We start from the raw sequence: 53,286 nt of genomic DNA, 5'->3' as shown, positions 1-53,286 counted from the left end.
CCCGTCGACGAAATGGGCGAAGCACATCTTCTCGCTGGTCGCCTCGGCGTGGAAGTCGATCACCACGGCGTCGGCCTGCTCACCCAGCGGACAGGCCGCCAGTTCCTGCTCGCCGGCCTGAAACGGGTCGTCCAGCTCGGGATGCATGAACACGCGCCCCATGATGTTGGCGACCATGACCCGCGCGCCGTTGCGGGCCACATAGAGGCCCGCGCCCCTGCCGGGCGTGCCCCTGGGGAAGTTCGCCGGCCGCAGGAAGCGGTCCTCGCGCGGCGCAAAATTCAGCGCGTCGCGCTGATCCCAGACATGGTTGCCGGTGGTCACCACATCGGCCCCCGCCTCGATGGTGGCGTGGAATATCTGTTCGGTGATGCCGAAACCGCCAGCCGCGTTCTCGCCATTGACGATGACGAAATCGAGCCGGAAATCCGAGATGAGGCCGGGAAGCTGTTGCCAAACTGCCGTACGGCCGGACTTGCCGACCATGTCGCCGAGAAAAAGAAGTCGCATGAAAGGGTTCTTAGAGCATTTTGCGCTCAGGTGGAATCACCTGAAGGCGCATAAATGCGGCCAAAACAGACAGTTGCGTCGAACCTGAAAGGGGAACCGGGTCTTTAGAGCATGTCGCCCGAAAGCGGAAACCGGTTTCGGGGCACCGACATGCGTAAGAACAAGTACTTAAAGCATGGGGGCGAATCGGAAAGATCGCGACGCGCTTCAGCGAATTCGCTCCTGCCGCCACCGGCTGTCAGGGGAGGCGGGATCGGGCCTATCGGCCTTGCGGAAGCTGCGCAGGCCGCTTTCGGTGAGCACTTCGTCCAGCGCGACGTCGTGGCCCTCCTCCGGCACATGCTCCACCTCCTGACAATCGAACGCCGTGCCGATCAGGCGCGGTTTCAGCGCTCTTGCATGCATACGCGCCACCGCGCGGTCGTAGTGGCCCGCGCCGTAGCCCAGCCGATGGCCGCGCGAATCGAAAGCCGCCAGGGGCAGGAGGATGATTTCCGGATCGAGCACTGCAGCCTGCGGTCCTGGTCCGGTCGTGCCGAAGCCGGTCCGCACAAGTTCCGCGCCGCGTGCAAGTTCCCGAAACACGATCGTTTCCCTGTCCAGCACGGCCGGCACGCACAGCCGCGCGCCCTTGTCGCGCAATGCGGCCATCAGCGGCCTGAGATCGATCTCCGAGCGGATTGGCAGGAAGCCGGAGATGATCGCGCCCGGCGTGAAGTCGATGGCCTGCACGCCAATCTCGGCCACCCGCAACGCCAGTTCGATGCGCAAGGTGGCGTCCAGCACATCGCGCCGGGCCAATGCTTCGACTCGAACGGAATTCTTGTGTTGTTTGGCAGGCGTCATGCGCGGACCATGCGGGAGAACAGGATGCGGCGGGGTTTCGACTGCGACATTCGATGACGGGAACCGCAACGTCCATGGAACGCGGGATACGCGACGTGGATGGAAGGTGACGGTCCACGCGACCGGTGGAGAAGTCGATCCCGGGAACCTACAAAGTAGGTGGGCGCCATATGTCCGGGCCCACGGGCCCGGCCAGGGACAGCTCCCTTCGAGATCGATAAGGCCCCGGGGAATGTCTCTCCTGCCGCGAAGCGCAGACCGTCCCCATCAATATAGGGCTAACCGTGCCGCCGCGCCAGCGCCGCCATGCATCTGATCGTCGAAAGCCGAAACTTTCCGCGAAGCCCCTTCCCTTGGCAGGTCGACACGGATTGGCTACACACCTGCGCAACCTCGCTGGGAAGGAAGAGCATGCGCTTCGAAGGCACCTCGGCCTATGTCGCCGACAAGGATCTGATGGTGGCGGTCAACGCCTCCATCGCACTGGAACGGCCGCTGCTGGTCAAGGGCGAGCCGGGCACCGGCAAGACCGAACTGGCGCGGCAGGTGGCGTCGGCTCTCGGGCTGGACCTGATCGAATGGAACGTGAAGTCGACCACCAGGGCCCAGCAAGGCCTGTACGAGTATGACGCCGTCTCGCGCCTGCGCGACAGCCAGCTCGGCGACGACCGCTTCAACGACATCGGCAACTATATCCGGCGCGGCAAGCTGTGGGACGCTTTCGCCGCGGACAAGAAGGTCGTGCTCCTCATCGACGAGATCGACAAGGCCGATATCGAGTTCCCCAACGACCTGTTGCAGGAACTCGACCGCATGGAGTTCTTCGTCTACGAGACCGGCGAGACGATCCGCGCCGTCCAGCGCCCCATCGTCATCATCACCTCCAACAACGAGAAGGAACTGCCCGACGCTTTCCTGCGCCGCTGCTTCTTCCACTACATCCGCTTCCCCGACATCGAGACGCTGGCGCGCATCGTCGAGGTGCATTATCCGGGCATCAGGAAGCGGCTGGTCGAGGCGGCGCTGGCCCAGTTTTTTGAGATCCGCGAGGTGGCGGGCCTGAAGAAGAAGCCTTCCACCTCCGAGGCTCTGGACTGGATCAGGCTGCTTGTGACCGACGACGTGGCGCCCGAGGATTTGCGCGGCGAAGCGAAGAACGCCTTGCCGCGCCTGCACGGCGCGCTTTTGAAGAACGAGCAGGATGTGCATCTGTTCGAGCGCCTCGCCTTCATGGCAAGGCGCAACGCCTGAGCAGAAGGGGCTCAGGCCGCCAGCGGCCGGCTCCAGCGCAACACAATCAACCGGTAGGGAATGAGCGCGAAGACGGCGATCGCCAGCTTCACCGCAAAATCGCCCGCCGCCCAGGACAGCCAGCGCACAACCTCTGTGGAGAAGGCGCCCATCAACGGAGCCGGTTCCAGCGCAAAGGGTTCGTTCGGACCGAGGAAGGCGAAGGCCGGCGCGAAGGCGACCGAGAAGAACACCAGCGTGTCGAGCACCGAACCGGCCAGCGTGCCGAAGATCGGCGCGCGCCACCAGCTTTGCCGGCGCAGCCGGTTGAACACGGCGACATCAAGAAGTTGCGCGGTGAGGAAGGCGGCTCCGGAAGCGCAGGCGATGCGCACCAGCCTTGCCGCCGCCGTGTCGAATTCGATCAGGCCGAGCTTGTAAAGCAGCGGCGGGCTGAAGATGGAGCAGATGACCGCCGCCATGAAGCCGACGAAGACGATACGCCGCGCGACCGCCGGGCCGTAGCGGCGGTTGGCGAGATCGGTGACGAGGAAGGCGAAGGGATAGCTGAACGCGCCCCAGGTCAGCACGTCGGCGAGCGACAGGCCGGCAATGTCCACATCGAGCGGGAACTGCACAAGCACATTCGACGCCACGACGACAAGCGCCATGGCGGCCACGAAAGGCAGGTAACGGAGAAGGAAACTCATTTTTTTATCCTGGGTGATGGAACCAGTGCAGCGCCAGCTATGAAGCGGCGCTGCGCAAGATCAGGATCAGGCTGCCGCCTGCTCAGCCGACTTCTTGGCGATCTGCTTCTTCAGCAGGCGCGCGCGCTGGGAGAGCTCGTCCTCGACGGCCTTGGTCAGGAAAGCGTCGAGGCCGCCGCGATGCTCCACCGTGCGCAGGGCGGCGGCGGAGATGCGCAGACGCACGTTCTGGTTCAGCGCCTCGGAAATGAGCGTGACGTTCACCAGATTCGGCAGGAAGCGGCGACGGGTCTTGTTGTTGGCGTGGCTGACATTATTGCCAGTCTGGACGCCTTTGCCGGTAAGTTCGCAAGCGCGGGACATGATTGCACCCTTCAATTCTTGTTCCGGCCAAACTCCCGGTGCCCGCGCCATATGGCGCGCGGTCTCCAGCAGGCGGCCTAAAGGAAAGTCGGCGTTCCATAGTGGCATTTGGCGGGGGCGTCAAGCACAAGCTCGCTCCGACACGGCAAACGGTTTTCTTATAAAGGCCGGAATTGACCCTATATGCAAACGGAAAGGGACACGCCGCGCTTGGCCGCTCATGCATCAGGAACATAGCCATGACTTCCCCGCTATCTCTCAGGCTCGCCGTCACAGCCCTTCTGTTGCCGGCGCTTGCGCCTTCAGCCGCGACAGCCGCTTCGCCGCAAACCTTCAATGGCGACTACAGCATCACCTATCTGGGGCTGCCGGTGGCGCGCGCAGCCATCAGGAGCGTGTATGACGGCCGCGACTACAACATCAGCGGCTCCGTCAACAGCGCCGGTCTCGGCCGCATTTTCGACGACACCAGGGGCTCCCTCACCGCCACCGGCCGAATTACCGCAAACGGCCCGAGCCCGCGCGCCTTCCGCGCCGAATATGTTTCGGCCAGGAAGCCTTCGCTCGTCGATATAAGCTTCGCAGATGGCGCGGTCGCCTCCACCGAGATCAAGCCGAAACCGAAGAAGCGCGGCAAGGACTGGGTGGCGCTGGACAAGGGGCATTTGCGTCAGGCGATCGACCCCATCGCCTCCACCATGGTGCGCGCCGACACCATCGATCAGGTGTGCGGACGCACGGTGAAGATGTACGATGGCGAGATACGCGCCGACCTCAGGCTCAGCTTCGCCTCGAAGGGCGATATTTCGGTGAAGGGCTACAAGGGCCCCACAGTGACCTGCCGCATGAATTTCCAGCCCGTCGCCGGCTACCGGCAGGGCAAGAAGTCTCTGGACTATCTGAAAAACCGCAGCCGCATCATGGTCACGTTTGCGCCGGTCGGCGAGACCGGTGTATATGCCCCCATCTATGCGACGATCGGCACCCAGATCGGGACGATCACCGTCAGAGCGCACCGCTTCGAAACCGCGAAATAGGCGGCCATTCCGCCGAAGCGACTTGCACGCGAAGGGATTATCGGGGGGATACGGATGGGAAGGGCAACCCTGATCGGCTTTTCGGCTGTCGCCATGTGGGCGCTGCTGGCCCTGCTGACCGACGCTTCGGGCGCGGTGCCGCCGTTCCTGCTTTCGGCCATCACCTTCGCCATCGGCGCCGGCGTCGGGCTCGCCGCGCGCCTGTTCACGCCGCAGCCGCAGCAGAAAATCCGCATTCCGCCGCAGGTGTGGATGATCGGCATCGCCGGCCTGTTCGGCTATCACTTCTTCTATTTCACCGCACTGCGCAACGCGCCGGCGGTGGAAGCCAGCCTCATCGCCTATCTGTGGCCGCTGCTGATCGTCATCGGCTCGGCGCTGATGCCGGGCGAGCGTCTGGCATGGAACCATGTTGCCGGCGCCCTGCTCGGCCTTGCCGGAACGTTCCTCATCGTCACGCGCGGCGGCGGGCTTTCCTTCGACGCCAGCTATGCCTTCGGCTATGCCATGGCCGGCGTATGCGCGCTGGTCTGGTCGGCCTATTCGCTGCTGTCGCGCCGTTTCCCCTCGGTGCCGACGACGATCGTGACGTGGTTCTGCGCGGCGACCTCGGCGCTGTCGCTGGCCTGCCACCTGATGCTTGAGGAAACGGTTCTTCCCGCCGATGTCGGCCAGTGGCTGGCCGTTCTCGGCCTCGGCCTGATGCCGGTGGGCGCGGCCTTCTATGCGTGGGACATCGGCGTGAAGCGCGGCAACATTCAGGTGCTGGGCGCCGCCAGCTACGCAGCACCCCTGCTGTCCACGCTGATATTGATCGTCACCGGCTTCGCGGAACCGTCGCTGCGCATCCTCGCCGCCTGCGCGCTGATCACCGGCGGCGCGGTGCTGGCGGCAAAATCGCTGCTGTTCGGCAGAAAAATCCCTGCCAGGGTTTAGGCCCCCGCGATCTAAGCATTGTCCTTGCGCCGGCGGATTTCGGCGAACACCTCGACATCCGCCGCGTTTTCCATGCCCAGCCGCCTGCGGATCGCCGCATCGGCCCAGCGCAGGAACGGATTGGTTTCCAGCTCCGCGCCGATTGTGGTCGGAAGCGTGGCTTTGTCTTGCGCCCGCAGCGCCTCGACCTCTTTCATCCGCGCCTGCAAGGCGGCGTTGTCCGGATCGACGCTCAGCGCGAAACGGGCGTTGGCCAGCGTATATTCATGGCCGCAATAGATCGTGGTTTCGGCAGGCAGCGCCGCCAGCCTCGTCAGCGATTTGAACATCACCGGCGGCGGGCATTCGAACAGGCGGCCACAGCCCAGCGCAAACAGCGTGTCGGCGGTGAACGCCAGCTTCGACTGCGGCAGGTGATAGCTGACATGGCCCGCCGTATGGCCCGGCGTGGCGATCACCTCGATGGTCTCGCCGCCAAAGGGAATGCGCGACCCGTCTTCCACCGTCTCGTCAATGCCGGGAATCCTGTCCTTTTCGGCCTCCGGCCCGATGATGCGCAACCGGAAGCGCTCCTTCAGCGCCAGATTGGCCGCGACATGATCGCCATGATGGTGGGTGACGAACAGGCGCGACGGCGTCCAGCCGGTGCGCTCGATGGCGGCGAGGATCGGCGCTTCCTCGGGCGCGTCGACCAGCGCCACCTCGCCAGTGCCGGAATCGCGCAGCAGCACGCCGAAATTGTCCTGCCGACACATGAACTGTTCGATCTCGATGGCCATGCGCAAACTCCTCCTGAGCTTCAGACATAGGTCGTGCGACACCGCCTGTCACCCCATCGGAGTTTGGCGGCTTTGTTGAAGTCGCCCCGCACAAGGGCTACCGTCTGGCGGCAACTCGCACGACAGGCTTTCCATGCATTCCGACATTGTCGACCTGCGCTCTTTCTATGCCTCGCCGCTCGGCCGCCTTGCCGAACGCTCGATCACCATGGCGCTGTCGTCGATCTGGGCGCCGGTGCCGAACGAGCGGCTGGTGGGACTGGGCTATGCGCTGCCCTGGCTGGAACGGTTCGGCTCGGACGCCGAGCGCGTCTTCGCCTTCATGCCGGCCACGCAGGGGGCCGTGATATGGCCCCCGACCGGGCCGGCGTCCACCGCGCTGGTGTTCGACGAGGAACTGCCGCTGATGGATTCCTCCATCGATCGCATGCTGCTCGTCCATTCGCTGGAACATGCGGAAAACCCGCGCGAGACGCTGAACGAGATCTGGCGGGTATTGTCGCCGGCCGGCCGCGTCGTCATCGTCGTGCCGAACCGGCGTGGCATGTGGGCTCGTTTCGAGCACACACCCTTCGGCACCGGCCGGCCCTATTCGCGCGGACAACTCGGCGAACTTCTTAGGGAAGCGAACTTCACGCCGGCGGCATGGTCGGACGGGCTGTTCTTCCCGCCCTCGCGCCGGCGCTTCGTGATGCGCCTGCACGGCCTGTTCGAGCGTGGCGGCCGCTGGCTGTGGCCGATCTTCTCCGGCGTCATCGCCGTTGAAGCGCAGAAGCGCCTGTATCAGGGCATACCGGTGGCGCAGCGCGCCTCCCGCCGTGTCTTCGTGCCGGTGCTGTCGCCGCAGGGCGCGCCAAGCCTTGGCATGCGCTTCAGCGCCAAGCCGACCCGCCCCAGGCCGGACGCAAAGCAGACCTGACTGATGGCCGCCCCGAAAGGAGCTGGCTCGGCGTCACCAGATCAACAGGCGTGGTCCGTCAGCTCCGGTGGCCGACCTGCTCCAGATCGAACTCGGTGGTCTGGTAGACCTGGTTCAGCCAGTTGCCGAACAGCAGATGCGCATGCGAGCGCCAGCGGTTAAGCGGCGGCCGGGACGGATCGTTGTCGGGATAGTATTCATGCGGCACCTCGATGGCCGAGCCTGCGGCGACGTCCCGGTCATATTCCTCTTTCAACGAAGTCGAATCATATTCGATATGGTTGAACATGTAGAGCCGGTTGCCGGCCGGCTCCGACAAAAGGCACGGACCGGTGACATCCGATTCCATCAGCAGATCGAGGCCGACGCCAGCCGGAATGTCGCTGCTGCGCACCTCCGTCCAGCGCGATACGGGCACCGCGAAATCGTCGGAGAAACCGGCGAGGTAGGGTGAGGCCGGGGCATCGTTGCGGTGGCGATAGACGCCGAACGCCTTCTTCGCCAGCGTGTATTTCGGGATGCGGTGGAAATGCCATGCGGCCGCCATCGCCCCCCAGCAGATGAAGAAGGAGGAATGGACGTTGCCGGTCGTCCAGTCGAGGATCTGCTCCAGCTCTTTCCAGTAATTGACCTCTTCGAAGGGCAGCAGCTCGATCGGCGCGCCGGTGATGATGAAGCCGTCGAACTTGCGGTCCCGCACCTCGTCCCATGTCTGGTAGAAGGAGATCAGGTGCTCCTCCGATGTGTTCTTGGCCTTGTGGTTGCCCACCCGCACCAGCGTCAGCTCGACCTGGAGAGGCGAAGCGCCGAGCAGGCGGGCGAACTGCGTCTCCGTACGGATCTTGTTCGGCATCAGGTTGAGCAGGCCGATCTGCAAGGGGCGGATATCCTGCCTGAGCGCCGTGCGCTCGTCCATGATCGACACGCCCTCGCGTACGAGCACCTCGCGGGCAGGGAGCTGATCGGGGATCTTGATCGGCATCGGACAAGCTCCAAAACAAAAGACCGGCGGCGAAATCGCGACCGGTCCCGACATGGCTGTCAGCCTCGGCCTTTTTTAGCGACTTCTTTAACGTGGCTGCAAGCCGACCGGCCAAATCACCACGGAACGGATTTCTATCTAGGACCGGGTATCGTTCGCGTCAATGCTCTGCGCCAAGCCTTCACCCTCGACATTGCCGTTTGCGGCGGGTATTTCCGTGCATCTCGCCGGAAATTTACGGCCTTCCAATGGATTTCGAATCATGACCACGGCACAAGAACAGTCTCGTCCCCATCCCCGCGCCGGCATTCTGGACATCGAGGCTTATGTGCCGGGCAAAAGCGCAGCGCCCGCCGGCGTGAAGCTGCACAAGCTGTCCGCCAACGAAAACCCGCTTGGCGCTTCTGCGAAGGCGATCGAGGCTGCGCGCGAGGTGGCGGGCCGGCTGGAATTCTACCCGGACGGCTCGTCCACGCCCCTGCGCGAGGCGATTGCCGAGGCCCACGGGCTGAATATGGCCAACCTCATGTGCTTCAACGGCTCGGACGAGGCGCTGGCGCTGCTGTCGCGCATCTATCTCGCCCCCGGCGACGAGGCGATCTACCCGCAATATGGCTTCCTCGCCTATCGCATCGCCATCATGGCGGCGGGCGCAACCCCGGTCGTGGCTCCGGAGAAGGACGAGCGCGTCGATGTCGATGCGATCCTGGCCAGCGTCACGGACAGGACGCGCATGGTGTTCCTCGCCAATCCCGCCAACCCCACCGGCACCTACATTCCCTTCAACGAGGTAAAGCGCCTGCACGCCGGCCTGCCCGGGAACGTCATGCTGCTGCTCGACGCCGCCTATGCCGAATATGTGCGCCGCAACGACTATGAAGCCGGCGTCGAGCTGGTGGCCGGAGCGGAAAACGTGGTCATGACCCGCACCTTCTCAAAGGCTTATGGCCTCGGCGGCGCGCGCATAGGCTGGATGTATGCGCCCGCCCACATCATCGACGCCCTCGAGCGCGTGCGCGACGCCTTCAACGTGACCGCAACGGCCATCGCCGCCGGCGCAGCCGCCGTGCGCGACCGCGCCCACGTCGAGCATTCGATAGCCCACAACGAGATCTGGCTGCCCTGGCTTACCGCAGAACTGACCGCGCTTGGGCTCAGGGTGACGCCCAGCGTCACCAATTTCATTCTCGTTCATTTTCCGGAGAACGGCGAGCATTCGGCTTCGGCCGCCGACGAGTATCTGACCGCGCGAGGGTATATCCTGCGGCGCGTTGCAGGCTACGGTTTTCCCAACGCGCTGCGGATGACAGTCGGAACCGAAGAAGCCAACCGCGGCGTCGTCGCCGCACTGACCGAATTCCTGAAAAGTTGAGAAAATGTCCGAACCCCTTTTTGAGAAGGTCGCCCTTGTAGGCATCGGCCTGATCGGCTCGTCCCTCGCCCGCGTCATCCGGCGAAACAACCTCGCCGGCCATATCGCCATCTCCACACGCAGCCCCGATACGCTGAAGCGGGCTGAAGAACTCGGCCTCGGCGACAGCTACGCCACGGATGCCGCACATGCGGCGCGCGACGCCGATCTCGTCATCGTCTCCGTGCCGGTCGGCGCTTCCGAGGCCGTGGCGAAACAGATCGCGCCAGCGCTAAAGGAGGGCGCGATCCTCACCGATGTCGGCTCCACCAAGACCTCGGTGATCACGCAGATGCAGCCGCATGTGCCCGAAGGCGTGCATTTCATTCCCGGTCACCCGCTGGCCGGTACGGAAAAATCCGGTCCCGACGCCGGATTCGCCGAGCTGTTCGAGAACCGCTGGTGCATCTTCACCCCCCTCCCCGACACCGATCCCGACGCGCTGGAGAAACTGTCGGAATTCTGGCGGCGTTGCGGGGCCAACATCGACACCATGGACGCCGCGCATCACGACATGACGCTGGCCATCGTCTCGCATTTGCCGCACATCATCGCCTACAACATCGTCGGCACCGCCGACGACCTGCAGACGGTGACGAAATCGGAAGTCATCAAATATTCCGCTTCCGGTTTCCGCGACTTCACCCGTCTGGCGGCGTCGGACCCGACCATGTGGCGCGACGTGTGCCTGCACAACAAGGACGCCATTCTCGAAATGCTGGCGCGTTTCTCCGAAGACCTTGCCTCGCTGCAAAGGGCGATCCGCTGGGGCGACGGCGAGAAGCTGTTCGACCTGTTCACGCGCACCCGCGCCGTGCGCCGCTCGATCATTGAGGCCGGACAGGAAGTCGATGCGCCGAACTTCGGCCGTCAGGCGGTCGAGCATCCGGCCAAGTCCTGACGACCATCACTGCCCGAAAAAGACCCGGCCTGCCATGCATGCCGGGTCTTCCGCTGTTCAATCCAGCGGCTCGATCCTGCCCAGCGGAATGAAGCCCAGCGTGGCGGCGCCCTTGACGATCCTGAGCGGCAGCGCCGGCTGCTTGCCCATCATCGCGAGCGCGCCGAAACCCTGCCTTATCTGCCGCGCCTGTTCCGGGATCGCTGTGGCCAGGACCTCGGCCACGGCTTCCGGGTTGGTCACGCGTATCATCAGATCGCCGTCGATCAGGCCGTCCTCGTCGATGGAAGCGGGTCCCGAAACGGAAATGGCGGCCTCACCTGAGGATAGCTGGAGCCTGGTGATGTCGAACGCATGGCCGCGCAGGCTGCGCGGGTTCGCCCGAAGCAGCGTCACGCCGTTCTTCAGCCGCGCCTCGCCCGCTCCGTCGAGCGAAGGCAGGTTGCGGCCCTCCAGCGCATCGGCGGTGATGTCCAGTTCCGCGAAGCTGCCGCGATAGAGCAGATCGTCGCCATCCGGCCACAGGTCGAGCGCAAGATCGGTCACGTTGAACAGCGGAACGGGCTCGTTGTCATCCGGATCGGTCTGGCCGGAAAGCCCCTGCGCCGTCAGCGTCATCTGGCCGGGCATCGACCGCCACAGGCCGGCGCGAATGTCGAGCTGGTCCCAGTCCAGCCACAGTGGCGCGAGACCCGGCGCCAGCATGCGCAGCGGCCCGCGCATCGTCACGTCTGCCACCAACGGATTGAAGATGCTGGTGCTGGCCTCCAGCGCCCCCGTCGTCGCGGCTATTCCCTTCGCGTCGTCCTGATAGGCAAGCCCGTTGCACAGAACGGCAAGCTTCAGCGGATAACCCTCGACGCGCAGCCGCGCGCAATCCGAGCGGACGCCTCGCCCGGAGAGGTCGGCGATCATCTGCCGCGCTTCGTCCCTGATGCGGTCGGCCAGATAGAACCAGCCGGCGCTGTAAAGCCCGAACAGGGCGGCCAGAAAAATCAGAAGCCACGGCAACCCTCGCCGCCGTTTCGGTTGCGCCTCATCACTTGACGTCATGCCGCCGCTCTCGCTACCCCGTTGATGCGAGGGAATGGGCCCTCACGAAAATGGCCGGCGCGATTGCGGCCGCGCCCGACTCTGGTGTTGGGATATGGGCGATTTTTGGGTTTTTGGCTATGGCTCTCTGATCTGGCGTCCGGGTTTCGACTATGTCGAGGCGCGTCGGGCTCGCCTGCACGGCTATCGCCGCGCGCTGTGCATCTATTCCTTCGTCCATCGTGGCACGCCTGACCGGCCCGGCCTCGTTCTCGGGCTGGATCGTGGCGGCTCCTGCGTCGGCATGGCTTTCAGGGTGGAGCACACGGCGCGCGAGCAGGTCATCGCCTACCTGCGCGAGCGCGAGCAGGTCACCGGCGTCTATCTGGAGCGGATGCTTCCCGTGCGGCTGGAAGATGGCGCGCGCGCCGATGCGATCGCCTATGTGGCCGACCGCGGGCACAGCCAGTATGCCGGCGCGCTGGACGAGACGGCCGCAGCCGCCATGGTGCGCGGCGCTTCAGGCCATTCGGGACCGAACGAGGATTACGTGGCGAACACCGTGCGCCATTTGCAGGCGCTCGGCATTCGTGACCATTGGCTGGAAGAAGTGGACCGTCGAATTGCGCGATAGGGATCGTCATTGGCAATTCGCGTCACTGCACTATGTTCAGCCCGGCGCCGGCCTGTGTTGCCGGCGATTCCTGAAGGGAGACTGATTTGCAAAAGAGAACGCTCGGCCGCACCGACCTCAAGATCACGCCGCTGGTCTTCGGCGGCAACGTCTTCGGCTGGACTGCGGATGAAAAGACCTCTTTCGATCTGCTCGACCGCTTCGTCGACGCCGGGCTTGACGCCATCGACACGGCCGACGTCTATTCGCGCTGGGCGCCGGGCAATTCAGGGGGCGAGTCCGAAACCACCATCGGCAACTGGCTGAAGAAAAGCGGCAAGCGCGACAAGGTGGTGATCATCACCAAGGTCGGCTCCGACATCGGGCAGGGCCGCGTCGACCTGTCGCCCGCGCATATCGAAAAGGCCGTGGAGGCGTCGCTGAAGCGCCTGCAGATTGACGTGATCGACCTCTACCTTTCGCACTGGCCGGACCCGACCGTTCCCCATGCCGAGACACTGGGCGCTTACCAGCGGCTGATCGAGAAGGGCAAGGTGCGCCATATCGGGGCCTCCAATCTGGACGCCGGCCAGATGAAGGCCGCGCTCGACGCCGCCGACCATCACAGCCTGCCGCGCTACGAAGTGCTCCAGCCGGCCTACAACCTATACGACCGCAGCGAATTCGACGGCCCGCTGCGCGACCTGTGCGTGGCCAGGGGCGTCGGCGTCATCAGCTATTACGGGCTGGCCAAGGGATTCCTGTCCGGAAAGTACCGCAGCAAGGCCGATCTGGGAAAAAGCACGCGCGGCAGCGGCGTCGCGCCCTATCTCAACGAGCGCGGCATGCGCATCCTCGCCGCACTCGACGAGGTGTCGGCGAACCATGCCGTCACCCCGGCGCAGGTGGCGCTGGCATGGATCATGGCGCGGCCTGGCGTTACTGCGCCTATCGCCTCCGCGACCTCGCTGGAGCAACTCGAAAGCCTGATCGGCGCGGTCTCGCTGAAGCTTTCCGACGCCGACATGAAAAGGCTGGACAGCGCCAGCGCTCCCTGAATCTCAGCCCGGCCCGACGCCCAGCTCCTTCAGCCGCTTCGCGGCGGTGGGCGGCATGGGCGGCGGATTCGGCGCACCCGCGGCCTCGATGAGCAGTTCATCGCAGGCCGCTTCGGTTTCGCTCACCAGCCGGCGCATGAACTCTTCCTTGTCCAGTCCCGCCGGTATGGGCCTGAGGAAGCGCGCTTTGATGGTTCCGGGATAGCGCAGGAACTTGCGGCGCGGCCAATAGAGCCCCGCGACATGGGCGACCGGCACCACCGGCACGCCGAGCTGGCTGTAGAGCTCGACAATGCCCCATTTGTAATTCGGCACGTCTCCGGGCGCGCGGCGCGTGCCTTCGGGATAGATGATGAGCTGGCGTGGATTGCGCGCCATTTCCGCCTTGGTGGCCGCGATGACACCCTTGAGCGCCCGGGCGCGGCTGCCACGGTTGACCGGAATCATACGCATCTTGAGCAGGTACCATCCGAAGAACGGAATCCAGGTAAGTTCGCGCTTGAGGATGTAGATCGGATCCTTGAGGTAGGGGAAAAAGGCGAACGTATCCCAGAACGACTGGTGCTTGGGCGCAAGGATGAAAGAGCCGTCCGGCAGGTTCTCCTGCCCCGTGATCTCCTTGCGGGTCAAGGCGATCTTCTCATAGAGCCACATGCTGGAGCACGACCAGAACCTCGGTACGAACCATGCCCGGCGGCGCGTCGACAGGAAGTAATAGGGGGACCAGAAAAGCATCTGGAAAATCAGGCTGGCGTAGAAGGCGAAGTTGAAGGCCAGCGAGCGGATGTGAAGCATAGGCGAGGCGAGCCTGTAATCGGAGCAATGCCGGGGAAGCGCGAAACGCCCTGCCGCCCGCAATTGCGTGGATGCGAAGAAACAGGCGCCCTCGTTACACCAAGCGTGGGAAAAATGGAAACCGGCATGAAAGGGCCGCGTTCATTCCTTTGCGGAAGCGTCCGCCACCGACATGCCCGCATGTTGCAGGCGCACCGGCACCACGCCGCGGGCCAGCGCGGCGAGATATTTGTTGTATTCTGTGAACAGCACCCGAAGCGCTTGCGGCTTCACCAGCCAGCTTCCGTCGTCGAGCTTGGAATTGACGACCGGATAGGGCTCCAGCCGCGCCCCGCGCAGCAGCCGGCCCATCTCCAGCAGGCTCCGTGGCATATGATAGTTGTTGGTCACGAGAATGATGCTGCCATAGGCATGTTCCCCGACCCATTTGGCGCTCTCCTCGGCATTGCCGATAGTGTCGAGCGCGGCGCGGTCTATGTCCACGCAGCAGGCGAACAGCTTGCTGTCGCCGCCCATGGCGAGCTGGAGCTGCTTGCGGCTGGCGGCCGGATGCACGCCGCTGATCAGCAGCCGCTGGCCCTTGCCTGATTCGAGCAGGCTCATGGCGGCGTCGAGGCGGGACTGCCCGCCGGTCAGCACGATGATGGCGTCGGCCTTTGGAGGGTTCATGGGCGCGGTTAGCCGGCTGACATGACTGGAGAACCAGCCGAACCCGGCGACGAAGCAGGTGGCGACGGCAAGCGCGAGGATCGCGCCAACGCGCAGGACGCGGCGGGCGCGCCCGCGCGTTCTCGTCTCGATGCGCGATGCTGGCGCCATCCCGGCCATTACACCCGTCTCCTTCCCAAGCACTCACGCATGGTAAACCGTGATTCGCGCGCTTTGGCGGAGCGTCGGATGCACATTGAGTTACGAATTATTTCAGTCTGTGATCGGCGCTTTCAAACATCCGCCTGACCCGCTTCCAGATCGCTGAGATAGGCCACGACCGTTGCATGAGATGTTGCCGCGGTGAGCGCGCCGATGATGATCACCATCATCAGCACGCCGAAATATCCGGCCGAGCCGATGGCGAAATTGCCGAAAAGGGCTGCCGCCTGATCGCCCTGCGGGGTCGCCATGTTGCGCGACGACCACCATGAGAAGGCGACGAACACGACGATGGCGGCGAGGCCGCCCGCCGCGGCCCCCTTCATGCCGGTGAACAGGAAGCGTTTGCGGAACTGGCGCGCGATGAACGAAGCTTCCGCGCCAACGAAGTGCAGCACCTCGATGATATGACCGTTGCCGGCCATGGCGCCACGCGTGGCGAACACCACCGTCATCACCGTGGCCGACAACATCAGCGCCAGCACGGCGATGCCGATCGTCACCGTCGTGTGCGCCATCGCCACCAACCGATCGACCCAGGTCCGGTGGTCGTCCAGCGTGGCGCTGGGCGTCGCCGTCGTTATGGCGGCGCGCATGGCGGCGAAATCCGGCGGGGCGTTTTCATCGATGGTAACGATGACGAGCCGGGGCACCGGCAATTGCTCTATGTCGAAGCCGGACCCCAGCCACGGCTCCAGCAGACGCATCGTGGCGGCGCGGTCGACGATGCGCGTGGCCTTCACCCCGTCGAATTCGGCGGCGATGCCGGCGGCTGTGGCCAGCGCGATCTCCATGTCGATGCCCTCGGCCGGCTTGATCTGGATCGTCGCCTCGCGCGAAATCTGGTTCTCCCACACCGAGGCCGTGTCGCGCACCAGCGTCACCGCGCCGAAGGTGACGCAGGACAGGAAGGTCATGATTGCGATGACCACCACCAGAGCCCGGCCGGCGATGTTCTGGGCCGGCACGATCGGCGCGGTCTTGCGCGGGGCGCGTTCGGCCGGCGCGGGGCGCTCGAACTCTTCCTCTTCGGCCGGCGGGGCGGCGGGAACGTCAATCATAGATGTCCAGCCTTCCATTGGCGAGGATCAGCCGCCGGGCGTCGACCTGGTCCATCAGCGTGAGATCGTGGGTGGCGATGACGACCGCCGTGCCGAGCCGGTTCAGCTCGATGAAGAGCCTGAGCAGCCGGCGCGCAAGCTGCGGATCGACATTGCCGGTCGGCTCGTCGGCGAGCAGGATTTCCGGCTGTTCGATCAGCGCGCGCGCAATCGCCGCACGCTGCTTCTCGCCGCCTGAAAGAACCGGCGGCAGCACATGCATGCGCTCACCCAGACCGACCCATTTCAGCAATTCCATGACATCGGTGCGGTAGCTCGATTCCTCGCGGCCGCGCACGCGCAGCGGCAGCGCCACGTTCTCATAGGTCGTCATGTGGTCGAGCAGGCGGAAATCCTGGAACACGATGCCGATGCGCCGGCGCAGCAGCGGCAATTCGCCACGCGAGATGCGGGCGCGATCCTTGCCGAAGACGGTGATCAGCCCCCGCGTCGGTTTCAGCGACATGAACAGCAGGCGCAGAAGCGTGGTCTTGCCCGCTCCCGAAGGACCGCTGAGGAACTGGAACGACCCGGCCGGTATGTGCAGGGAGATGTCGCGGAGAATCTCCGGACCCATGCCATAGCGGAGACCGACATTTTCGAAGCGGATCACGTTGAACGACCTGAAAGCTGAACGGGCGAAGCACCGACCGTTTCCTTCAGTCGAAAATCGTTAGGGATGGTTAATGGCAGGTTAAATTCCGGCAATTTCGTCACCGATGGGTGGCCTCCGGTCGTGAAGCATTAACCATTTTCCGGCTAGCTGGCTGGAACTGATGTGCGAACGGGGACCAGCATGGCCGCCCACAAGATGGCACGACCGGTTTCCGGCGAAATCATGGCCGTCCCGCAGGAACAGCCTGCCGGCGGCGTTTTTCGTCCGGCATCACCGTGCGCGGACGATATCGTTGAAGCCGATTACATCGTGCTCGGCGAAGCTTCGGCTACCCGCTCGCCATGCGGAAGCGAGGCGGACGGCGTGGCGAAGAGCGACGCGCCGCAGCCGCCGACCGATGGCATGGCGGTTCTGCTGAGGCACGGCCCGACCCGCTCGAAGCCCTTCTCCCGCGCCGCCGGTCCGGCCTTCTGGCTGACCGGCTTCGGCGTCGCCGCCACCACCTTCTGGATAGCCGGCGGCCATGCGCTGGTCACCGAGAGCGATCTTTTGCGTCCATCTCCGCAATCGGCGCTCAGTATTTCCGCCGTCACCTCACGCATCGATGATTCGGGAGCGCGGGCGCTGCTGCTCGTCGATGGCGAGGCCGGCAATGACGGCGTGGCGCAAGCGCAATTGCCGCCGCTGGAAATCCGAGTCACCGGCGACGACGGCCGCATCACCCGATACAGGTTGGGGACATTGGACCGTACATTGGCCCCGGGCGAAAGATTCGCCTTTTCCGGACGCGTCGAGGTGCCTAGAAACGGGGTGAAATCCGTATCCGTGGCCTTTGCCGGATAATCGAAGTCAGATCAGGTTGCAGTGGGAGTATCGCCAAAATGCCAGTCGTGCGCGGCAAGGACATCGAAGTCCTGTTCTCGGCCTCGGCGATCGCCCGCCGCAATCTGGAGCTGGCCAAGGAAATCGCCAGCCGCGAATATCACGACCTGCTGGTCATCTCGATCCTGAAAGGCTCGTTCATCTTCGCAGCCGACCTGATCCGGGCCATGCATGATGCGGGACTCGCCCCGGAGGTGGAGTTCATCTTCATCTCCTCCTACGGCGCGGGCACGACCAGCGGCGAGGTCAGGGTGCTGCGCGACATCGACAATGAGGTCGCCGGCCGCGACGTGCTCCTGGTCGACGACATTCTGGAATCGGGCAAGACGTTGCAGTTCACCCGCAACCTCATGCTCTCGCGGGGTGCGAAAAGCTGTTCTCTGGCCGTTCTGCTCGACAAGCGCATGCGCCGCCAGACCGACCTTGAAGCCGACTATGTCGGTTTCGACTGTCCCGACCATTTCGTCGTGGGCTACGGCATGGATGTGGGCCACGCCTTCCGCGAACTGCCTTTCGTCGGCATCGTCACAGGGGACGCGTAACCCTTTTCTTACCATCCGCGATCAGCAAAATTCAACTTTTGGCCGTCAGACTCCAGCGCATGGCAAAGCTTCTGATCGTCGAGGACGATGATTCCGTCCGCATGTTCGTTTCCCGCGCGCTGGAGCGTGCAGGACACCAGATTCACGTCGCCGCAGACGGAGCGCAGGGGCTGGAGATGATCCGCGCCGCCAATGGCGGCTATGATCTGGTCGTGTCCGACATCCGCATGCCCGAGATGGACGGCATCGAGATGGCGATGTCCGCGGCCCGCGTCTTCCCCGGCCTGCGCATCCTGCTGATGACCGGCTACGCCGACCAGCGCGAGCGCGCCGACGAGTTGAACGAGGTCATCATCGATGTCGTCAACAAACCGTTCACGCTGGCCGAAATCCGCAGCCGGGTCGATGCGGCGCTCGCCGTGGACCTCATCCGGGCCGCCTGAAGCGGGTCGCCCGGGGTCACTTCGCTTCCAGAAGCCTTTCGAGATAGCGGCGCTCGACCTGCGGCGACAGCGCATCGCCGAGCCGCTTGCGGATCTCGTCCAGGATGCGGCGGGCGCGCTGCACGTCGATCTCGTCCGGCACCTTGACGGAATCACCGAAATCAGGGCCCTGCGTGGCGCGGGGCCGGCCCAGCGGGTCGCGGTCGGCGTTCTGCTGGCGGCCACCCTGCCCCTGCTGTCCGTCTTCGCCCATCATCGCCTGCAACTGCTGCATCATGTCGCGCGCGCCCTGCCGCAGCGCTTCGAGCGCCCGGCCCTGATGGCCGACGGCGCGATCGCCCTCGCCTTCGCCGAGCGATTCGCCGGCCTGGCCCATGGAGCGGTCGGCCTGCCCGAAGCCCTCGTTGGGCTGCATGCCCATGCCTTCAAGGTTCTTGCCGAGCTGCTGGAGGTCCCGCTGAAGCTGGCCTTGCCCCTCCTGCAACTGCTTCAGCGCCTCCGCCAGCTCTTCCGGGGTCATGCCTCCCTGTCCCGGTTGCCCGTTGCGGTCGTTTTGGCCCTGCTGGCCCTGATCCTGCCGGTCCCCATCCCCGCTTTGGCCATCGTCGCCGCGCTGCATCTGGTCCATGCGGAACGTCTCGTTCATCATCTCCTGCTGGCGGCGCATGATCTCGCCCAGCTTGTTCATCTGCTGGCTGAATTCGCCCTGCTGGCCCTGCTGCCCCTGATTCGGCTGGGCCATCTGCAAATTGTTCATCATGTCCTGAAGCTGGGAGAGTAAATCCTCGGCCTGCTCGCGATTGCCGGACCGGGCGAGATTCTCGATCTGGTCCAGCATGCGGTCAAGGTCGCTCTGGCGCATCTGCTGGCCGTCCTGCGGCATCTGGGCATTGTCGCGGTTCTGGTTGCGCTGGGCGAACTCGCGCAGGAAATCGTTCATCGCCTGCCGCAGCTCCTGCATCAGCTTGCTGATCTCCTCATCGGAAGCGCCGTTGCGCAGGGCTTCCTGCAAGGCCTGCTGGGCCTGCCGCAGGCGCTGTTCGGCGTCGGACAGGCTGCCATCCTCGATACCGAGCGCCACCTGCCACATATAGGAGACCACATCGCGAAGCTGGTCGTCGCTCCCCGCCAGCCTGAGACGGCTTCGTACGCTCATCAGCGCCAGATAGCTGGTCGGGCTGTCGAACGTATCTTCGGGGCGCAGCGTGACGGCGTCGATCAGGTCGAGCACGCGCTGTCTGGCGTTGGCGTCGAGACCGAGCAGGCGGCGTTGTTCGATCACCGCCCGCGCCAGCGGATTGGTGAAGCTCCGCTCCGGCATGACCATGGTCATGGCCTCGCTGTGCGCGGTCTGGTCGGCATCGTCGGTGGCTGACAGCGTCAACCTGATCGAACTGCCGGCCCACACATGCTCCGTCAGGTCTTTCGAAGTCTTGGCCGCATTCGCCTTTGAACCGCGCCGTGGCAGGTTGAGCGTCATTTCCGGCTCATCGTAAAGCGGGCGCGCATTGGGGGCGGGCGCTTGCGCCTGCTCGAACCCGGCCCTGGCCGAAGCCGCGCCATAATCGTCCTCGATCTCGTATTGGAGTTCGAGCGTGCCGTTGACGGCGCGCTTCGGCTCAGCCGCGAAGCGGATGACCGGCGGCTTGTCAGGCGTCACCGAAAAGCCCCAGCGGCCGATCTCCTGACGGCCGGAATGCAGCAGCAACTCGCCATCTTCGGTGAGTGCGCCGGCAAACTGCCTGACATTGCCGGCAGCCGGTGCCGCGCCTGCCTCACCGCTCGCCGCCTTTGCGGGCTCGATCGCCTGCGCGTCGCGGCCGGAAGGCGCATAGCTCAGCGTCTCCTCGCCCGATCCGCCTGTGACGCGCAGCGAAAGCGTGCTGTCCTGCGGGACCGTGAAGGTGGAAACGCCGCGATTGGCGTCGGCCGTCAGGAACATCGGGGCCTTGCCGGTATAGGGCGGCGGCGTCACCCAGGCGTCGATGCGCGGCGCGATTACCTCGCGCGCCGCCGCCGGCTGGAAGGGATCGGAGAGGCGCCCGCCCAAAGGACCATAGGAAAAGGCGAAGGACGTGAACAGCAAAAGCGCCACGCCGGCGCGCAGGCCCCACGGGTCGCGCTCGGGAACGCGCGCATCGGGAACGGCGGCGTCGAGCCTGCCAAGGCGCGCAGCCATGCGCTTCTGATGCTCGCGCCACAGCGCCTCGCCAAAAGGCGTGCGCGCGCCGCTCGGCCGGTCGTCGAGCGTGAGCAACGGATTGTGCTCCAGCCGGTTCACCGCTTCGATGCGGCGGTCGATCTCCGCCGCCTTCGGCAGGCGCAGGAAGCGCAACGGCCACAGAGCCGCGAGCGCGCCAAGTGCGAAGACGGCCGCAAGCGCGACGCGCAGCCCTTCCGGCAGCAAGGCGAACACGCCGAACCAGGACAGGCTGACGAACAGGCCGGCAATCAGCACAAGCGGCAGAACCAGCGGCCAGAAGCGTTCGGCGATCATCGCCACGCGCGTCGCCGCGCGGCTGAAAAGAAGCCGTTGCTTCAGTCTTGGGGTGATGCTTGCGTTGGGACGGTCAGTCATCGGCCTTTCCACAGCCGGCCTTCATGGCATGGCCTGTTCACCAGCAATAGCAGCCCAACAATAACAGCAAAGACGGCGAAGGCGAGGCGGCTTCCCGAAAACGTGATCGGAGCGCGCAAGCCGGGACGCCCTGCCGGAGCGCCTTGGGGGCGGCTTTTGCAGCCCGCCCTTCCGCCTTCAGAGCCAGTCGGGAACCTCGTCCAGCCCGATCAGCTCGTCATAGGTCTGGCGCTTGCGCACGACGGCGAAGCGGTCGCCATCGACCAGAACTTCCGGAACGAGGCGGCGGGTGTTGTAGGTGCCGGACTGCACCGCGCCATAAGCCCCGGCGGTGTAAACGGCGACCAGATCGCCCGGCTCCATGCGCGGCAGATTGCGGTCCAGGCCGAGATAATCGCCGGTCTCGCATACGGGCCCGACCACGTCGGCCTTAATCCAGTCCACATCAGCGGCCGGCTCCGCCACCGGGCGGATGGCGTGATAGGCTTCATACAGCGTCGGCCGGATCAGGTCGTTCATGCCGGCGTCGACAATGAGGAAATTCTTCGCCTCGGCTTCCTTCAGATAGATGACCTCGGTGACGAGGATGCCGGCATTGCCGACAATCAGCCGGCCCGGTTCGAACACCAGCCTGACGCCCAGATCGGCGAAATGCTTGCGCACGATATCGCCATAGGCGACGGGAAGCGGCGGCGGCGAATTGTCCTGATGGTATGGAACGCCCAGACCGCCGCCAAGGTCGACATGGGTGATGTCATGCCCATCCGATTTGAGCTGTCCCACCAGTTCGGCCATCAGGGCGAAGGCGTCGTCGAAGGGTTGCAGATCGGTGATCTGACTGCCGATATGCGCATCGACGCCGCAGATCTTCAGGGAAGGAAGCGTTGCGGCGCGGGCGTAGGCTTCCCGCGCCCGCGACAGCGGAATACCGAACTTGTTCTCCGACTTGCCGGTCGCAATCTTGGCGTGGGTGCGCGCATCGACATCCGGATTGATGCGCAACGACACCGACGCCACCTTGCCGAGGGCGGCGGCCCGCGCCGACAGAAGCTCCAGCTCCGGTTCGGATTCGACATTGAAGCAGTAGATGCCGGCTTCAAGGGCGAAGTCCATTTCCCGCGCCGTCTTGCCGACGCCCGAGAACACGATCCTGCCCGCCGGAATGCCGGCGGCGAGCGCCCGCCGGATCTCGCCTTCCGAAACCGTGTCGGCGCCGGCGCCGAGTTTGGCCAGCGTCTTCAGCACGGCTTGGTTGGAGTTGGCCTTGAGCGCGTAGCACACCAGTGCGTCGAGGCCGGCGAAAGCCTGGGCGAACACGTTGAAATGGCGCGTCAGCGTCGCCGTGGAATAGCAGTAGAACGGCGTGCCGACCGCAGCCGCGATGGCTTCTATCGAGACGTCCTCGGCGTGCAGGACGCCGGCGCGATATTCAAAATGGTTCAAGGCAAAGGTCCGGAAATCAGATCAGCTTGTCGAGGATGAAAGGCTTGTCGTTATCCGGTTTCTTCGGTTCCGGCGGCAGCGGCTCCTTGTTGCGTTCCGCTTCCTTGCGCGCCTCGACGGCCGCCTCATAGGGCGTATCGAGGCCCGACTTGCGCCCGCAGGCGGCAACCGTAACCGTCGCGGCGACCAGCGCCAGCGTCACAAACATCCTGCCTGCGGTCATCGTTTCATCCGTCCGTGCTTCTGCCCAGATCTTTCTGCCAAGCCCAGAGCTTTTAGCCAAGTTTGGCCGCCATTGCACCCGCCTTCAACCCTTGGCGAGACGCTTTTTCCAGTAACGCACCTGACGGCGCACCTCGGCGGGGGCGGTGCCGCCGAAACTCTTGCGGCTCTTGACCGAATTCTGCACCGACAGCACCGAGAAGATATCCTGGGTGATCCCCTCGTGAATGGACTTCAGGTCATCGAGCGCCAGCCTTTCCAGCCCCACCTTCTTCTCTTCCGCCAGCGCCACCGCACGGCCGGTGACGTGATGCGCCTCACGGAAGGGGATGCCGAGTTCCCGCACAAGCCAGTCGGCGAGGTCGGTCGCTGTTGAGTAGCCGGAGCCGGCGGCTTGTCTCATCGCGGCGTCGTTGACCGTCAGGTCGCGCACCATGCCGGTCATCGCCGCCAGCATCAGGTCGAGCGTCTCGGCCGCGTCGAACACCGCTTCCTTGTCTTCCTGCATGTCCTTGGAATAGGTCAGCGGCAGGCCCTTCATGACGGTCAGGAGCCCGATCAGATGTCCATTGAGACGGCCGGTCTTGGCGCGCACCAGCTCCGCCGCGTCCGGGTTCTTCTTCTGCGGCATGATCGAGGAGCCGGTGGAGAAACTGTCGGAAAGGCGCACGAAGCCGAATTGCGGCGTCGACCAGATGACGATCTCCTCCGCCAGCCGCGACAGATGCGTGCCGGCGATGGAGGCGATGGACAGGAACTCCAGCGCGTAGTCGCGGTCGGAGACGCTGTCGAGCGAATTGCGGGTCGGTTCGCGGAAGCCGAGCGCACGGGCGGTCATGTGGCGGTCGATCGGGAAGCCGGTGCCGGCAAGCGCGGCCGCTCCCAGCGGGCTTTCGTCCATGCGCTCGATGGCGTCGCGCACCCGCGAAAGATCGCGCGCGAACATCTCGGCATAGGCCAGGCAATGATGGCCGAAGGTGACCGGCTGCGCGGTCTGGAGATGGGTGAAACCGGGCATCACCGTTTCGGCATGTTCTTCCGCACGCTCCACGAACGCCGCGATCAGGCCCTTGAGCGCTTCGGCGACGCGGTGGAATTCGTCCTTCACCCAAAGCCGGAAATCGACGGCCACCTGATCGTTGCGCGAGCGCGCCGTGTGCAGGCGGCCGGCGGCCGGGCCGATCAGCTCGGCCAGCCGCGCCTCGATGTTCATGTGGATGTCTTCGAGCTTCGTGGAGAAGGCGAACTCGCCGTCCTCGATCTCCTTGAGGACCGTCTTCAGACCGTCGGCGATCTTCTGCTGGTCTCCGGCCGAAATTATGCCGGTTTTGGCCAGCATCTCGCTGTGCGCGATCGAGCCTCTTATGTCCTGCGCGTAGAGCTTGCGGTCATAGCCGATGGAGGCGTTGATCGCTTCCATGATCGCGGCGGGACCCGAGGCAAATCGTCCGCCCCACATCTGGTTGCTGGCCTTCTTGTCGGTCATCGCTATAACCCCTGTCCGGAGCAGTTGATAAAATGGCAGACGGCAGAAAACTTTTCCCCACCACGCGCCTGATCGCGGCGGCCCTCGTGGCCGGCGCCGCAGCCGGCGCGCTCGCGGTATATGTCAGCGGCGGCCTTCCTGGCAACAACGCACCGGGCGAGACTGCCGCCGTCGCCGCACAGGATCGCGCCTGCGCCGCCAGGGCCGAACGCGCCAAGGAGGTCGCCTCTGCCGCGACTGGTCACGTCGCCGCCATGCTGCCGGCCGATCCGCCGCAATCGCTTTCCGCCCTCGCCTTCAACGGTCCCGATGGAAAGCCGGCTACGCTTGCCGGCCATGGCGGCAAGACCGTGCTCGTCAATCTGTGGGCCACATGGTGCGCGCCCTGCCGCGCCGAGATGCCGGCCCTCGATGAACTTCAGCAGAAAATGGGTGGCGACGAATTCGAGGTCGTGGCGATCAATGTCGACACCGGCGACGACGCGAAGCCGAAAGCCTTTCTTGACGAGATCGGCGTTTCTAGCCTCGCCTATTACAGCGACCATTCCATGGGCGTCTTCAACGATCTGAAGACGAAGGGGCTGGCGCTTGGCCTGCCCGTCACCGTTCTGGTCGACGGCGAAGGCTGCCTGCTGGCCCACATGAACGGTCCGGCGGAGTGGTCCACCCCGGACGCTCTGAAGCTTATCGGAACTGCGCTGGATGACGCCAAGTAAAGCCCGATCTGCGCACGGTCCTTAACCGGCTTTCATCATATCGACACGCGACTGTTGTCTGCCTGTCATATTCGCCCCATACTTCCGGCCGCGGAACTAAACTCCATTCGGCAATGATGTATCGGAGATGAAGATGAAGCTTCTGGGTATCGCAACCGGTCTTGCTACCGCACTCACTCTCTATTCCTCGGGAACAGCGCTTGCCGCCACCCAGATCAGCTGGTGGCACGCCATGACCGGCGCCAATGCCGAAGTGGTGGAAAAAATCGCCGGCGATTTCAACGCCAGCCAGAGCGATTATGAAGTCGTCCCCGTCTTCAAGGGCACCTATCCCGAGACGCTGAACGCCGGCATCGCCGCCTTCCGCGCCGGGCAGGCTCCCGATATCATCCAGGTCTTCGATGTCGGCACCGGCGTCATGATGGCCGCCGAGGGGGCCATCCGTCCGGTGGCGGAGGTGCTGGAAGGCGCCGGCCTGAAATTCGACAAGAGCCAGTATCTGCCCGGCATCGTCGCCTATTATTCGAAGCCCGACGGCACGATGCTGTCGTTCCCCTACAACTCATCTTCTCCGATCCTCTACTACAACAAGGATGTGTTCGAGAAAGCCGGCCTCGACGTGGACAACCCGCCCAAGACCTGGCAAGAGGTTTTCGAAGCGGCGAAGACGATCAAGACCAGCGGCGCGGCGGCCTGCGGATACACCTCGACCTGGCTGACCTGGATCCATCTTGAGAATTTCGCCGCCTGGAACAACATCTCCTACGGCACCAATGAGAACGGCCTCGCCGGCGGCGACGTCGAACTCAAGATCAACGCCCCGCTCTATGTCAATCACTTCCAGGCGATCGCCGATCTCGCGAAGGACGGCACCTTCAAATATGGCGGCCGCACATCCGAAGCCAAGCAGCTCTTCCTGGCGGGTGAATGCGGCATTCTCACCGAATCGTCGGGCGGCCTCGGCGATATCGTCAAGTCGGGCATGAATTACGGCATCGGTCAGCTGCCCTACGACAAGGACGGCGACGGGCCGCAGAACACCACGCCGGGCGGCGCCAGCCTGTGGGTGATGGCCGGCAAGTCGGACGAGCAGTACAAGGGCGTCGCGGCCTTCTTCAACTACCTGTCGCAGACCGACGTGCAGCAGTACCTGCACGAACAGTCCGGCTACCTGCCGGTGACGCTCGCCGCCTATGAGGCGACCAAGGCTTCGGACTTCTATGAAAAGAACCCCGGCCGCGAAACGCCGATCCTGCAGATGATGGGCAAGGCCCCGACCGAGAATTCCAAGGGCGTGCGCCTCGCCAACCTGCCGCAGGTGCGCGACATCGAGAACGAGGAGTTCGAGAAGATGCTGGCCGGTCAGCAGACGGCGCAGGAAGCGCTCGACGCCGCCGTCAAGCGCGGCGATGCGGCCATCAGTGAAGCCAACGCCAACTAGGCGCTCTCGCATGGACAGGGCGATGGCCGGCGTCATGCCGGTCCTCGCCTCGTCCGCATCTTTTGTCGCTGCCGGCCTGCCCATGCATGCCGCTTCACGCGGCGGGCCGCTCCCATCCTCCGCCCGCCATGCCCGAAAGCACGTCGTTCTGATGCCCGGACCAGCCTGTCTGAACCATCGGCTTGAAAGCGCTCGGTCTTTCTGCTCCGATGGCCCCGCTCGCGCTGCCCGAAGCCGAAGGTGACATACATGACGCCACGCGTCGTATTTCCCAACCGCATCCTGCCCTATCTGCTGGTCGCGCCACAGCTCGCCATCACCCTGATGTTTTTCTACTGGCCGGCGGGGCAGGCGCTCTACCAGTCCATGTTGCGCGAGGACCCGTTCGGCCTGCGCTCCCGTTTCGTGGGGTTCGCCAACTTCAGGAAAGTGCTGGCCGATCCCGCCTATCTGAACGCGGTCCACGTCACCGTCATTTTTTCCGTCGCCACCGCCGTCGTCGCCATGGGCGTAGCGCTGCTGCTGGCCGTGATGGCGGACAAGGTGGTGCACAGCCGCGGCCTTTACCGCACGCTGCTGATCTGGCCCTACGCGGTGGCGCCGGCCATCGCCGGCATGCTGTTCCTGTTCATGTTCAATCCATCGATCGGCACGCTGGCCGTGCTGCTGCGCAAGGCCGGCATATCATGGGACCCGCTGCTCAACAGCACGGACGCCATGGTGCTTGTGGTGACGGCGGCCGCCTGGAAGCAGATCAGCTACAATTTCCTGTTCTTCGTGGCGGGATTGCAGGCGATTCCGAAGACGCTGATCGAGGCGGCAGCGATAGACGGGGCCGGCGAGACGAAGCGTTTCTGGACCATCGTCTTCCCGCTGCTTGCGCCGACGACCTTCTTCCTGCTGGTGATCAACACCACCTACGCCTTCTTCGACACCTTCGGCATCATCCACGCGGTGACCGGCGGCGGCCCCGGCAAGGCCACGGAAACGCTGGTCTACAAGGTCTACAATGACGGCTTCGTCAATCTGATCCTCGGCGAATCCGCCGCCCAGTCGGTGATCCTGATGATCATCGTCATCGCGCTCACCGCCATCCAGTTCCGCTATGTGGAAAGGAAGGTGCATTATGGCTGACCCAAAAGCGCCCGCCAGCGGCGGCGAAAAGCTGATGATCGGCCAGTCCTCGGCCAGCATCTGGATCGCGCACGCCATCCTGATCCTCGGCGTCGTCATCGTCGCCTTCCCGATCTACTATACTTTCGTGGCGTCCACCCATTCGCTTCAGACGATCCTGCGCCCGCCGCTGCCGCTGCTGCCGGGGCCGGAATTCTGGACCAACTATTCGCAGGCGCTGGCGCGCGGCAGCACCCGCATCGGCGGCGTCGGGGTCGATACATTGCTGTTCAACACCACGGTGATGGCGCTGGGCATCGCCATCGGCAAGATCATCATCTCGATCCTGTCGGCCTACGCCATCGTGTTCTTCCGCTTTCCGCTCAGGATGACCTTCTTCTGGGTCATCTTCATCACCCTGATGCTGCCTGTGGAGGTGCGTATCCTGCCGACCTACAAGGTGATGGTCGATCTCGGGCTCATCGACACCTATGCCGGGCTGATCGTGCCGCTGATCGCCTCGGCCACGGCGACGCTGCTGTTCCGGCAGTTCTTCATGACCATTCCGGGCGAACTGGTTGAGGCGGCGCGCGTCGATGGCGCTGGGCCGTGGCGCTTCTTCTTCGACATACTGCTGCCCCTGTCGCGCACCAACATCGCGGCGCTCTTCGTCATCCTCTTCATCTATGGATGGACGCAATATCTGTGGCCGCTTCTGGTCACCAACAGCAACGACATGAACACCGTCGTCATCGCGCTGCGCAAGATGATCTCCTTCGCCGACGCCGACACCCAGTGGCATCTGGTCATGGTGACGTCGATCCTCGCCATCATCCCCCCGATCCTCGTGGTGGTGGCCATGCAGCGCTGGTTCGTCAAGGGTCTGGTCGAGTCGGAGAAATAGAATATGGCGACAGTCGATCTCAACGATGTGCGCAAGGTCTATGCCGGCGGCTTCGAAGCGGTGAAGGGCGTCTCGATCGCCATTCCCGACAAGGCTCTGTGCGTTCTGGTCGGCCCATCAGGCTGCGGCAAGTCCACGCTGCTGCGCATGATCGCCGGACTGGAGGCCATTTCGTCCGGCACGATCTCCATCGACGGCAAGGTCGTCAACAATATCGGCCCCACCGACCGCGACATCGCCATGGTGTTCCAGAACTACGCGCTCTATCCGCATATGAGCGTCTACGACAACATGGCCTACGGGCTGCGCAACCGCGGCACGCCCAGACCCGAGATCGACAGCCGCGTGCGCGCCACCGCAAAGACGCTCGAACTGGATCAGCTCCTCGACCGCAAGCCGCGCCAGCTATCGGGCGGCCAGCGCCAGCGCGTCGCCATGGGGCGCGCCATCGTGCGCAATCCCAAGGTGTTTCTGTTCGACGAGCCGCTCTCCAATCTTGACGCCAAGCTGCGCGGCCAGATGCGGGTCGAGATCAGGAACCTTCAGCGCAACCTCGGCGTCACTTCGGTCTACGTCACCCACGACCAGCTCGAAGCCATGACGCTGGCCGACATGCTGGTGGTCATGAACGCCGGGCTGATCGAGCAGATCGGCGCGCCGATGGATGTCTATGAAAAGCCGGCTTCCACCTTCGTCGCCGCTTTCATCGGCGCGCCGCCGATGAACCTGCTGGGGCTGACGCGCGCAGCTGACGGCGCGGCGACGGTCGCAGGCGGCGCGAAAATCCACGGGCAGATACCCGATGAGGCGGCGACCCTCGGCCTGCGGCCCGAGGATGCGCTGGTCTCGACATCCGAGGCTGCGCAAAAAGGCGCGCTCTCCCTGCCGGTGACAGTAGAGGCTGTGGAACCTGTCGGAATGGAAAGCTTCCTGCATTGCGCGCTTGCAGGCGAGCGGATCGTGGTGCGGGTGCCAGGCCGCAGCATGGTCCAGCCCGGCGACCGGCTGGAGATCGCAGCCGGCCTCGACCGGCTGCATTTCTTCGACAGGGACGGCAAGCGGGTCTGACGCAACTCCGGCAAAAGTGGAAACCGGTTTCCGTCCGGAATTGCGTAAGGGAAAAGCCCGCTGTCCCCGTAAACCAATCAGTTCGCGATGCGGCGGGCGAACTCGGCCAGCGCCTGCTGGTAGATGGTTGCGCGGTTCCAGTCGTTCCAGTGCTTGTAGTTGACCTGGCCCGGTCCGTAACCGCCGCCGGGCTGCCAGCCATGGCCGCGCAGGAAGTTTGCCGTCGAGGCCAGAACGTCGGCGCGCGAACGGATGAGATCGCGGTGGCCGTCGCCATCGAAATCGACGGCGTATTCCAGATATTTGGATGGCAGGAACTGGGTCTGCCCAAGTTCGCCGAAGCCGGCGCCCTTCATCTGGGCGGCCGAGATATAGCCCTTCTGGGCGATGATCAGCGCCGAATCCAGTTCATTGGTGAAGAACGCCGAGCGCCGACAGTCATAGGCCAGAGTGGCCAGCGGGCCGAACACGCTCTTGTTGCCGGAATTGGCGCCGAAGCCGGTTTCCATGCCCCAGATGGCCAGCAGCACTTCCGGCTGCACGCCGAAGCGCTGTTCGATACGACGCAGCAGCGAGGCTTCCGATTTCATGTAGCCCTTGGCTTTCTTGACATAGGAGGCCGGCGCGCGGCGCTGCATGAAATCCTCCAGGCTGCCACGGAACGCCTTGTGCTGGGCGCGGTCGATCTTGATGACGCCGGTCTCGTACTTGATGCCCTGCAACGGCCGCGTGTCGATGCCCCGCGCCTTGGCGTCGGCCTGATATGCGCCCACCCATGCGTTGAAGCCGCTGCCGTCGTTGCCGCATTGGCCGGCGGCCTGCGCCGCGCCGGCCGTCATCAAAGCGGCAAGTGCTGCCGCAGCAAAAATCCGTCCTTTGGCAAGAATTGCCATGCTGGTCTCCTGGTTGCCTGAAACACGTCCCCGCGCGAATTTGCCAGTCCAGCGTGCATTTGTCATCGCTGTCCGGCAAGCTTGCGCCGCAAGCCGGGCTCTGTGCAGGCGGAAGTCGATCTAAATGTGGCAAAGCGGCCACATGGAAGAAAGGCGACCGTTTACCCTGTATGCGATTGCGTCTGCGTCTTGTTTCACCTCGCCCGCAACATGCGTTACTGAGCGTAAGAGGCAAAATGCGGCGGAATATCAATGACGGCCAGTTCACGCGCTTTTGATCGATATCGCCGTTCCGCCGGCGAAAAGGCGACGCTGCCGCGGCTCGTCGCCGGCATGCTGGTCGTGATTGTCTGTTGGCTTGCGACCTCCTTCGCGGCGATCGGCATCGGCGTCTATCTCTTCGGCATGAACCGCATCGACGCTGGCGCAGCGTTCGAAACCGACCTGATGATGGATTTCCTCACCGCGCCGGCGGGCCTCGCCGCAATGCTCCTGTCCTTCTCGGGCATATGGATAGGACTGTGGCTGGCCATGCGCTTCGTGCACCGCCAACCTCTTTCCGCCCTGTTCGGCGCAGGCCGACGCCTGTCGCGCAGCGGCTTCGCCAGAGGCTTCACCGCGGTGATCCTGACCTCCCTGCTCTCGGAAGCGCTGGTCTTGCTGATCCGTCCGGAAATCGCCAGAAGCGCCATTTCGTCCGCAAGCTGGCTGATTTTCCTTCTTCCCGTCATTTTGCTGGCGTTCATCCAGACCTCGGCCGAGGAAGTTCTTTTCCGTGGCTATCTGATGCGGGCGCTGGCCGCCCGCTTTGCAAGCCCGCTCGTCTGGTTCGTGATGCCTGTCGTCGCCTTCACGGTATTGCACTGGGGGGCCTCGGCAAACCCGGCCGTCCATTTGTCGGGCGTGCTCACCATAGGGGCTTTCGCGCTGGTGCTGGCGGCGACGGTATGGCTGACCGGCAATCTGGGCGCGGCGTTCGGCGCGCACCTCGCCAACAATCTGTTCGGCTTCACGCTGATCTCCCATCAGGATACTTACGGGGCGCTGGCGCTGTACATGGGGGCGTCGCTCGAAGGTCCGGGCTGGACCGCGCTCGATGCGATGCTGCTCACCGTCATCGGCTTCATCTGCAGCACGCTGACCCTGGCTCTTCTGGTTCATCCGCGCTCGCCCCTGAAGCTGGAACCGGAGCCGGCCGACCTCGCAAACCCTGTCGAGGCCTCACCCCAGCCTTGACTCCGGCCTGTTTTTCCTGTTTTAAGCGCACAATTCTGCGACAAGTCTTCTTTTCGCGAAGCTGACCGGGGCGCGGGGCCTTCCATGGCCCGCCAGTCGACCCCGGAGGCCAACACCCGGCAGCGCGTTGCGCCCCCGGGTGCTTTTTGGCTTTGCTTTCGCTTGGAGAAAGACCCGAGCGGCACTACCTCTCGTCCATCCATGGACGGCAGGGAAAAGGAAGAGAAATGTTTGAATCGCTCCAGGAACGCCTTGGCTCGATCCTGAACGGCCTTACCGGCCGCGGCGCGCTGTCGGAGGCCGATGTCGCGGCCGCGCTGCGCGAGGTTCGCCGCGCCCTGCTGGAAGCGGACGTGGCGCTCGACGTCGTGCGCTCCTTCACCGACAAGGTGCGCGAGAGGGCGGTTGGCGCTGCGGTGCTGAAATCCATCAAGCCCGGCCAGATGGTCGTCAAGATCGTCCATGACGAGCTGGTCGCCATGCTGGGCGAAGAGGGCGTGCCGATCGACCTCAACGCCCCGGCTCCGGTCGTCATCATGATGGTCGGCCTGCAAGGCTCGGGCAAGACCACCACAAGCGCCAAGATCGCGCGCCGCCTGACCGACCGGCAGGGCAAGAAGGTGCTGATGGCTTCGCTGGACACCCGCCGTCCAGCCGCTCAGGAACAGCTTCGGCAGCTTGGCGAGCAGGTGAAGGTCGCCACGCTGCCTGTCGTCGCCGGCCAGTCGCCGGTCGACATCGCCCGCCGCGCCGTGCACGCGGCGAAGCTCGGCGGCCATGACGTCCTCATCCTCGACACAGCCGGCCGCACCCATATCGACGAGCCGCTGATGGTCGAGATGGCCGAGATCAAGGCCGCTTCGAATCCCCACGAAATCCTGCTGGTGGCCGACTCGCTGACCGGCCAGGACGCGGTCAACCTCGCCCGCAATTTTGACGAGCGCGTTGGCATCACCGGGCTGGTCCTCACCCGTATGGACGGTGACGGGCGCGGCGGCGCGGCGCTTTCGATGCGCGCCGTCACCGGCAAGCCGATCAAGCTCATCGGCACCGGCGAGAAGATGGACGCGCTGGAGGAATTCTATCCCAAGCGCATCGCCGACCGCATTCTTGGCATGGGCGACATCGTTTCGCTCGTGGAAAAGGCTGCCGAAACCATCGACGCGGAAAAGGCCGCGGCGATGGCGAAGAAGATGCAGTCGGGCAAGTTCGACCTGAACGATCTCGCCGACCAGCTCGGCCAGATGCAGAAGATGGGCGGCATGGGCGGCATCATGGGCATGATGCCCGGCATGGGCAAGATGAAGGACCAGATGGCCGCCGCCGGTCTCGACGACCGCATGTTCAAGCGCCAGCTCGCCATCATTTCCTCGATGACCAGGGCCGAGCGCGCCAATCCCGATATCCTCAAGCACAGCCGCAAGAAGCGCATCGCAGCCGGCTCCGGCGCCGATGCCGCCGAGATCAACAAGCTGCTCAAGATGCACCGTGGCATGGCCGACATGATGAAGGCCATGGGCGGCAAGGGCAAGGGCGGCGGCATGATGCGCGGCCTCATGGGCGGCCTCGCCTCGAAAATGGGCATGGGTGGTCTCGGGGGCGGCATGATGGGCGGCGGCATGCCGGACCTGTCGAAGATGGATCCCGGGCAACTCGAAGCGCTCAGGAAGCAGGCCGAAGCGGCCGGCCTCGGCAAGGGAGCCTCAGGGGGTCTTCCAGGCGGCCTGCCCGGCGGTTTGCCCGGTCTGGGCGGCGGCGGTCTTCCGGGCCTGCCCGGCGGCATGAAGCTGCCCGGTCTTGGCGGCCTGCCCGGCGGCAAGAAGAAGTGAGGGGACGATGAGCGAAGACAAAAACCTCGACGAGGCGAAGCGCCTGCTGGCAGGCTATCGCTCATCGATCGACAATATCGACGCCGCACTCATCCACATGCTGGCCGAGCGCTTCCGCTGCACCAAGGCGGTGGGCGTACTCAAGGCCACCTATGGCCTGCCGCCCGCCGATCCGGCGCGCGAAGGCGAGCAGATCGAGCGACTGCGTCGGCTGGCCAATGACGCCCATCTCGACCCCGACTTCGCGGAGAAGTTCCTGAACTTCGTCATTCGCGAGGTCATCCGCCACCACGAGCATATCGCCGCCAATGGCGGCGCCTCCCAATCCGGCTGAACCTTCGCCGGACCATATACAGACCCAAGACATCAGAGCTTTAGGAGAAAGAAAATGGCACTGAAGATCCGACTGGCCCGCGCGGGCTCCAAGAAGCGTCCCTACTACCACATCGTCATCGCCGACGTGCGCAGCCCGCGCGACGGCCGTTTCATCGAGATCGTGGGCGCCTGGAACCCGATGCTGCCGAAGGACGGCGATCGCGTGAAGGTCGACGCCGACCGCGTCAAGCACTGGCTCGACAACGGCGCCCTGCCGACCGACCGCGTCGCCCGCTTCCTCGATCAGGCCGACATCGCCAAGCGCGAAGCCCGCTCGAACCCGACCAAGGGCCTGCCCGGCAAGAAGGCGCAAGAGCGCGACGCCCTGCTGAAGAAGGCGCAGGAAGACGCCGCCGCCGCTCTGGCCGCCGCTGCTGCCCCGGCTGAAGCCGGCGCGGAATAAGTCAAAGCTTACATTTCGGAAAAGGCCGCACCGGACACCCGGCGCGGCCTTTTTTTCATGATGCCGGCAGGCTCAGTAGCCGTCCCTGTAGGAGCGGCGGCCATAATAGCGATCGTCATAGCGGCCGTACCGATCATAGCGATTGCCCTGATAGCGATCATCGTAGCCGCGCGGGCACTGCGCCGTGTAGACGCGGCCATACCGGTCGCGGTAGCGACAGCGGTTCGGCTCGTTGGCCGAGCCGATCAGCGCCCCCGCCACGGCCCCTACCGCGCCGCCAACCAGCGCGCCCTCGGCACGGTTTCCGGGCGAGGCGACAGCCGATCCGATGGCTGCGCCGCCCAGGCCGCCGATAGCCGCACCCTGTTCGGTCTGCGAGCATGCGGCAAGCGGCACAAGCAGACCCATCAGCACGATCAACTTCTTCATTGTCTCAACCTCTCGCGGACAATTTCTGTCCCTCATCACCCCGGATAACGTGCGGAAGCCGGATTCGATCCGGAGCGGCCACGGAATCGGCGACAGCCCGCTGATGAGCAGCAATTGAACGCGATTCCGGCATCCGACACCCCATGCGAAGGTTGACAGGAGCAAGCCTCGTCGTTTATGAGCCTGTCACAACTTCGGCGCGCTTTTGGGCGCGCTTTTCAGTTACGCCCGCGAAGGGCCAAATTGACGGGCAATACCATGAAGATCAAGAACTCGCTCAAGGCGCTGAAGGCACGTCACCGCGACAACCGCCTGGTTCGCCGCAAGGGCCGCATCTACATCATCAACAAGACCGACCCGCGCTACAAGGCCCGTCAGGGCTGAGCCGCACGTCTGCCGGCTGCGAGCCTTTCAAGGGCTCCGGCGTTCCGGTTGCGGAACTCACGCGAAATTCAGTTTGACGAAGCGCATGACAGGGCTAGATTCCCTTTCATGCGCTTTGTCATTCTCATCGGCGCGACAGTCCTGTCGCTAAGCGCCGCAGCCTTCGCCGCTGCGGCCGACGAGCCGGTGCGTAATGGCGCATCCCCGGAAAACACGATCGAAAAACCTGCCGAAAGCCGCGAGCAGAAACTCGACCGGTTGTTTGGCGAACTGAAGCGCGAAGGCGACGCCAGGTCCGCCGAGCGCATAGCGCGCCGTATCCAGCAGGAATGGTCGCAATCGGGCAGCGCCTCGGTCGATCTCATGATGCAATGGGCGCAGAAGGCGGCGGCGGCCCGCAAATATGATGTGGCGCTCGACTTCCTCGATCAGGTGGTGACCTTGCAGCCGGATTTCGCCGAAGGCTGGAACCGGCGCGCCACGATCCACTACACGATGAAGAACTACGCCAAGTCGATGGCCGACATTGACCGCACGCTGAAGCTGGAGCCGCGCCATTACGGGGCGATCTCCGGTCTGGCCCGGATCATGTCCGACACCGACCGCAAGGAACCCGCCATCAACGCCTGGCAGCGCGTCCTCGACATCTATCCGGCCCTGCGCGCGGCGCAGGACCAGTTAGGAACGCTGTCCGAGGACATTGCCGGACAGAGCATCTAGAGCATTTCCAGCAAAAGTGTGAAACGGTTTTGCGCCCGCAAATGCGGCCAAAACAATGAGATAGAGCGGTTCTGCCGATTCAATGAAAACCAGAACCGCTCACATCTAGCGCATGTCGCCCGAAAGCGGGAAACGCTTTCGGGCGACATGCCTCAAAACAAAAGGCTTAAATCACAGCAAGCAAATCCGGAAGAACGCGGCGCGCTCTGGAGCGCCGCCCAACCGATGCTGCGGCCAGCTTTCGCCGACGGCGCTATTTGCCGGCGGCTCCTTCCGCCCCGATATCCGCGATACGCAGCATGTTGGTCGCCCCCGAGGTGCCGAGCGGCACACCCGCGGTGATGATGATGCGTCCGCCCGCACTGGCAAATCCTTCCTGCACCGCGATACGGCAGGCGCGATCCACCATGTCGTCCAGATCGGTGGCGTCCCTTGTCACCACGCAATGGGTGCCCCATGCGAGCGACAGGCGGCGGGCCGTCTCGAGGATCGGCGACAGGGCGATGATCGGCACCTTCGGGCGCTCGCGTGCGGCGCGTAGGCCGGTGGCGCCGGAAGCCGTGTAGGTGACGATGGCCGACAGTTCGAGCGTCTCGGCGATTTCACGCGCAGCGTAGGAGATGGCGTCCGGGCCGGTCGGCTCCGGCGTCGAACGCTGGGCGTTGATGATGGCCGGATAGGTGGGGTCCTTCTCGACGCGCTCGGCGATACGGTTCATGGTGGCGACGGCCTCGACCGGATAGGCGCCAGCGGCGGATTCGGCCGACAGCATGATGGCGTCGGCGCCCTCGAACACGGCGGTCGCCACGTCCGACACTTCAGCGCGGGTCGGCACGGGCGCCGAGATCATCGATTCCAGCATCTGGGTGGCCACCACAACCGGCTTGCCGGCCTTGCGGGCGGCGCGGGTGATCTGCTTCTGTATGCCGGGCACGGCCTCTGGCGGCATTTCCACGCCGAGATCGCCGCGCGCCACCATCAGCGCGTCGGTCAGCTCCATGATTTCGGCGAGGCGCGTCACGGCCTGCGGCTTTTCGATCTTCGACAGGAGAAGCGCACGGCCATTGGCGATCTTGCGGGCTTCCACCAGATCCTCGGGGCGCTGGATGAAGGAGAGTGCGATCCAGTCGACGCCGGCTTCCAGCGCCGCGTCTAGATCGGCGCGGTCCTTCTCGGTCAGCGCGCCGACCGGCAGGTCCGTATCGGGCAGCGACACGCCCTTGCGGTCGGAGATCGACGTACCGGCCACCACCACGCATTCGATGGAGCGGCCGTCGCATTTCACAGCCTTCAGTTCCAGCTTGCCGTCGTCGATCAGCAGCCGGTGTCCGGGCTCCACCGACTTCAGGATTTCAGGATGCGGCAGGTGAACGCGCGCGGCGTCGCCCGCAACGGTGTCGTCATCAAGCGTGAAGGTTTGGCCGACGGCAAGCGTTTCCTTGCCGTTGGCGAAGCGGCCGACACGCAGCTTCGGTCCTTGCAGATCGGCGAGAATGCCGATCGGACGCCCGACCTCGGCCTCGACGGCCCGGATGCGGCCGATCAGCGTGCGCATAAGCTCGTGATCGGCGTGGCTCATATTGATGCGGAAGACGTCCGCACCGGCTTCGAAGAGTTTCTTCAGCGTGGCCTGCTCGGAAGAGGCGGGCCCGATTGTTGCGAGTATCTTGACCTTGCGGCTGCGTCTCATTGACCGTTCGTTCCTGAGGCCGAAGCCCCCTCAGTTGCCGGCTGCTCGGTCAGCTGGACCATCCAGCTCGACTGCTCTCCGGTGTCGTATTCCTGAAAGCCGGCCCGCTGGAAGCCCCGTGCCACGCAGTCGGTGACGCCGGCGATCTTGAATTCCTTTTCCGCCACGCACATGTTGATCGGCCCGTCCCAGCGGCCGCCGCGTTCGGCGTCTTCTGCATAGAGATAGTAAAACCGCGATGACAGCGGCCCCTCGATCAGCGTCTTGCAGCTCGACGCCTCGATGTGCCACCAGCCCTCGGTGATCCAGCCCGCCTTCGCCCGGTAGCCGATGCCGACGCCGACCAGATTCTGGGTGGCGTTGCAGACCCGGAAATCGGCATGCGCTGGCGCGGCCTGCGCCAGAACGGCGATCGCAGCCGCCACGAATGGCAGCGCCGCCAGGAGCGCTCTGCGTACGCCGGAACGGACCCTGTTCATACCCCTCAGCATCGATCCCATCATGTGCTTCAGTCCCTTTTCGGCAAAGTGCATACGCATGTCAACGCGGCGCAGCACATAAATCCAATCGATTTAAATCAGCAGAACGTGGCGATGTCCCGCCCGCGGCGCAATTCTGGAAAAAACCTTGTCCAAACCACGGCCCGACCCGCGATCCAAAGCACAGGCTAAAGCACAGCCCCAAGCACAGCATTGCACGCATGCCCTCTTCGTGGGATGAGATTAGAGCATTTCCGCTTCCTCCAGAATCACGGAAACGTTGCAGGATGCTGTTTCTGTGCAATTCCGGATGGGAGGCCGGTTCCCACTTTAACTTCCGAACGCTCTACCACCCAGCCCGGAACGAAAGACGGACGTTTCTTTCCAGCCATGACCCGATCCACAGTTTTCGCCCCTTTCGATCTCATTGAAGGCGACGCCGGCCGCGGCGTCCTGCTGGTCTGCGATCATGCCAGACGCGACCTGCCGCAGAATTACGGCGCCCTCGGGCTGCCGGCGGCGGAGTTCGAGCGCCACATCGCCTATGACATCGGCGTCGAGACGGTGACGCGCGAACTCGCCGCCCTGCTCGGCGCGCCGGCGGTTCTGGCCAACTTCTCGCGGCTGCTGATCGACCCCAATCGCGGCGAGGACGATCCGACCCTCATCCGTCAACTTTACGATGGCTCCATCATCACCGGCAACTATCCGCTTTCCGAAACGGAGCGGCAACGCCGGCTCGACATGTTCTATCGGCCCTACCACGACGCCATTTCAGCCGCGACGGCGACGGTCGCCGCACGCTCCGGCCGCGCGCCCTTTCTGTTTTCGGTGCATTCCTTCACCCCCTTCATGCAGGGCATCGCCCGGCCATGGCATGTCGGCGTGCTATGGGACAGCGACGACCGCGTGGCGAAACCGCTGATCGAGGCGCTCGCCGGCGATGGTTCGCTCATCGTCGGCGACAACGAACCTTATGACGGCGCCCTGCGCGGCGACACCATGTTCCGCCATGCCATCGTCAACGGCTATCCGCATGCGCTGATCGAGATCCGGCAGGATCTGATCGCCACGGCGCGGACGGCCCGCAACTGGGCGAAGCGCCTCGCCCCAATCGTTGACGCGATCAACCGGCGTCCCGATATACATGAGGTGCGACGCTTCGGCTCGCGCACCGGCCCGACGTAAGAGGAGGATTGTGATGACGCGGATCGACGAGACCAGGCAGCGCGATTTCGAGGCCGCTGCATTCCGCCGCCTGCTCAGGCACCTGCGCGAACGCACGGACGTCCAGAACATCGACCTGATGAACCTCGCCGGCTTCTGCCGCAACTGCCTCGCCAACTGGTATCGCGAGGCCGCTGAGGCCGAGGGCACGGCGCTTTCCAAGGACGAGGCGCGCGAGATCGTCTACGGCATGCCCTATGACGAGTGGCGCAGTCGCCACCAGCTTGAGGCGTCCGACGCGCAGAAAGCCGCCTTCGATCAGAACCGGCCCAAGGATCACTGAGCATCCTCCAGGTCGCATCGAACGCGCGTTTCGCTTCCACGCCGATCTCCGCGCACGGGTGCGGTATGCGGTCGCCTTCCAACGGTACATGAGGAACATGGAGCGCGCCTGACGTTCCGGCAACAACCCGACAAGCGCCCATTCCGCGACAGGATCGCGGGACGGACATCGGTGAAACCCCGATGCGGCTCGCCAACCCGCTGATTGGACGCGGCGCATGAAACGATTTAAAAGGCGGTCGTCTTCAGCCCTTCGGATTATCAACCATGGATGAACAGAGCCGGAAGAGGATTGCCGTGCGCGGACGCTGGGCGGTCGCCGCCATGTTCCTCGTCAATGGTTTCATCACCGGAAGCTGGGCGCCCCAGATCCCGGTCCTGCTGGCGCGGCTGGAAATCAGCAAATTCACGCTTGGCCTTCTCATCCTGCTGTTCGGCGCTGGCGCGGTGGTCGCCATGTCGTGGTGCGGGCATCTGATCGCACGGCATGGCTCGCGCACCGTTCTTACCCGCTTCGCCATCGCCGCCAGCTTTGGCCTGCTTCTGGTGGCGCTGGCCCCCAACGTGGCTCTGGCGGCGCCGGCCATGGTTGTCTTCGGCGGCCTGATCGGCGCCATGGATGTGGCCATGAACACCAATGCCGTAGTGGCGGAACGCCGGCTGGAGCGCGCCATCATGTCGTCATCGCACGGTTTCTGGAGCCTTGGCGGCTTCGTCGGCGGCGGACTGGGCGGTGTGGGCATCCAGATGCTCGGGCATCTGGCCCACGCCGCGATCATCACCGCCATCGCCTTCGCCGGCGTCATGCTGGCCGCGCGTCATCTGGTGTCGGAGAACCGCCCCGCCGCCGCCGCCGCACGCGCCCGTTTCGCGCTGCCGCGCAATCCTCTCATCTACCTCATCGGCATCATGGCGCTGTTTTCGATGACGCCGGAAGGCGCGGTGCTCGACTGGGCGGCGCTCTATCTGCAGCAGGAGCTTGGCGCTGACCTCGCCACGGCGAGCCTCGCCTTCGCCGCCTTCTCCGGGGTCATGGCCTGCATGCGCTTTGCCGGCGACGCGGTGCGCAACCGCTTCGGAGCGGTGACGACACTTCGCGTCTGCGCGCTCCTCGCCGCCGCCGGCATGCTGGGGGCCGGGCTCGCCTTCTCGCCATGGATGGCGATCGTCTGCTTCGCCTTCTGCGGCGTCGGCATCGCCAACATGGTGCCGATCGCGTTTTCCGCCGCCGGCAACCAGCACGGCATACCCTCGGGCGTCGGCATGAGCGTGGTTACGACCATGGGTTATTGCGGCATTCTGGTCGCGCCGTCGGCCATCGGCTTCGTGGCCGAGCATATCGGCTTCGGGCCGGTTTTCATCGGCCTGTCGGGACTGCTGTTCATCGTCTTCCTGATGGCCGGACTGGCGCATCGCGCGGATTTCAGCCTCAGCCAGCCAGCGGAATAGGGCGTATCGGAGGCGTCAGCGAAGCGCCCCGCCGTGATATGAAAAAACGAGGCCGATGTCAGATCCGGCCCATCAGCACCATGATCAGCAGCACCACCAGAAGCACGCCCACGATACCGGAAGGGCCGTAACCCCAGTTGCGCGAATAGGGCCAGCTCGGAATGGCGCCGATCAGGATGAGAACCAGAACGATGATAAGAAGCGTCGTGAGCGGCATGACTGAACTCTCCCGCCAGTAAGTGTCTCATTCCACAATGCGCGAACCGGTCCGGACGTTCCAATCTCCTTTGCAGGCATGAAAAAACCCGGGCGCGAGGCCCGGGTTTTTCTTGTCTGGTTCAGGCTGCGGCTCAGGCGGCCTTTTCCAGCTTGCCTTCCCACTTGCCGAGCGCGGCCAGCGAGTTCATGCGGGCGCGATGCGTGAACGCGGCCTGCGCGGCGGCGACGTTCTCAGCCTTGCCCGACCATGCCTTCTGCGGCGCGGCCTGGAGGGCGCGGCCATAGGAGAAGGTCAGCTTCCACGGATGCGGGCCGATGGCGTTGATGGCGTTGAGGTTGGCGGTGGCCTCCTCGTCCGACTGGCCGCCCGACAGGAAGGCGATGCCCGGAACGGCGGCCGGAACCACTTCGCGGAACAGCTTGATGGTCCTCTCGGCGACTTCCTCGGGCGTGTTGCTGATCCCCGACTTCTTGCCCCCGATGACCATGTTCGGCTTCAGGATCGTGCCTTCGAGGACCACGTCGGCGGCGTTCAGCTCGGCGTAGAGCTGGAGCAGCGTGACCTTGGTGACCTCATAGCAGGTGTCGATGTCATGAGCGCCGTCCATCAGCACTTCCGGCTCGACGATCGGCACGATGCCGGCTTCCTGGCAGAGCGCCGCATAGCGGGCCAGCGCATGACAGTTGGCGTCGATCGTGTAGCCCGAGGGAACAGCCTCTTCCTCGTTGATATCGATCACGGCGCGCCACTTGGCGAAACGGGCGCCGAGCTTGTGATATTCGGCCAGACGCTCACGCAGGCCGTCGAGGCCTTCGGTGATGGTGTCGCCGGGGAAAGCGGCCAGCGGCTTGGCGCCGGCGTCGACCTTGATGCCGGGGATAGCGCCGGCGGCCTTGATGACGTCGACCAGCGGCGTGCCGTCGGCCGCTTTCTGGCGGATGGTCTCGTCGTAAAGGATGACACCGGAAATGTAGCTGGTCATCGCCTCTTCGGTGCGGAACATCAGCTCACGGTAGTCGCGGCGGTTGTTTTCCGTGGATTCGACGCCGATGACGTCAAAGCGCTTCTTGATCGTTCCGGAACTTTCATCCGCCGCAAGAATGCCCTTGCCGCTGGCCACCATGGCCGCGGCGATATCTTCAAGACGTTCGCTCATAGAGTCACTCCTAAATAAAGCACCGGCTGGATGGGATGCCCGCCGCATAGCAGAACCCGCCCGGCAAAGGAATGCCGCCGCCGGGTCCTAATCGATTGAAAGGTCACAGATTCAGCCTTTCGGCCGGAACCTGTGAGTATCAGCGCTTCAGAACCTCGACACCCGGCAGCGGCTTGCCCTCCATCCACTCCAGGAAGGCGCCCCCGGCTGTCGAGACATAGGTGAAGTCGGCGGCGGCGCCCGCATGATTGAGGGCCGCGACCGTATCGCCGCCGCCTGCCACCGAAATCAGCCTGCCCTCGCGCGTGCGGCCCGCGGCATGGCGCGCGGCCTCGACCGTGGCGCGGTCGAACGGCTCGATCTCGAAGGCCCCCAGCGGACCGTTCCAGACGAGCGTCGCCGCCCTGTCGATCCACTGGTTGACCACCTCGACGCTCTTCTGCCCCGCATCGAGGATCATCGCGTCCTGCGGCACCGCGTCGATGGCGACGGTCTCGCTGGCGGCTCCCGCCCTGAACTCGCGCGCCACCACGCCGTCCACCGGAAGGATAACTGCGCAACCCGCCTCCGCCGCCTCGATCATGATCTGCTTTGCGGTCTGGCCAAGATCGTGCTCGGCCAGCGACTTGCCGACCTCCGTGCCGCGCGCGGCAAGGAAAGTGTTGGCCATGCCCCCGCCGATCACCAGCGCGTCGACCTTCTTCACCAGGTTCATGAGCAGATCGATCTTGGTCGAGACCTTGGCCCCGCCGACGATGGCGACCACCGGCTTGGCCGGGCTGCCCAGCCCCTTCTCCAGCGCTTCCAGTTCGGCCTGCATGGTCCGGCCCGCATAGGCCGGCAGGACATGCGCCAGCCCCTCGGTGGACGCATGCGCCCGATGCGCGGCGGAAAAGGCGTCGTTGACATAGATGTCGCCATTGGCGGCCAGCGCCCTGACGAATTCGGGATCGTTCTTTTCCTCGCCCTTGTGAAAACGGGTGTTCTCCAGAAGCAGCACCTCGCCATCCTTCATGGCGGCGATGGCGGCGGCAGCCTTTTCGCCCACGCAGTCGCCGGCGAAGCCGACCGCGCGGCCAAGCACTTCGGCAGCGCTCCTCGCCACCGCCTCCAGCGAGAATTCCGCCTTCGGCTCGCCCTTGGGACGGCCGAAATGGGCAAGCAGGACGACCTTTGCGCCCTTGTCCGCCAGTTCGGCGATGGTCGGGCCAACGCGCTCGATGCGCGTGGCGTCCGTGACTTTCCCCTCCGCCATCGGCACGTTGAGGTCCACGCGCACCAGCACCCGCTTGCCGGCGACGGAACCGATATCGTCCAGCGTCTTGAAGCCAACCGTCATGTCGAAATCACCCTTTCGAGAAAGCTGCCGAAACCCAGGGGCCGGCGCTCTGATGCGACGCTTATGACACAAAGCAAAACGCCCGGCAAAGCCGGGCGTTTCGTTGCATCAACGTGGATCAGGCAATGGTCTTGCCAAGCGCGACGGCCGTATCGGCCATGCGGTTGGAGAAGCCCCATTCATTGTCGTACCACGACATGACGCGTACCAGATTGCCCTCGATGACCTTGGTCTGGTCCAGCGCGAAGGTTGAGGAAGCCGGATTGTGGTTGAGGTCGATCGAGACCAGCGGCTCGTTGGTGTAGGCGAGAACGCCCTTAAGCGGACCGTCTGCAGCCGCGACCAGCACCGCATTGACCTCGTCGACGGTGACGTCGCGCTTCGGCACGAACTTGAAGTCGATGACCGAGACGTTCGGCGTCGGCACGCGGATCGACACGCCGTCGAGCTTGCCCTTCAGTTCCGGCAGCACCAGACCGACGGCCTTGGCTGCGCCCGTCGAGGTCGGGATCATCGACACGGCGGCCGCGCGGGCGCGGTAAAGGTCCTTGTGCATGGTGTCCAGCGTCGGCTGGTCGCCCGTATAGGCGTGCACCGTGGTCATGAAGCCCTTCTCGATGCCGAACGCATCGTTGAGCACCTTGGCCACCGGAGCCAGGCAGTTGGTGGTGCAGGAGGCGTTGGAGATGACCACGTGGTCCTTCGTCAGCTTGTCGTGGTTGACGCCGTAGACGACGGTGAGGTCGGCGCCATCGGCCGGAGCCGAGACGATGACGCGCTTGGCGCCGCCGGCAAGGTGGGCCGAGGCCTTTTCCTTGGAGGTGAAGATGCCGGTGCATTCCAGCACGATGTCGACGCCGAGCTCGCCCCACGGCAGCTTGGAGGGATCGCGCTCCGCGAACACCTTGAAGGAGTCGGAGCCGACCGAAATCGTGTCGCCGTCGACCTTCACCTCGCTCGGGAAACGGCCATGCACGGAATCGTAGCGCAGCAGATGCGCGTTTGTCTCGACCGGGCCGAGGTCGTTGATGGCGACGACATCGATGTCCTTGCGGCCGCTTTCATAGATCGCGCGCACGATGTTGCGGCCGATGCGGCCAAATCCGTTGATGGCAACCTTCACAGTCATGTCCGTCTCCTGAAGCGGGAAAAATCCCTGCCGTTCTTAAGGGAGGCGGGCTCTGGAATCCATCTCCCGCCACCTGCTTCAAATCGATTAGCCGGCCCCTGGCCTATCAATTCCCGGGGCCTGCCTGTCGATCGTGCAAAGGTCAGCCGTGCAGCCGACCTTCAGCCGCCTTGGCCACGGCCTCTGCGGTGATGCCAAAATGCGCGTAGAGCTGCTCGATGGTGCCGCTGGCGCCGAAACCGGTCATGCCGACGAAGAGACCGTCAGAGCCGATCACCGCATCCCAGCCCTGGCGGATGCCGGCCTCGACCGCCACCTTCACCGGAGCCTTGCCGATCGTCTCCGCGCGATAGTCGGCATCCTGCTGCTCGAAAATGTCGAGGCAAGGCGCGGAAACGACGCGGGTCGGATGGCCGTGGCCCTGCAGCAGGTCGCGCGCCTTGAGGGCGATCTCGACCTCGGAGCCCGTGGCGAAGATGGTCACGGCAGCTTCGCCGCCTTGCGCCGCTGCCAGCTCATAGGCGCCCTTGCGGCACAGGTTCTCTTCCACATAGGCGGTGCGCACCGCCGGCAGGTTCTGGCGGGTCAGCGCCAGCGTCGAGGGCGTCTTTTCCGATTCCAGCGCGATCTGCCAGCACTCGGCAGCCTCGGTCGCATCTGCCGGGCGGAAAACGTTGTGATTGGGAATGGCGCGCAGCGCCGCCACATGCTCGACCGGCTGGTGGGTCGGACCGTCCTCGCCCAGACCGATGGAATCATGGGTCATGACGAAGATCGAGCGGATGCCCATCAGCGAAGCCAGACGCATGGCCGGGCGCGCATAGTCGGAAAAGCACAGGAAGGTGCCGCCATAGGGAATGACGCCGCCATGCAGGGTCAGGCCGTTCATGGCCGCCGCCATGCCGTGCTCGCGGATGCCGTAATGGATGTAACGCTCGCCGTAATTGTCGGGCGTGATCGGCTTCGTCTGGCTGGTCTTGGTGTTGTTCGAGCCGGTCAGGTCCGCCGAGCCGCCAATGGTTTCCGGGGTCACGCCGTTGATGACCTCCAACGCCATCTCCGAAGATTTGCGGGTGGCGACCTTCGGCTTGTCTTCGGCCAGCTTCTTCTTGTAGTCGGCGATGGCCGCGTCGAGCCCTGCCGGCAGCCTGCCCGCCATGCGGCGCTCGAACTCGGCGCGCTTGCCCGCATCGGTCTTGCCGAGACGCTCCTCCCACGCCGCTCGCGCTTGTGCGCCCCGCGCACCGGCGGCGCGCCAGGCGTCCAGCACGTCGGCGGGAACCTCGAACGGCTCGTAGGACCAGCCGAGCGCCTTGCGGGCGCCGGCGATTTCTTCCGCGCCGAGCGGCGAACCATGCACCTTGTTGGTGCCGGCCTTGGTCGGCGCGCCGAAACCGATTGTCGTCTTGGCGGCGATCAGAGTCGGCCGGTCGGACTTCTGCGCGGCTTCCAGCGCAGCCGCGATGGCGTCAGGGTCCAGACCGTCGATCTTCATCGTGTTCCAGCCGGAAGCGGCGAAGCGGGCCACCTGATCGGTGTTGTCCGAGAGCGTCACCGGACCGTCGATGGAGATGTTGTTGTCGTCCCAGATGACGACCAGCTTGTTGAGCTTCAGATGTCCGGCAAGCGCGATGGCCTCCTGGCTGACGCCTTCCATCAGACAGCCGTCGCCAGCCAGCACATAGGTATGGTGGTCGACCAGATCGTCGCCGAAGGCCGCATTCATGATGCGCTCGCCGAGCGAGAAGCCGACCGAATTGGCGATGCCCTGCCCGAGCGGGCCGGTGGTCGTCTCGATGCCGGCGGCGTGGCCATATTCGGGATGGCCGGCGGTGCGCGAGCCCAGCTGGCGGAAATTCCTGATCTCGTCGAGGGTGATGTCCTCGTAGCCGGTCAGGTAAAGCAGCGAGTAGAGCAGCATCGAGCCATGGCCGGCTGACAGGATGAAGCGGTCGCGATCGGCCCAGTGCGGGTTCTTCGCATCGAATTTCAGGAAGCGGGTGAAGAGCACCGTGGCGATGTCGGCGCAGCCCATCGGCAGGCCCGGATGGCCCGAATTGGCCTTCTCGATCGCATCCATGGAAAGAAAGCGGATCGCATTCGCCATCCGGTCGTGTTGTTCGCGCGAGGGCATGGTTCCTCCAGCAGGATCTGGGCAGAAAAAGAGGTGGGGCGACACATAGCAGGCGACGCCTTGAAGTCAACAAATCGGTGCGTTTTCATGGCTTTTCGGCCGATTCGACGCACCCTTTGCCGTCGTTAGCGGGGGACAGGCCCAGAGCTTTGTTGACGCATGGTTCACACGGAGCCTAATGTTTCCTCGATAACGCGTTCTGAACGCGTACGATTCGGTGATGCGCATAAATGGGATATGAGCCATGACCGGGGAAACCACGCTCAAGGAGGTCATCGCCCGACTGGGCAAGGCCATGGAAAGCCTCGAGAACGCGGTCGCCGCCCGGCTTGAACATGAACGCGACTATGCCGAGGCGGAGGCCGAGGTGCAGCGCATGAATGCCGACCGCTCGCGGCTGGCGCAGGAACTCGACAATTCGGAAGCCCGCGCCGAGCGTCTGGAAGAAGCCAACAAGGAAGTGTCGCGTCGTCTGGTGACCGCCATGGAAACGATCCGCGCGGTGCTGGACAGATAGGTTCGGGAGTGTCGCAATGGCGCAGGTGACGGTTTCGATCGATGGCAAGCAGTATCGCATGGCCTGTGACGAAGGTCAGGAGGAGCATCTCATCGGCCTCGCCGAGCGCTTCGACCGCTACGTGCTGCATCTCAAGGAATCCTTCGGCGAGATCGGCGACCAGCGGCTGACGGTGATGGCCGGCATCATGATCATGGATGAGCTTTCCGAACTGCAAAAGCGCGTCATGGGCATGGAAAGCGAGATCCTGACCCTGCGCAAGACACGCGACGACGCGCTGAGCAAAGCCGACAAGAACGACGCGGCTCTCACCGGCGCGCTGGGATCGCTCGCCGACCGGATGGAGACGCTGGCCGGAACCCTGACGACCCGCAAGGAATAGGCGTCCATTCCGCAAAGCCCGGTTGTCGGAATCCGGCTGCCGGAAATTTCCTCTCCGGAAGAATATTTTTCCGTTTTGCGGCCATGGGCCGTTACAATTTTCTTTCTGCTGCACGGCTGCGTGGGCTAGACTGCAATCCAGCCATTTCCGGACAACAAAAGGCAGGGATACATCATGAGCCTCCGCATCAACGACACGGCCCCCGATTTCACGGCGGAAACCACGCAGGGCGTCATTCACTTCCACGACTGGATCGGGGATGGCTATGCCGTTCTGTTCTCGCACCCGAAGGATTTCACGCCGGTCTGCACCACCGAGCTCGGCACCATGGCGGGGCTGGAGGAGCAGTTCACGAAGCGCAACGCCAAAATCATCGGCATTTCGGTCGATCCGGTGGAGAGCCATGAGCGCTGGAAAGACGATATCCGCACCGTCACCGGTCATGCGGTCGAGTACCCGCTGATCGGCGACACCGATCTGAAAGTCGCCAAGCTTTACGACATGCTGCCGGCCGAAGCCGGCGACAGCTGCGAGGGCCGCACGCCCGCCGACAACGCCACTGTACGTTCGGTGTTCGTCATCGGACCGGACAAGAAGATCAAGCTGGTCCTCACCTATCCGATGTCGACGGGGCGCAATTTCCAGGAAATCCTGCGCGCCATCGATTCCATCCAGCTGACGGCAAAACATCAGGTGGCGACGCCGGCCGACTGGCAGCAGGGCGATGACGTGATCATCACCGCCGCCGTCTCCAACGAGGACGCCGTCAAGCGCTTCGGCTCCTACGAAACCATCCTGCCTTACATCCGCAAGACGAAGCAGCCGGCGGCCTGAAGGCAGGTCTCCGGCACAAGCGCGTCGCTGCCACGGATGGAGCGGCGCGCCCTCCCCGCTTTCCGCCTGTTCAGGATGGGCTCGATGCTTGCGCGGATGCCCCGACGAAAGCCAGACCATGAACCAGCTCCCTTATGAAATCGTGGCCCGCGATCCGACGGTGGAAGACTATATGCGCCTTCGCGCAGCCGGAGGTCTGAGCGCCTTTTCGCGGGATGCCGCGAGCGCCGGGCTGAAAGGCGCTCACTTTGCCGTGCTTGTGATGCAGGGCGACAAAGTCGTCGGCATGGGGCGGCTGATCGGCGATGGCGGCTGCTTTTTCCAGATCGTCGACATCGTTGTCGAGCCGGACCATCAGGGCCGAGGCCTGGGCAAGGCCATCATGGCGGCGTTGATGGATTACGTCACAACCGCGCTTCCATCCTCGGCCTATGTCAGCCTGATTGCGGATGTCCCGGCAAACAAGCTCTACGAGCAGTTCGGTTTTCGGGAAACCGCGCCGAACTCCCTCGGTATGGCCTTCAAGGTGCCCTGAACGCGGGTTTCCTGCTGTAAAACCCCTGCCAAACGAAAACGGCGCTCCACTCCGGAGCGCCGTTTGTTTTGAAATCGCGGACGGGGTTACGCCGCCGGCTGCGCCTCGATCGTGCGGAGCGCCTGCACCTGGCGCTTGGCCTCGGCCTTCACCGCGTCCTGCACCTTCTCGAAGGCGCGCACCTCGATCTGGCGCACGCGCTCGCGGCTGATGTCGAATTCGCCGGACAGTTCCTCCAGCGTCAGCGGCTCTTCCGAAAGGCGGCGCGCCTCGAAGATGCGGCGCTCGCGATCGTTCAGCACGGACATGGCGCTCGCCAGCATCTTGCGGCGATTGTCCAGTTCGTCCTGCTCGATGAGCATCTGTTCCTGGCTGTCGCTGTCGTCGACCAGCCAGTCCTGCCACTCGCCGCCTTCGCCTTCGCTGGCGCGGATCGGCGCGTTGAGCGAGGCGTCGCCCGACAGGCGGCGGTTCATCGAAACCACCTCCTCTTCGGAGACGTTGAGGCGCGTGGCGATCTCGGCGATCTGGTCGGGCCTGAGGTCACCGTCGTCAAGCGCCTGAATCTTGCTCTTCACCTTGCGCAGGTTGAAGAACAGGCGCTTCTGGTTGGCGGTTGTGCCCATCTTCACCAGGCTCCAGGAACGCAGGATATATTCCTGGATCGAGGCCTTGATCCACCACATGGCGTAGGTGGCCAGCCGGAAGCCGCGCTCCGGCTCGAATTTCTTGACCGCCTGCATGAGACCGACATTGCCTTCCGAGATCACCTCGCCGATCGGCAGGCCGTAGCCGCGATAGCCCATGGCGATCTTGGCCACGAGCCTCAGATGGCTGGTGACGAGCTTGTGTGCGGCGTCGGTGTCGTCATGCTCGTTATAGCGCTTGGCGAGCATATACTCTTCCTGCGGCTGGAGCATGGGAAAGCGGCGGATTTCCTCAAGGTAGCGGGTCAGGCCACCTTCGCCGGAAACGATGCTGGGTAGTGACTGGGCCATAAAGCACCCTCCTCTCTAGAGCGATGCCCCCGAAACGCGGCGGGCATGTGGCGCGGATGCCGAAAACGCACATCCGCCAATACGAACTTATACAGGAACAAAACCAGAAAAGCACGCATTTGTTCAATACGAAACAGACTGTCACGGTGAAGTGAACAAAGCGAGTCAGGTTTTTTGATGGCAGGTTCAGATTTGGCGAAAGCCGCTTACGAGAGCAGCCATGTCCGCAGGCGGCGGCGCTTCGAACCGCATCATCATATGGGTGGCGGGATGCCGAAATGCAAGCAGCCGCGCATGCAACGCCTGCCTGGGAAAGGCCAGAACGGCATCCTTCAGCATCTGCGGCAACCGGTTCGCCTTGGTGCGGAAAGCCTGCCCGTAATCGGGATCGCCGATCACCGGGTGGCCGATATGGGCCATATGGACCCTGATCTGGTGGGTGCGGCCGGTCTCCAGCCGGCATTCCACAAGGCTTGCCGGCGCATATCGGGTCTGATCCTCGCCGAAACGCTCCTCGACCCGGTAGTGGGTGAGGGCATGGCGGGCGTCGTCGCGGCCTTCAGGCACCACGGCCCGCCGCACCCGGTCCGCCGCGCGGCCAAGCGGCGCATCGATGACGCCTGACAGGCGTTCGGGGACGCCCCAGACCAGCGCCACATAGGCGCGCTCCAGATCGCCGCCGCGGCCATGGTCGGCGAAGGCTTGCGAAAGCGCCTTGTGGGCGCGGTCGGTCTTGGCGGCGACCAGCACGCCGGACGTATCCTTGTCCAGCCGGTGCACGATGCCCGGGCGCTTCACCCCGCCAATGCCGGAAAGGCTGTCGCCGCAATGGTGGATCAGCGCGTTGACCAGAGTTCCCGTCCAGTTGCCGGCCCCCGGATGCACCACCAGCCCGGCCGGCTTGTTGACGACGATGAGTTCGTCGTCTTCGTAAAGAATGTCGAGCGGGATGGCCTCGCCCTGCGGGGACGCCGGTTCCGGCTCCGGCATGGCGATTTCGATGCGCTCTCCTGCGCCAAGCTTGCGCTTCGGCTCGCCCGCGGCGACGCCGCCGACCAGCACCGCGCCCTGCCGGATCAACGCCTGCACGCGGCTGCGCGACAGATCGGGGGCCAGTTGCGTGGCCAGCCACTGGTCGAGACGCTGGCCGGCGGCGTCCGCGCCGGTGACCAGTTCGAGCCGCTCGCCCTCTATCAATCCCGCACCCACTTCGTTATGACCGCTCATCCTGTCGAACTGTTGCGGACCCTGCCATGACCCGGCCCGAAGCCGAAGATGAAGACGAAAAGCCGCTGGACCCTTCCATCGAGAAAGTGCGCCGCAAGCTCATCCGCTTCATGGGCGTCAATCTTGGCCTGCTGTTCCTCGCCCTTATGGTGGTGATCGGCGCGCTTGTCTACAAATCCCGGACCTCGGCTCCCGAGATCGCGGCCCCCGCCGGCGACATACAGGCTCCCCCCGGCCAGACAGCTTCGGAGTATATGGAAGGCGACATCGTGCTCCCGGTCGGCGCGCGCATCGTCTCGCAGTCCATCTCCGGCAATCGCATTTCCATCGATGCGGAACTGGCGGGCGGCGAGCGCGTGCTCTTCGTCTACGACATCGCCGGGCAAAGGCTGATCGGACGTCTGGCCATCCGCAACAGATAGGGCGATCACTTCTGCGCGCGCAGCGCGGGCCCGTCTTGAAACTGCAATGCGACTCTGCCTATCTTTAACCTGTCGCCGCGTATAGGCGGCATGGTTGTTCTTGTTGCGAAAGGAAAGACACTGAGAACAGCACTTCGGAAGAAGGCCGAGATCGCGCCTTCGCCGGCCGGGATAGGCGCCAGCCAGCCCCGCGCCCTCGACATCGTCCTTGCCAGTCTCGAAGACTCCAAGGCCGAAAACATCATCCCCATCGACATTCAGGGCAAATCGAGCCTCGGCGATCATATGGTCATCGCCTCGGGCCGATCGCACCGTCATGTCGCGGCCGTCGCCGATCACCTGCTCAAGGCGCTCAAGGATGCCGGTTTGGGCAATGCGCGCGTCGAAGGGCTGTCCGGAGCGGACTGGGTCCTGATCGATTCGGGCGATGTCATCATCCATATCTTCCGTCCGGAAGTTCGTGAGTTCTACAATCTGGAGAAGATGTGGCAGGCTCCGGATCTGGAGGAAGAGACGCTGCACTAGCAGCATCGGACCGCAAGGTGGAATCCGGTTTTCGGGAGGATCCGATGCGTAATCCGGGGCGGGCATGAAACTCATCGTACACGCCGTGGGCCGCATGAAGTCCGGTCCCGAGAAGGAGCTTGGCGACCGCTATTATGAGCGGTTCGCCCGCAGCGGGCCTGCCGTCGGCCTCGAATTCGGCGGCGTCACCGAAATCCCCGAAGGGCGCGGCCAGACGGCGCAGGAGCGCCAGCGCGAGGAGGGCCAGAAGCTGCTCGCCCATGTGCAGGCGGGCGCCGCCCTCCTGCTGCTCGACGAGCGCGGAAAGAGCTTCTCCTCGCAGGAGTTCTCCGGCCGCATCAGCGCCATGCGCGACGAAGGCCGCAAGACGCTGGTGGTGGCTATCGGCGGGCCGGACGGCCATTCCGAAGCGCTGCGCCAGCAAGCCGATCTCACAGTTTCCTTCGGCGCGCTGACCTGGCCGCATCAGCTGGTGCGCGTCATGCTGGGCGAGCAGCTCTATCGCGTCGCCACCATTCTTGCGGGTCACCCCTATCATCGGGCCTGAGAATCAAGAATGACGGACGCATGACGTTCCGCCCGGATTTTCGCCCCATTCTGGCTTCAGCAGACTTGGGTCGCAAACCGGCCGGTGCAATCCTGCAAACATGGTTGATGATTCCTTAACGATGCCGCCGCTACTGTCGCTCCCGCATGGATGAGCGCTTGTCGAGATCGGAACCGGGCCTGAACGGCGCCCGCCGCCTGCTGGCGGCGCTGGCGCGTTTGCGCTTGTCTTCGTATCGCGAAAATGCGCCAGCGCTTTTTTGCGGCGCGAATGGGGGCGCAAAACCGCTTCGCACTGCTGCTGGAATTGCTCTGGCGCTGGTGGTTTCCTGCGGCCTGGCCCATGCCGCGGCAGAAGATCCGGTCGAAATCGACGCAAA

Annotated in this window: 57 protein-coding genes, 1 other RNA gene, 2 pseudogenes and 1 riboswitch (2 of these 61 running past the window's edge); of the genes and pseudogenes, 33 read left to right on the top strand and 27 right to left on the bottom strand. The window is 64.3% G+C overall.

Annotation, left to right across the window (positions count from 1 at the left end):
* The 3 genes from ABID44_RS09025 to ssrS form a co-directional block, all read right to left on the bottom strand.
* Nucleotides 1–510 carry the 5' portion of a TIGR00282 family metallophosphoesterase gene (locus tag ABID44_RS09025; RefSeq protein WP_354151372.1) on the bottom strand. It extends 315 nt beyond the left edge of the window, so 510 of the gene's 825 nt are visible here — the first part of the coding sequence; its start codon is at nucleotides 508–510; its stop codon lies beyond the left edge, outside the window.
* A gap of 207 nt (nucleotides 511–717) precedes the next feature.
* Complete coding sequence (locus ABID44_RS09020) at nucleotides 718–1,356, bottom strand: 5-formyltetrahydrofolate cyclo-ligase (RefSeq protein WP_354151371.1); 639 nt, start codon at nucleotides 1,354–1,356, stop codon at nucleotides 718–720.
* A 107-nt stretch (nucleotides 1,357–1,463) separates the two neighbouring features.
* Nucleotides 1,464–1,619, bottom strand: a non-coding RNA gene (ssrS, locus tag ABID44_RS09015) — 6S RNA.
* Nucleotides 1,620–1,767: 148 nt separating this feature from the next.
* On the opposite strand from ssrS, the gene ABID44_RS09010 reads away from it, so the two are divergent.
* Nucleotides 1,768–2,607, top strand: a complete 840-nt coding sequence (locus ABID44_RS09010; RefSeq protein WP_354151370.1) for an AAA family ATPase — start codon at nucleotides 1,768–1,770, stop codon at nucleotides 2,605–2,607.
* Nucleotides 2,608–2,618: 11 nt separating this feature from the next.
* Here ABID44_RS09010 and ABID44_RS09005 read toward each other — a convergent pair whose 3' ends face one another.
* Both ABID44_RS09005 and rpmB read right to left on the bottom strand, forming a co-directional pair.
* The gene (locus ABID44_RS09005) at nucleotides 2,619–3,296 is read right to left on the bottom strand and encodes a queuosine precursor transporter (RefSeq protein WP_354151369.1); all 678 of its coding nucleotides are present in this window, start codon (nucleotides 3,294–3,296) and stop codon (nucleotides 2,619–2,621) included.
* A 66-nt stretch (nucleotides 3,297–3,362) separates the two neighbouring features.
* Nucleotides 3,363–3,659, bottom strand: a complete 297-nt coding sequence (rpmB, locus tag ABID44_RS09000) for a 50S ribosomal protein L28 (RefSeq protein WP_354151368.1) — start codon at nucleotides 3,657–3,659, stop codon at nucleotides 3,363–3,365.
* A gap of 239 nt (nucleotides 3,660–3,898) precedes the next feature.
* On the opposite strand from rpmB, the gene ABID44_RS08995 reads away from it, so the two are divergent.
* Nucleotides 3,899–4,696 carry a DUF3108 domain-containing protein gene (locus tag ABID44_RS08995; protein ID WP_354151367.1) on the top strand — a complete coding sequence of 266 codons (798 nt, stop codon included), beginning with the start codon at nucleotides 3,899–3,901 and terminating at the stop codon, nucleotides 4,694–4,696.
* A 54-nt stretch (nucleotides 4,697–4,750) separates the two neighbouring features.
* Nucleotides 4,751–5,632: an aromatic amino acid exporter YddG gene (gene yddG, locus ABID44_RS08990; protein WP_354151366.1), complete on the top strand. Its 882-nt coding sequence runs from the start codon at nucleotides 4,751–4,753 to the stop codon at nucleotides 5,630–5,632.
* 11 nt (nucleotides 5,633–5,643) lie between these two features.
* On the opposite strand, the gene gloB is transcribed toward yddG, so the two are convergent.
* Complete coding sequence (gene gloB / locus ABID44_RS08985; protein ID WP_354151365.1) at nucleotides 5,644–6,411, bottom strand: hydroxyacylglutathione hydrolase; 768 nt, start codon at nucleotides 6,409–6,411, stop codon at nucleotides 5,644–5,646.
* 133 nt (nucleotides 6,412–6,544) lie between these two features.
* Between gloB and ABID44_RS08980 the strand changes: the two genes are divergently transcribed.
* Nucleotides 6,545–7,330, top strand: coding sequence for a class I SAM-dependent methyltransferase (locus tag ABID44_RS08980; RefSeq protein ID WP_354151364.1), 786 nt, complete (start codon nucleotides 6,545–6,547; stop codon nucleotides 7,328–7,330).
* 58 nt (nucleotides 7,331–7,388) lie between these two features.
* Here the strand turns inward: ABID44_RS08980 and ABID44_RS08975 are convergent, their stop codons facing one another.
* Nucleotides 7,389–8,312 (bottom strand): homoserine O-succinyltransferase, encoded by a 924-nt coding sequence (locus ABID44_RS08975; RefSeq protein ID WP_354151363.1) that lies wholly within the window; start codon nucleotides 8,310–8,312, stop codon nucleotides 7,389–7,391.
* 53 nt (nucleotides 8,313–8,365) lie between these two features.
* A riboswitch (SAM riboswitch) is annotated at nucleotides 8,366–8,445 on the bottom strand.
* A 129-nt stretch (nucleotides 8,446–8,574) separates the two neighbouring features.
* Between ABID44_RS08975 and ABID44_RS08970 the strand changes: the two genes are divergently transcribed.
* Nucleotides 8,575–9,684 (top strand): pyridoxal phosphate-dependent aminotransferase, encoded by a 1,110-nt coding sequence (locus ABID44_RS08970; RefSeq protein ID WP_354151362.1) that lies wholly within the window; start codon nucleotides 8,575–8,577, stop codon nucleotides 9,682–9,684.
* 4 nt (nucleotides 9,685–9,688) lie between these two features.
* Nucleotides 9,689–10,624, top strand: a complete 936-nt coding sequence (locus ABID44_RS08965) for a prephenate/arogenate dehydrogenase family protein (RefSeq protein WP_354151361.1) — start codon at nucleotides 9,689–9,691, stop codon at nucleotides 10,622–10,624.
* Between the two features lie 57 nt (nucleotides 10,625–10,681).
* Here ABID44_RS08965 and ABID44_RS08960 read toward each other — a convergent pair whose 3' ends face one another.
* Nucleotides 10,682–11,677, bottom strand: coding sequence for a DUF2125 domain-containing protein (locus ABID44_RS08960; protein ID WP_354151360.1), 996 nt, complete (start codon nucleotides 11,675–11,677; stop codon nucleotides 10,682–10,684).
* Nucleotides 11,678–11,771: 94 nt separating this feature from the next.
* Here ABID44_RS08960 and ABID44_RS08955 point away from each other — a divergent pair, with 94 nt between their 5' ends.
* Both ABID44_RS08955 and ABID44_RS08950 read left to right on the top strand, forming a co-directional pair.
* Complete coding sequence (locus tag ABID44_RS08955) at nucleotides 11,772–12,290, top strand: gamma-glutamylcyclotransferase (protein ID WP_354151359.1); 519 nt, start codon at nucleotides 11,772–11,774, stop codon at nucleotides 12,288–12,290.
* Nucleotides 12,291–12,376: 86 nt separating this feature from the next.
* Complete coding sequence (locus ABID44_RS08950; RefSeq protein ID WP_354151358.1) at nucleotides 12,377–13,327, top strand: aldo/keto reductase; 951 nt, start codon at nucleotides 12,377–12,379, stop codon at nucleotides 13,325–13,327.
* Nucleotides 13,328–13,330: 3 nt separating this feature from the next.
* Here the strand turns inward: ABID44_RS08950 and ABID44_RS08945 are convergent, their stop codons facing one another.
* The 4 genes from ABID44_RS08945 to ftsE all read right to left on the bottom strand — a co-directional run bounded on the left by ABID44_RS08945 (nucleotide 13,331) and on the right by ftsE (nucleotide 16,705).
* A complete protein-coding gene (locus tag ABID44_RS08945; protein WP_354151357.1) occupies nucleotides 13,331–14,122 on the bottom strand; it encodes a lysophospholipid acyltransferase family protein in 792 nt (263 codons plus the stop codon).
* A 141-nt stretch (nucleotides 14,123–14,263) separates the two neighbouring features.
* Nucleotides 14,264–14,950 carry a YdcF family protein gene (locus tag ABID44_RS08940; protein WP_378226568.1) on the bottom strand — a complete coding sequence of 229 codons (687 nt, stop codon included), beginning with the start codon at nucleotides 14,948–14,950 and terminating at the stop codon, nucleotides 14,264–14,266.
* A 113-nt stretch (nucleotides 14,951–15,063) separates the two neighbouring features.
* Nucleotides 15,064–16,053, bottom strand: coding sequence for a cell division protein FtsX (locus tag ABID44_RS08935; protein ID WP_354151356.1), 990 nt, complete (start codon nucleotides 16,051–16,053; stop codon nucleotides 15,064–15,066).
* Entirely contained in the window at nucleotides 16,046–16,705 is a 660-nt protein-coding gene (gene ftsE / locus ABID44_RS08930; RefSeq protein ID WP_354151355.1) for a cell division ATP-binding protein FtsE, read from the bottom strand. Before ftsE ends, ABID44_RS08935 begins: the two co-directional genes overlap by 8 nt.
* A 183-nt stretch (nucleotides 16,706–16,888) precedes the next feature.
* Between ftsE and ABID44_RS08925 the strand changes: the two genes are divergently transcribed.
* From ABID44_RS08925 to ABID44_RS08915, 3 genes are read left to right on the top strand one after another with little or no spacing between them, the layout of a single operon-like run.
* Nucleotides 16,889–17,551, top strand: coding sequence for a hypothetical protein (locus tag ABID44_RS08925; protein ID WP_354151354.1), 663 nt, complete (start codon nucleotides 16,889–16,891; stop codon nucleotides 17,549–17,551).
* A 38-nt stretch (nucleotides 17,552–17,589) separates the two neighbouring features.
* Nucleotides 17,590–18,132 carry a hypoxanthine phosphoribosyltransferase gene (gene hpt, locus ABID44_RS08920; protein WP_354151353.1) on the top strand — a complete coding sequence of 181 codons (543 nt, stop codon included), beginning with the start codon at nucleotides 17,590–17,592 and terminating at the stop codon, nucleotides 18,130–18,132.
* Nucleotides 18,133–18,191: 59 nt separating this feature from the next.
* Nucleotides 18,192–18,575 (top strand): response regulator, encoded by a 384-nt coding sequence (locus ABID44_RS08915; protein WP_354151352.1) that lies wholly within the window; start codon nucleotides 18,192–18,194, stop codon nucleotides 18,573–18,575.
* Nucleotides 18,576–18,591: 16 nt separating this feature from the next.
* On the opposite strand, the gene ABID44_RS08910 is transcribed toward ABID44_RS08915, so the two are convergent.
* From ABID44_RS08910 to argH, 4 genes are all read right to left on the bottom strand, one after another.
* Entirely contained in the window at nucleotides 18,592–21,153 is a 2,562-nt protein-coding gene (locus ABID44_RS08910; protein WP_354151351.1) for a TIGR02302 family protein, read from the bottom strand.
* 177 nt (nucleotides 21,154–21,330) lie between these two features.
* Nucleotides 21,331–22,596, bottom strand: a complete 1,266-nt coding sequence (gene lysA, locus ABID44_RS08905; RefSeq protein ID WP_354151350.1) for a diaminopimelate decarboxylase — start codon at nucleotides 22,594–22,596, stop codon at nucleotides 21,331–21,333.
* A 16-nt stretch (nucleotides 22,597–22,612) separates the two neighbouring features.
* Nucleotides 22,613–22,819 carry an LptM family lipoprotein gene (locus ABID44_RS08900; protein ID WP_354151349.1) on the bottom strand — a complete coding sequence of 69 codons (207 nt, stop codon included), beginning with the start codon at nucleotides 22,817–22,819 and terminating at the stop codon, nucleotides 22,613–22,615.
* 84 nt (nucleotides 22,820–22,903) lie between these two features.
* A complete protein-coding gene (gene argH / locus ABID44_RS08895) occupies nucleotides 22,904–24,304 on the bottom strand; it encodes an argininosuccinate lyase (RefSeq protein WP_354151348.1) in 1,401 nt (466 codons plus the stop codon).
* Nucleotides 24,305–24,336: 32 nt separating this feature from the next.
* Between argH and tlpA the strand changes: the two genes are divergently transcribed.
* From tlpA to ABID44_RS08870, 5 genes are all read left to right on the top strand, one after another.
* Nucleotides 24,337–25,020: a thiol:disulfide interchange protein TlpA gene (tlpA, locus tag ABID44_RS08890; protein WP_354151347.1), complete on the top strand. Its 684-nt coding sequence runs from the start codon at nucleotides 24,337–24,339 to the stop codon at nucleotides 25,018–25,020.
* A gap of 133 nt (nucleotides 25,021–25,153) precedes the next feature.
* Complete coding sequence (gene ugpB / locus ABID44_RS08885) at nucleotides 25,154–26,461, top strand: sn-glycerol-3-phosphate ABC transporter substrate-binding protein UgpB (RefSeq protein WP_354151346.1); 1,308 nt, start codon at nucleotides 25,154–25,156, stop codon at nucleotides 26,459–26,461.
* Between the two features lie 249 nt (nucleotides 26,462–26,710).
* Nucleotides 26,711–27,595, top strand: coding sequence for a sn-glycerol-3-phosphate ABC transporter permease UgpA (ugpA, locus tag ABID44_RS08880; RefSeq protein ID WP_354151345.1), 885 nt, complete (start codon nucleotides 26,711–26,713; stop codon nucleotides 27,593–27,595).
* Nucleotides 27,596–27,629: 34 nt separating this feature from the next.
* Entirely contained in the window at nucleotides 27,630–28,478 is an 849-nt protein-coding gene (gene ugpE, locus ABID44_RS08875) for a sn-glycerol-3-phosphate ABC transporter permease UgpE (RefSeq protein WP_354151498.1), read from the top strand.
* A gap of 3 nt (nucleotides 28,479–28,481) precedes the next feature.
* Entirely contained in the window at nucleotides 28,482–29,546 is a 1,065-nt protein-coding gene (locus ABID44_RS08870; protein WP_354151344.1) for a sn-glycerol-3-phosphate import ATP-binding protein UgpC, read from the top strand.
* Between the two features lie 77 nt (nucleotides 29,547–29,623).
* Here the strand turns inward: ABID44_RS08870 and ABID44_RS08865 are convergent, their stop codons facing one another.
* On the bottom strand, nucleotides 29,624–30,439 hold the full coding sequence (locus ABID44_RS08865) for a lytic murein transglycosylase (RefSeq protein ID WP_354151343.1): 816 nt from the start codon (nucleotides 30,437–30,439) through the stop codon (nucleotides 29,624–29,626).
* Nucleotides 30,440–30,691: 252 nt separating this feature from the next.
* On the opposite strand from ABID44_RS08865, the gene ABID44_RS08860 reads away from it, so the two are divergent.
* The 4 genes from ABID44_RS08860 (at nucleotide 30,692) to rpsP (ending at nucleotide 34,282) form a co-directional block, all read left to right on the top strand.
* Entirely contained in the window at nucleotides 30,692–31,675 is a 984-nt protein-coding gene (locus tag ABID44_RS08860; RefSeq protein ID WP_354151342.1) for a CPBP family intramembrane glutamic endopeptidase, read from the top strand.
* Between the two features lie 227 nt (nucleotides 31,676–31,902).
* Nucleotides 31,903–33,504 carry a signal recognition particle protein gene (ffh, locus tag ABID44_RS08855; RefSeq protein WP_354151341.1) on the top strand — a complete coding sequence of 534 codons (1,602 nt, stop codon included), beginning with the start codon at nucleotides 31,903–31,905 and terminating at the stop codon, nucleotides 33,502–33,504.
* 7 nt (nucleotides 33,505–33,511) lie between these two features.
* On the top strand, nucleotides 33,512–33,838 hold the full coding sequence (locus ABID44_RS08850; RefSeq protein WP_354151340.1) for a chorismate mutase: 327 nt from the start codon (nucleotides 33,512–33,514) through the stop codon (nucleotides 33,836–33,838).
* A 54-nt stretch (nucleotides 33,839–33,892) separates the two neighbouring features.
* A complete protein-coding gene (rpsP, locus tag ABID44_RS08845; RefSeq protein WP_354151339.1) occupies nucleotides 33,893–34,282 on the top strand; it encodes a 30S ribosomal protein S16 in 390 nt (129 codons plus the stop codon).
* Between the two features lie 174 nt (nucleotides 34,283–34,456).
* Here the strand turns inward: rpsP and ABID44_RS08840 are convergent.
* Nucleotides 34,457–34,711, bottom strand: a pseudogene (locus tag ABID44_RS08840) (YMGG-like glycine zipper-containing protein); the annotation flags it as partial.
* A gap of 258 nt (nucleotides 34,712–34,969) precedes the next feature.
* On the opposite strand from ABID44_RS08840, the gene ykgO reads away from it, so the two are divergent.
* Both ykgO and ABID44_RS08830 read left to right on the top strand, forming a co-directional pair.
* Nucleotides 34,970–35,095: a type B 50S ribosomal protein L36 gene (gene ykgO, locus ABID44_RS08835; RefSeq protein WP_035022199.1), complete on the top strand. Its 126-nt coding sequence runs from the start codon at nucleotides 34,970–34,972 to the stop codon at nucleotides 35,093–35,095.
* A 108-nt stretch (nucleotides 35,096–35,203) separates the two neighbouring features.
* Nucleotides 35,204–35,815: a tetratricopeptide repeat protein gene (locus tag ABID44_RS08830; protein ID WP_354151338.1), complete on the top strand. Its 612-nt coding sequence runs from the start codon at nucleotides 35,204–35,206 to the stop codon at nucleotides 35,813–35,815.
* A gap of 253 nt (nucleotides 35,816–36,068) precedes the next feature.
* Here ABID44_RS08830 and pyk read toward each other — a convergent pair whose 3' ends face one another.
* Together pyk and ABID44_RS08820 are read right to left on the bottom strand one after the other, a co-directional pair.
* Nucleotides 36,069–37,505 (bottom strand): pyruvate kinase, encoded by a 1,437-nt coding sequence (gene pyk, locus ABID44_RS08825; RefSeq protein WP_354151337.1) that lies wholly within the window; start codon nucleotides 37,503–37,505, stop codon nucleotides 36,069–36,071.
* Nucleotides 37,502–37,891 (bottom strand): annotated as a pseudogene (locus ABID44_RS08820) (DUF1036 domain-containing protein); the annotation flags it as partial. The pseudogene ABID44_RS08820 and the gene pyk, both read right to left, overlap by 4 nt.
* A gap of 483 nt (nucleotides 37,892–38,374) precedes the next feature.
* On the opposite strand from ABID44_RS08820, the gene ABID44_RS08815 reads away from it, so the two are divergent.
* From ABID44_RS08815 to ABID44_RS08805, 3 genes are all read left to right on the top strand, one after another.
* Nucleotides 38,375–39,172 (top strand): N-formylglutamate amidohydrolase, encoded by a 798-nt coding sequence (locus ABID44_RS08815; RefSeq protein ID WP_354151335.1) that lies wholly within the window; start codon nucleotides 38,375–38,377, stop codon nucleotides 39,170–39,172.
* Nucleotides 39,173–39,185: 13 nt separating this feature from the next.
* Nucleotides 39,186–39,494 carry a DUF1244 domain-containing protein gene (locus ABID44_RS08810; protein ID WP_354151334.1) on the top strand — a complete coding sequence of 103 codons (309 nt, stop codon included), beginning with the start codon at nucleotides 39,186–39,188 and terminating at the stop codon, nucleotides 39,492–39,494.
* 266 nt (nucleotides 39,495–39,760) lie between these two features.
* Nucleotides 39,761–40,942: an MFS transporter gene (locus tag ABID44_RS08805; protein WP_354151333.1), complete on the top strand. Its 1,182-nt coding sequence runs from the start codon at nucleotides 39,761–39,763 to the stop codon at nucleotides 40,940–40,942.
* Between the two features lie 58 nt (nucleotides 40,943–41,000).
* Here ABID44_RS08805 and ABID44_RS08800 read toward each other — a convergent pair whose 3' ends face one another.
* The 5 genes from ABID44_RS08800 to tkt form a co-directional block, all read right to left on the bottom strand.
* Nucleotides 41,001–41,159, bottom strand: coding sequence for a DUF3309 family protein (locus ABID44_RS08800; protein ID WP_354151332.1), 159 nt, complete (start codon nucleotides 41,157–41,159; stop codon nucleotides 41,001–41,003).
* Nucleotides 41,160–41,292: 133 nt separating this feature from the next.
* A complete protein-coding gene (locus ABID44_RS08795; RefSeq protein ID WP_354151331.1) occupies nucleotides 41,293–42,318 on the bottom strand; it encodes a class I fructose-bisphosphate aldolase in 1,026 nt (341 codons plus the stop codon).
* Nucleotides 42,319–42,457: 139 nt separating this feature from the next.
* Entirely contained in the window at nucleotides 42,458–43,657 is a 1,200-nt protein-coding gene (locus ABID44_RS08790) for a phosphoglycerate kinase (RefSeq protein ID WP_354151330.1), read from the bottom strand.
* Nucleotides 43,658–43,775: 118 nt separating this feature from the next.
* Nucleotides 43,776–44,786 (bottom strand): type I glyceraldehyde-3-phosphate dehydrogenase, encoded by a 1,011-nt coding sequence (gene gap, locus ABID44_RS08785; RefSeq protein ID WP_354151329.1) that lies wholly within the window; start codon nucleotides 44,784–44,786, stop codon nucleotides 43,776–43,778.
* A gap of 142 nt (nucleotides 44,787–44,928) precedes the next feature.
* On the bottom strand, nucleotides 44,929–46,920 hold the full coding sequence (gene tkt, locus ABID44_RS08780; RefSeq protein WP_354151328.1) for a transketolase: 1,992 nt from the start codon (nucleotides 46,918–46,920) through the stop codon (nucleotides 44,929–44,931).
* A 244-nt stretch (nucleotides 46,921–47,164) separates the two neighbouring features.
* Between tkt and ABID44_RS08775 the strand changes: the two genes are divergently transcribed.
* The 4 genes from ABID44_RS08775 to ABID44_RS08760 all read left to right on the top strand — a co-directional run bounded on the left by ABID44_RS08775 (nucleotide 47,165) and on the right by ABID44_RS08760 (nucleotide 49,188).
* Nucleotides 47,165–47,437, top strand: coding sequence for a DUF4164 domain-containing protein (locus tag ABID44_RS08775; RefSeq protein ID WP_354151327.1), 273 nt, complete (start codon nucleotides 47,165–47,167; stop codon nucleotides 47,435–47,437).
* A gap of 16 nt (nucleotides 47,438–47,453) precedes the next feature.
* Nucleotides 47,454–47,819 carry a cell division protein ZapA gene (locus ABID44_RS08770; protein ID WP_354151326.1) on the top strand — a complete coding sequence of 122 codons (366 nt, stop codon included), beginning with the start codon at nucleotides 47,454–47,456 and terminating at the stop codon, nucleotides 47,817–47,819.
* Nucleotides 47,820–47,993: 174 nt separating this feature from the next.
* Complete coding sequence (locus ABID44_RS08765; protein ID WP_354151325.1) at nucleotides 47,994–48,653, top strand: peroxiredoxin; 660 nt, start codon at nucleotides 47,994–47,996, stop codon at nucleotides 48,651–48,653.
* A gap of 118 nt (nucleotides 48,654–48,771) precedes the next feature.
* The gene (locus ABID44_RS08760; protein WP_354151324.1) at nucleotides 48,772–49,188 is read left to right on the top strand and encodes a GNAT family N-acetyltransferase; all 417 of its coding nucleotides are present in this window, start codon (nucleotides 48,772–48,774) and stop codon (nucleotides 49,186–49,188) included.
* An 86-nt stretch (nucleotides 49,189–49,274) separates the two neighbouring features.
* Here the strand turns inward: ABID44_RS08760 and rpoH are convergent, their stop codons facing one another.
* Together rpoH and ABID44_RS08750 are read right to left on the bottom strand one after the other, a co-directional pair.
* On the bottom strand, nucleotides 49,275–50,186 hold the full coding sequence (rpoH, locus tag ABID44_RS08755) for an RNA polymerase sigma factor RpoH (protein WP_354151323.1): 912 nt from the start codon (nucleotides 50,184–50,186) through the stop codon (nucleotides 49,275–49,277).
* Nucleotides 50,187–50,372: 186 nt separating this feature from the next.
* On the bottom strand, nucleotides 50,373–51,413 hold the full coding sequence (locus tag ABID44_RS08750) for an RluA family pseudouridine synthase (protein ID WP_354151322.1): 1,041 nt from the start codon (nucleotides 51,411–51,413) through the stop codon (nucleotides 50,373–50,375).
* 26 nt (nucleotides 51,414–51,439) lie between these two features.
* Between ABID44_RS08750 and ABID44_RS08745 the strand changes: the two genes are divergently transcribed.
* The 4 genes from ABID44_RS08745 to ABID44_RS08730 all read left to right on the top strand — a co-directional run.
* Entirely contained in the window at nucleotides 51,440–51,835 is a 396-nt protein-coding gene (locus tag ABID44_RS08745) for a fimbrial protein (RefSeq protein ID WP_354151321.1), read from the top strand.
* Nucleotides 51,836–51,925: 90 nt separating this feature from the next.
* Complete coding sequence (gene rsfS / locus ABID44_RS08740; protein WP_354151320.1) at nucleotides 51,926–52,360, top strand: ribosome silencing factor; 435 nt, start codon at nucleotides 51,926–51,928, stop codon at nucleotides 52,358–52,360.
* A 64-nt stretch (nucleotides 52,361–52,424) separates the two neighbouring features.
* Complete coding sequence (rlmH, locus tag ABID44_RS08735; protein WP_354151319.1) at nucleotides 52,425–52,907, top strand: 23S rRNA (pseudouridine(1915)-N(3))-methyltransferase RlmH; 483 nt, start codon at nucleotides 52,425–52,427, stop codon at nucleotides 52,905–52,907.
* Nucleotides 52,908–53,218: 311 nt separating this feature from the next.
* Nucleotides 53,219–53,286, top strand: the 5' end (the start) of a protein-coding gene (locus ABID44_RS08730) for a murein hydrolase activator EnvC family protein (protein WP_378226599.1). 1,147 nt of this gene lie beyond the right edge of the window; only the first 68 of its 1,215 coding nucleotides appear in the window; its start codon is at nucleotides 53,219–53,221; its stop codon lies beyond the right edge, outside the window.

The organism is Aquamicrobium ahrensii (assembly GCF_040545755.1).
GTDB classification, from domain to species: Bacteria; Pseudomonadota; Alphaproteobacteria; order Rhizobiales; family Rhizobiaceae; genus Mesorhizobium; species Mesorhizobium ahrensii.
The sequence above is the reverse complement of the archived record's forward strand: the minus strand, read 5'-3'. Positions and strand labels throughout refer to the sequence as shown.

Bases quoted from the DNA above. Each gene is read 5' to 3' on its own strand.
- ABID44_RS08775 (WP_354151327.1), top strand. From the start codon at position 47,165: ATGACCGGGGAAACCACGCTCAAGGAGGTCATCGCCCGACTGGGCAAG.
- ugpB (WP_354151346.1), top strand. From the start codon at position 25,154: ATGAAGCTTCTGGGTATCGCAACCGGTCTTGCTACCGCACTCACTCTC.
- ABID44_RS08760 (WP_354151324.1), top strand. From the start codon at position 48,772: ATGAACCAGCTCCCTTATGAAATCGTGGCCCGCGATCCGACGGTGGAA.
- ABID44_RS08965 (WP_354151361.1), top strand. From the start codon at position 9,689: ATGTCCGAACCCCTTTTTGAGAAGGTCGCCCTTGTAGGCATCGGCCTG.
- ffh (WP_354151341.1), top strand. From the start codon at position 31,903: ATGTTTGAATCGCTCCAGGAACGCCTTGGCTCGATCCTGAACGGCCTT.
- ABID44_RS08830 (WP_354151338.1), top strand. From the start codon at position 35,204: ATGCGCTTTGTCATTCTCATCGGCGCGACAGTCCTGTCGCTAAGCGCC.
- rpsP (WP_354151339.1), top strand. From the start codon at position 33,893: ATGGCACTGAAGATCCGACTGGCCCGCGCGGGCTCCAAGAAGCGTCCC.
- rlmH (WP_354151319.1), top strand. From the start codon at position 52,425: ATGAAACTCATCGTACACGCCGTGGGCCGCATGAAGTCCGGTCCCGAG.
- ABID44_RS08940 (WP_378226568.1), bottom strand. From the start codon at position 14,950: ATGGCCGGGATGGCGCCAGCATCGCGCATCGAGACGAGAACGCGCGGG.
- ABID44_RS08745 (WP_354151321.1), top strand. From the start codon at position 51,440: ATGACCCGGCCCGAAGCCGAAGATGAAGACGAAAAGCCGCTGGACCCT.
- ABID44_RS08850 (WP_354151340.1), top strand. From the start codon at position 33,512: ATGAGCGAAGACAAAAACCTCGACGAGGCGAAGCGCCTGCTGGCAGGC.
- ABID44_RS08750 (WP_354151322.1), bottom strand. From the start codon at position 51,413: ATGAGCGGTCATAACGAAGTGGGTGCGGGATTGATAGAGGGCGAGCGG.
- ABID44_RS08870 (WP_354151344.1), top strand. From the start codon at position 28,482: ATGGCGACAGTCGATCTCAACGATGTGCGCAAGGTCTATGCCGGCGGC.
- ABID44_RS08805 (WP_354151333.1), top strand. From the start codon at position 39,761: ATGGATGAACAGAGCCGGAAGAGGATTGCCGTGCGCGGACGCTGGGCG.
- ABID44_RS08945 (WP_354151357.1), bottom strand. From the start codon at position 14,122: ATGCTTCACATCCGCTCGCTGGCCTTCAACTTCGCCTTCTACGCCAGC.
- ABID44_RS09020 (WP_354151371.1), bottom strand. From the start codon at position 1,356: ATGACGCCTGCCAAACAACACAAGAATTCCGTTCGAGTCGAAGCATTG.
- ABID44_RS08970 (WP_354151362.1), top strand. From the start codon at position 8,575: ATGACCACGGCACAAGAACAGTCTCGTCCCCATCCCCGCGCCGGCATT.
- rpoH (WP_354151323.1), bottom strand. From the start codon at position 50,186: ATGGCCCAGTCACTACCCAGCATCGTTTCCGGCGAAGGTGGCCTGACC.
- argH (WP_354151348.1), bottom strand. From the start codon at position 24,304: ATGACCGACAAGAAGGCCAGCAACCAGATGTGGGGCGGACGATTTGCC.
- ABID44_RS08980 (WP_354151364.1), top strand. From the start codon at position 6,545: ATGCATTCCGACATTGTCGACCTGCGCTCTTTCTATGCCTCGCCGCTC.
- ABID44_RS08770 (WP_354151326.1), top strand. From the start codon at position 47,454: ATGGCGCAGGTGACGGTTTCGATCGATGGCAAGCAGTATCGCATGGCC.
- tkt (WP_354151328.1), bottom strand. From the start codon at position 46,920: ATGCCCTCGCGCGAACAACACGACCGGATGGCGAATGCGATCCGCTTT.
- pyk (WP_354151337.1), bottom strand. From the start codon at position 37,505: ATGAGACGCAGCCGCAAGGTCAAGATACTCGCAACAATCGGGCCCGCC.
- tlpA (WP_354151347.1), top strand. From the start codon at position 24,337: ATGGCAGACGGCAGAAAACTTTTCCCCACCACGCGCCTGATCGCGGCG.
- ABID44_RS08865 (WP_354151343.1), bottom strand. From the start codon at position 30,439: ATGGCAATTCTTGCCAAAGGACGGATTTTTGCTGCGGCAGCACTTGCC.
- ABID44_RS08815 (WP_354151335.1), top strand. From the start codon at position 38,375: ATGACCCGATCCACAGTTTTCGCCCCTTTCGATCTCATTGAAGGCGAC.
- rsfS (WP_354151320.1), top strand. From the start codon at position 51,926: ATGGTTGTTCTTGTTGCGAAAGGAAAGACACTGAGAACAGCACTTCGG.
- rpmB (WP_354151368.1), bottom strand. From the start codon at position 3,659: ATGTCCCGCGCTTGCGAACTTACCGGCAAAGGCGTCCAGACTGGCAAT.
- ABID44_RS09005 (WP_354151369.1), bottom strand. From the start codon at position 3,296: ATGAGTTTCCTTCTCCGTTACCTGCCTTTCGTGGCCGCCATGGCGCTT.
- hpt (WP_354151353.1), top strand. From the start codon at position 17,590: ATGCCAGTCGTGCGCGGCAAGGACATCGAAGTCCTGTTCTCGGCCTCG.
- ABID44_RS08925 (WP_354151354.1), top strand. From the start codon at position 16,889: ATGGCCGCCCACAAGATGGCACGACCGGTTTCCGGCGAAATCATGGCC.
- ABID44_RS08795 (WP_354151331.1), bottom strand. From the start codon at position 42,318: ATGAGCGAACGTCTTGAAGATATCGCCGCGGCCATGGTGGCCAGCGGC.
- ABID44_RS09010 (WP_354151370.1), top strand. From the start codon at position 1,768: ATGCGCTTCGAAGGCACCTCGGCCTATGTCGCCGACAAGGATCTGATG.
- ABID44_RS08915 (WP_354151352.1), top strand. From the start codon at position 18,192: ATGGCAAAGCTTCTGATCGTCGAGGACGATGATTCCGTCCGCATGTTC.
- yddG (WP_354151366.1), top strand. From the start codon at position 4,751: ATGGGAAGGGCAACCCTGATCGGCTTTTCGGCTGTCGCCATGTGGGCG.
- gap (WP_354151329.1), bottom strand. From the start codon at position 44,786: ATGACTGTGAAGGTTGCCATCAACGGATTTGGCCGCATCGGCCGCAAC.
- ugpE (WP_354151498.1), top strand. From the start codon at position 27,630: ATGATCGGCCAGTCCTCGGCCAGCATCTGGATCGCGCACGCCATCCTG.
- ugpA (WP_354151345.1), top strand. From the start codon at position 26,711: ATGACGCCACGCGTCGTATTTCCCAACCGCATCCTGCCCTATCTGCTG.
- ABID44_RS08960 (WP_354151360.1), bottom strand. From the start codon at position 11,677: ATGACGTCAAGTGATGAGGCGCAACCGAAACGGCGGCGAGGGTTGCCG.
- ABID44_RS08955 (WP_354151359.1), top strand. From the start codon at position 11,772: ATGGGCGATTTTTGGGTTTTTGGCTATGGCTCTCTGATCTGGCGTCCG.
- ABID44_RS08975 (WP_354151363.1), bottom strand. From the start codon at position 8,312: ATGCCGATCAAGATCCCCGATCAGCTCCCTGCCCGCGAGGTGCTCGTA.
- ABID44_RS08765 (WP_354151325.1), top strand. From the start codon at position 47,994: ATGAGCCTCCGCATCAACGACACGGCCCCCGATTTCACGGCGGAAACC.
- ABID44_RS08810 (WP_354151334.1), top strand. From the start codon at position 39,186: ATGACGCGGATCGACGAGACCAGGCAGCGCGATTTCGAGGCCGCTGCA.
- ABID44_RS08900 (WP_354151349.1), bottom strand. From the start codon at position 22,819: ATGACCGCAGGCAGGATGTTTGTGACGCTGGCGCTGGTCGCCGCGACG.
- ABID44_RS08790 (WP_354151330.1), bottom strand. From the start codon at position 43,657: ATGACGGTTGGCTTCAAGACGCTGGACGATATCGGTTCCGTCGCCGGC.
- ABID44_RS08860 (WP_354151342.1), top strand. From the start codon at position 30,692: ATGACGGCCAGTTCACGCGCTTTTGATCGATATCGCCGTTCCGCCGGC.
- gloB (WP_354151365.1), bottom strand. From the start codon at position 6,411: ATGGCCATCGAGATCGAACAGTTCATGTGTCGGCAGGACAATTTCGGC.
- ABID44_RS08800 (WP_354151332.1), bottom strand. From the start codon at position 41,159: ATGCCGCTCACGACGCTTCTTATCATCGTTCTGGTTCTCATCCTGATC.
- ABID44_RS08910 (WP_354151351.1), bottom strand. From the start codon at position 21,153: ATGACTGACCGTCCCAACGCAAGCATCACCCCAAGACTGAAGCAACGG.
- ABID44_RS08995 (WP_354151367.1), top strand. From the start codon at position 3,899: ATGACTTCCCCGCTATCTCTCAGGCTCGCCGTCACAGCCCTTCTGTTG.
- ykgO (WP_035022199.1), top strand. From the start codon at position 34,970: ATGAAGATCAAGAACTCGCTCAAGGCGCTGAAGGCACGTCACCGCGAC.
- ABID44_RS08935 (WP_354151356.1), bottom strand. From the start codon at position 16,053: ATGATTGACGTTCCCGCCGCCCCGCCGGCCGAAGAGGAAGAGTTCGAG.